A 54,297-nucleotide genomic window follows, 5' to 3' on the forward strand; every position below is an offset into this window, starting at 1 on the left:
GGGGCTTGAATAATGGCAACTTTAATGGACTTGAAGGCTGCTGTGCCTGTTAGGTTATCGCGTCGGTCTCCAAAAAGATGATTGATGTTAGACGTGGCATGGTGAAAGGTGCAGAATAAGGTTTTTGGTTGCACTTTATCGGTAAATTTGACACGCAGTGGCGCGCTTTTTCCAAAAGCAGTTTGAAGCACGACGTACGGAGTTGGAAAATCTTTCGCGTCTTCTTTGTGCACCAATAAAACAGTTTCATCGTAGCGCTTGTTGAGCTTTTCACTGCGTGAGGTTTGGGATGCATTATTGTATTGGGCAAGGGTTCTGCCTGTGGTGAGGTAATAGCCCGTAAGCGCGTTGTTTGTGAGTTCTTGCACCATGCCTCGCAAGAGATAGGGGTGATAGCAAAACCGTCCGTATCCATCTTCTGTGCGAAAGTCTAGTTGGTGTAAAATGGGCGTGTCTTCTGTGTGTACGGGCCATTGCAAACCGCGAACACGGTGGCGTTCTAGGCGCGTGTAACTTGCTCCTGAGAAGCGTCGATAGGCCACTTCGCGTACCTCATTCCAAATCCCTTTAGAATCACTGTAGTGGTACTCTCCTGCAAGTTTGTTTTCAATCTGTTGAATCACTTCCCAATCATCAGGTAAGTTTGAGTGTACTAAAGGCTGAGAAAGGTGCAATCGGCGCATGGCATTGACATACACTCCCGTTTTCTCGTAGGCGGATTTGACCCCAATGACAATATCTGCACGGGCGGCAATGTCGGTCATGAATAATTCTTGCACCACAATAAGTTCTAGGTTTTCAATGGCTTTGGTGATTTTGTTGGTGTTGGGATGAATGTGGGTAATGTCTTCGCCCATGTTTAGCAACGCCTTAATGCGGCCTTCTTGCATCGCATTAATGAGGTCAGGTGTCATCATCCCTGTCTCTTTTGGTTCTTGGTAGTCGGGTGCATAATTGGGCAACATCCCCATGTCACAGGCGCCTTGGACATTGTTTTGGCCACGCAATGGCATGAGACCTGCACCAGATTTGCCCACATTGCCCGTCATAAGGGCAAGATGGATGATGGCCATAACCGCCTGAGAGCCATCTACGTGCTCGGTAATGCCAAGTCCCCAAAATATCATGGAATTTTTAAGAGCGTACTCGCGGGCAACTTTAGGGATAAGTTTGCTAAGGTGCTCGTATCCTGAAATAGTTTCAAAGTAGGCAGGGTTAGCGAAAGGGTCGCTTAGGATTTTTTCCTTAAATTCGGCAAAGCCTTTGGTTCTGTCTTCTAAAAAATGTTCATCGTAGAGCTCTTCATCGATAATCACGTAGGCGAGCATGTTCAAGACCATAAGATTGGCTTCATGGGGAAGAATGGCTTTGTATTTGGCAAAACGGTGCAGGGTGATTTCTCGCACGTCAAATACGGCAAGATTGTCGTGTTTGGTCGCTACATCAACGATGCGGTTAGAGATAATCGGGTGGGCTTCGGTGGTGTTGGAACCGATGACAATCATAAATTCTGTGTTATAAATGTCGTTGTAGGGATTGGTCGCGGCTCCTTCGCCGATGGTTTCGCGCATCCCTTTAAGGCTTGGGGCGTGGCAAACCCTCGCACAGTTGTCCACATGCGGGGAGCCTAGGGTGTGGCGGGTAAATTTTTGGAGTAAATAGGCGCTCTCGCAAGAAGTGCGTGCCCCGCCTAGGGCACAAATGCTTTTGGCTCCGTATTTTTGGCGTATTTCTTGGAGTTTCATCGCCACTGCGGTGGTGGCAGCATCCAAGGCCGCCTCCATCCACACTTCATCGTACTCTTTCAGTAAAGGCGCAATGGCTTCAAAAATCGCGGGATTGTTGGCAAGAAAGCGTTTTTTGATGCGCGGTGTTTTGAGGCGATCGGGTGCGGTGAGAAAATCAAAGCCGTATTTGCCTTTGACGCAGAGTTTGCCTTGGGAGACAACGCCTTCAGGGTGGGCGTTAATGGCATAAATGGTGTTGTCTTGAACCTCGGCTGCAATATCGCAACCAACGCCACAGTAGGTACAAACGCTGTCGATTGTGTGGGTGTGTTCCATGTTTATTCCTTTAGCGTTTTTGCCCAAAGCGGTAGGGGTGTTTTTCATACGTGCCCAAGATTTTGATTTCTTTGGCAAAGTAACGCAATTCATCTAAAGCCAAAACAAGGCTACGGTTGTTGGGGTGGCCATCGATATCGAGGTGAAATTGGCTCACTTGCAAGTTTCCTGAGGGGGAGTAGCTTTCAAGCTTGACAAGGTTTACGCCGTTGGTTGCAAAACCGCCAAGGGCTTTGTACAAAGCTGCGGGGATGTCGCGTACTTGAAAAACCAATGAAGTGATGTACTCTTTGTTGGGCTCGTATTCAAGAGCAACCTTTTCTTTAGAAAGTACAATAAAGCGAGTCGTATTACCCAAAAGGTCACCGAAATTTTCGCTTAAAATTTTTAATCCGTAGAGTTTTGCAGCCAATTTGGAAGCAATAGCGCCCTTGGTGGGGTCACCCAAGGCTTGTACTTCTTTGGCGGAGCCTGCGGTATCAAATTTCGCTTCTGCTTTGTAGCCATGTTTGCTGATATTGAGTTGGCATTGCGCGAGGGCTTGGGGGTGAGACGCGACGGTTTTGATGGTTTCAAGGGAGCTTTCAGGAAGTCCAAGAAGACAGTGTCTGACAGGCTCGAAGTGTTCTTGGATAATATGAAGTTCTAGCCTTGGGATGAGACGGTAAATCTCCTCTACCCTTCCTGCTGTGGAGTTTTCTACAGGAATCATCGCAAGATTTGCTGTTCCAGATTCAACCATTTTCATGGCGTCTACAAAAGCATCACACGCGATGCTAATAGAGGAAGGAAAGGCAGTTTTACAAGCAAGGTGCGAATAAGCCCCTTCTGCTCCTTGGTAGGCAATGACGATATCGTTCACAACATTCCTTTTTTTGGGACGTATTATACCTTTGTGTTTGTAAAGAGTGGATTAGATATAATCAGTGAAAACGGAACATTATGGCTGAAAAATCCGCTTACATGTATGCCCTTGGCGCAGTTTTTTTGTGGTCGAGCGTAGCGACAGCGTTTAAGTTCTCCTTGGTACATTTAACGCCCACACAGCTTCTGGTGATTGCTTCTGGTGTGTCGCTACTGGTGCTTGGAGCCTTGCTGGGGTGGCAGGGTAAAATTATTCTTTTTCGCTCCCTCCCTAAAAAATATATTTTAGCCATGCTTTTTCTCGGGGCGGTTAACCCATTTGCTTATTATTTGGTATTGTTTCAAGCTTACGCTTTGTTGCCTGCGCAAGAGGCGCAAGCCTTGAATTATACATGGGCATTGACGCTGGCTTATCTTTCGGCGTTTATTTTAAAACAAAAACTTCACCCACGGCAAATAGTTGCAGGAATTATTTGCTACACTGGCGTGTTAGTGATTGCAACCCAAGGCGATGTGCTTGGGCTCTCTTTTGGAAACCTTGCGGGTGTAGGCTTGGCGCTTGCTTCAACATTTTTGTGGGCATTTTATTGGATTTATAGTACCAAGTGGGGTTTAGATCCATTGGTGGGGTTGTTTTTAAATTTTTCAAGTGGCTTTGCTCTGGTATTGTGTTGGGCGTGGGCCAAAGGAGCTCTTGTGGTAATGCCGTGGCAGGGAGTGTTGGGCGCGGTGTATGTGGGGGTATTTGAGATGGGTGTTGCTTTTTTTCTTTGGCTTCAGGCAATGCAAAAGACAACCCAAACAGCAACCATTGCAAATCTAATCTTTCTTTCCCCTTTTCTTTCGTTGGTTTTTATTGGAATGGTGCTTAAAGAGGCTATTTTGCCCTCAACGCTTGTTGGGCTTGGATTGATTGTAATGGGGCTATTGTTTCAAAAAGCAAAAAAAGGAGTCTAAAATGCGCTGGTTTGTAGGGGTGATGTGTGTGGTTTGTTTTGGCTTTGCCGGTCTTTTTGAACAAGCCATAGAAGAAGCCAAAAAAGAAGAAAAGTTGGTGTGGGTATTTGTGGAGATTCCTCGTTGCCCTTGGTGCGCGCGTATGCGCCATGAATTATTAGAGAGTGGTGTGTATGATGAGGCATTGTCAGGATTGTATGTTGTGGTGCCTCTTGGGCGCGAAGAAGCTATTGCCAAAGGGTTGCGGGCGGAGTATTTTCCTACCTCGTTTTTGATAGACCCCACCAATGGGGAAACTTTGGAGATGTTGCCTGGCTATATGAAAAGCGAAGATTTTATAGAGTACCTCAAATTGGTCTACGAGATTGAGCAGGGCGATAAGTAAGATAAGCAACAATAGCAAGGGAAAAAAGAAGAGCAAAAATCAACCGCAAAACAACAATCACCCACGCACTGGCGCCGAAGATTACAAACAAGAGAGTGTCCTCAATAATGGCGTGGCAAATCATTAAAAACGTCCCCACGAACCATACCTCTTTGGTGCTCATGGCTGCATTTTCATACTCACTAATGAGCACGCCAGCACCATAGGTAATGCCCAGAATGGTTCCTGTCACAAGGCTAAAAGCCGTATTGACGCGCTTGGCATAACGGTTTACAGTCTCAAGAGACTTGATAAAATCCAAAAAAACAATAATCAGCACTACAAGAACTACAACCTCTAGTGCCAGTACGACAGCTTCTTGGAGTGAACTAAGAAGCATGACGGCGAAAGTTTCATAAGAAGGGAAGGTTGGAGCGTTGTAAAAAACCCCCTCCCCAAACCAATTTTCAGGAAAAAAAGTCACTAACCAGCCTGCTAAAAGTCCCACAAAAAATCGCAGCAACACAGCGTAAGTGCGGGAGATTTTAAGGCGATGCATAATGGCAGTCTCTACAAGCAAGGCGTGGCAAATACCCAAAAAAACTGCCAAAATGGTCCACTCTTTTGGGCTTAACCCAAGAGGCGCGGCAAAAGCAATAGCAGCATAAAGATTTAAAAACATGCCACTAATGATAGACAAAGCCGCCTCTTTAGGGAGTTCAAGGGCTGCTGTGAGAGGGGTAAACAGAAAAGAGATTTTCTCAAGCCATCCATAGTAAAACAAAACGTCTGCAAAAATATAAATGGGAATAATGAGCTTGAGCACAATCCACGCACTGCGTAGCGACCGGTAAAGGGAAGGGCGTATGGTTGAAATATTCATAGGGAAAGTGTAGCTAAAAAAGCGTTGTTTTGTGCTTTACATGTAAAGCACACTTCGAATGGCGGTTTTTCCTTTTTTTAAGAATTAAGTAGCTATAATACCGTCCTTAAAACATAGTGCGCCCGTGGCTCAGCTGGATAGAGCATCGGTTTGCGGTACCGGAGGTCAGGGGTTCGAATCCCTTCGGGCGCACCACTCTTTTTTATTTAATCAAATCCCCCCCGCTCTTTTTTCTCACATTGATTTTGATCATGCCAATCTAAGTCTGGCGCACTATAATAACCAATCACATAACACAGGGGCTTGGCTATTAAAGCGTGAAACATTGGAGAAATACTAAGTCTTGATTTATCTCTCTGGGATTATGCTTAGACTGGCTGCTGGTGCCTTGTATAGATTGGCTTATTGCTTTACCCATTTGGGCGGCGGCGACACAAAGCATGCCATCTCTTTTTCTCCCCGTGAGTCTCTTGCTTCAGTTGGTGCCTTTGCTGCGGAAAAGTGGGTGCACTAGGATGGCTGCCTGTTCCTTTGCTAGGTGTTGTTGTTTTTTTGGTTGCTGTGGCACAAGTGTACGCGGTTGTTCATTTTTTGGCAGCATTGTCCCCTTTTTTATTTTCTTTGCGTTTTCGTTGCCGGCCTCCTTTGAGTTTGCTGCAGTTGTTGTTGTTTTTAATCCTTGGTTGAATTGTTCGGCACGGCTTTTTATGTGTGGTGGGTGCCTAAAAAACTCTATCCCGTGTGACATGCAAGGGCACAAAACCCATTGATATGCCTAAATAAAACCCGCTATAATCCCATCATGAAAATCCAAACCCTCATTCACACAGCGCTTTGCGCAGAAGCAAAGCCTATTGCTGGTACTTTTGGCCTTACATGTAAAAGCACAAAACCCTTTTTGTTCTACACTGATGCTACGACGGTTTTGGTGGTTTCAGGTGTTGGATGTGAAAAGACGCGCCTTGCGTTGGCTTGCACCCTTGCGCGTTATGAGCCTGAAATAATGGTTTCGGTGGGAATCGCAGGATGCACTGATGTGAGCATTCCTGTGGGGACGTTGTTTTGCACTTCTCATGCCCACTTACCCATTCCTTTTGCAACTCTTTCCACTTATGATGTGCCAGTTGATGGAAAAAACAGACCAGAAACAACACTGGTGGACATGGAGGCGGATGCATTTGTGCAAAGTGTTCCTTGTGGCGTGGAAGCGTATGTGTTCAAAGTGGTTTCAGACCACCTTAATCCTGTACGCCCGACCAAGGGGCAAGTTGGCGATTGGATTGGACGAAGCATTGGGCGATGGAGGGGTTATGCAAAACACTAAAACAACACGTTTTTTTGACGCAACTGCTAATACGCCTTTTGAAAAACTCACTCCAAAAACCCAACTATTTTTGCGGGAAAAAGCTTTGTTTTACGGCTTTAGTTTTTCTCAAATACAGCAACTTATTACGTTGGCTATTGATTTTCAAATGTGGCAAATAGCTCCTCTGGAGGCGCAGTGGGAAGAGCGTGCAAATGCCAAAGCCGCTCTTGAAGCCTTACATGTAAAAGCCCAACACTACAGGCAAACCCCGAGAGACTACACGCAAGCACCCTTTGTTTTACCTAAAATGCCATTGCGCAAAGTTTTACACCATAAGGAAAAATTGAGTCTAGGGAGTTGTCCTGTCGCTTCGCCCAATACAAGGTGTTGTAATTTACTCACCCTTGATGCAGTGGAAGGGTGTGGGTTTGCGTGTACGTATTGTTCTATTCGTACCTTTTACGGGGCGGGCGAGGTGCGTTTTGATAAGGCTTTCGGGGAGAAGTTGGCGGCACTTGAGCTGGATAAAAACAAAGTGTATCACATTGGCACAGGCCAATCTTCAGATTCGCTGATGTGGGGAAACCGCGAAGGGGTGCTCGACGCGCTCATTGCTTTTGCCCAAAAATATCCTAAGGTTATTTTAGAATTAAAAACCAAGTCTCAAGCGATTGATTATTTACTAAGCGTACCTTCTTTGCCTAGAAACATGCTTTTCACTTGGTCGTTAAATCCCCAACCTGTGATCGATCATGAAGAGCGCTATTGCGCTTCGTTGGAGCAGCGTCTTCAAGCGGCACGAGCGCTGGCAGATAAGGGTGCGTTGGTGGGGTTTCATCTGCATCCTATGATGCTTTATAGGGGATGGGAGGAGGGCTACACTGCTCTTGCTAAGAGACTTTTGACGCGTTTTTCGCCCCAAGAAGTAGCGATGGTTTCCTTGGGAACGCTGACATTTATCAAGCCAGTGCTTAAATCCCTTAGGCGAGAAGCTAGGCCTACCAAAATCCTCCAAATGCCCCTTGTGCAAACATATGGTAAATTTTCATACCCCCTAAAAACTAAAAAAGAGATGTTTTCTTTGTTTTATAATGCCCTTTCGCCTTGGCACGAAAAGGTCTTTTTTTATCTGTGCATGGAGGATAAAGGCTTGTGGAATGAGGTGTTTGGCTTCGAGTATGTGAGCAACGAGGCCCTAGAAAGAGCAATGAAAAAAGCGTATCGGGAGAAAATACAAGGAGTGTTATGAAAACAGTATTGATGAGCGGAGGAAGTGGCGGCATTGGGAGTGCTATTCGCGCGACGCTTGAAGCGTGTGGGTACTGTGTGGTAAACATCGGGCGCACGCAGGCCGAAATTGTCTGTGATCTTCAAGATGCGGTTGGCTTGGAAAAAGCACTAAAAACGTGGCTCAAAACCAACACGGTAGATGTGTTGATTCATTGTGCGGGGGTAGGCGTTTTTGAGCCCCATGAAACACTTAGTGCTGCAAAAATTAAAACACTAGTTGACACTAACCTCACTGCACCTTTGGTGATTACAAGCGTGTGTTTGCGCGCATTGTGTCAAACCAAAGGGCACGTGATTAGTATCGCATCGGTTGAGGCGACGCGGCACGCGAAGTATTCTGCGCTTTATACGGCGACCAAAAGTGGGTTGCGAGACTTTGGCTTGTGTTTGTTTGAGGAGGTTCGCAAGCAGGGGGTGCGGGTGACAACCATTAATCCCGACATGACAAAAACCCCGTTTTTTGATACATTGCATTTTGAGCCAAGCGCCTGCGAAGAGAGCTACTTGCTACCGCAAACCCTTGCTCAAACAGTCAAGCACGTTTTGGAAACCAAGGGCGTTGTGACCGATATTACGGTTCGGCCACAACGGGTTGGGATTGCGAAAAAAACCTTTACATGTAAAGGTTAGCGTTGGGTAAATGCAAGCTTTAATCCCAATGCAACAAAGACGAAGGCGGAGAGAGTGTTGATGGTTTTGGCAATGCTAGGGTTGCGCATAAGGGCTGCACTTGCTTTGTGCGCCAAGAGACCACATGTGGAAAAGACAAGAATGGTTGTGACCATAAATGCAAGACCAAGTTGGACCATTTGCCACGGTACTGCTCCTGCGCTTGACGAAACAAACTGAGGTAAAAAAGCCAGAAAAAACAGGGATACTTTAGGGTTGAGCACATTCATTAAAAACCCCTTGGCATAAAGGTTTTTAAGACTAAGCGGGGCTGTGTTGTTCTTTTTTGAGTCGATGCGAACAAGTTCGTTGCGGTGTTTAAAAGCTTGGTACGCTAGGTAAAATAGATACAAAGCACCCGCGTATTTGACAAGATTGAAGGCCAGTGCAGAGGTTTGAAAAATCACCGAAATTCCAAGAGCCGCGGCGGTGGTGTGAATGAGCACGCCTGAGGTTAGGCCAAAGGTGGTAGCTAGTGCAGCTTTAGCGCCTCTTGTGATACCTTGGGTAATAACAAACAAGATGTCTGGCCCGGGACTAAGGGCCAAAAGGGCGGAAGCGCCCATAAAAAGAAGTAAGGTTTCAAGGCCAATCATTGTGAAAAAACCTCATCATAGATGCGGTAGGGGGTTTTTTTGAGGTTGAGTTTTTGGTAGTGTTCTTGGCTTTGACTATCGTCTTTGTGGGCATAAAGGCGGATACCACACACGTTTTCATGCTCTTTGGCCAAAGCGCGCACTTTATTTAAAAGTGCGTCGTGAATCTCCCTGCATGGATCTTGAGCAAGAACAAAAATATCTTGAATACAATAAAACAACCCATTGTTCCAATCACTCCATTCGCGGGTTACCATAGTGACGGCAACAATTTCTCCTTCGCGCTCAGCGACAACGTAAAGTCCATTGTTAAATGAGTCAAATACATAACGCACGCCCGCGGCTGTCACAGGAAGGGAAAGTTGGCGGTTTTCGTTGGCTTTGGCAAAAAAGACATTAAATTCTGCAATGCTTGAGGCGTCATCTCTGGTGGCAATACGAACAGAAAAAGGGGTAGACATGGGGATTCTCCTTTGGATTCAAAAAAACGTATGATACCACAAAGGAGATTAAGGAAAAAAAGAAAAAGAGCCAAAAACTTGGCTCTTTTTGGGTTACATCAGTGGGTCAGTAATCCCCAGTACATACATGCCAACAAGGCCGATAATACCAGAAATGATAAGATAGTAGATGGTAGGAATAACTGTTTTGCGCAAGGTTTCCCCTTCGCGATCAAGAAGTCCTACGGTTGCAGAAGCGGCAACGACGTTATGGATAGCAATCATGTTACCTGCAGCTGCACCAACGGCTTGGAGGGCCACCATAAGGGCTGTTGAGAGGCCTAGGGCTTCAGCAACACCAAATTGGTACTGAGCAAGCATCATGTTACTTACTGTGTTGGATCCTGCAATAAACGCCCCAAGCGCTCCCACCCAAGAAGCAAAGAAAGGATAAATATCGCCTACGCTTTGGGCAACCCATGTAGCCATGGTGATTGGCATACTCGCAAGTTCAGAGCCATTAACGCCAGAGTTGATGAGAATACGTACCAAAGGAATAGTAAAGATGAGAACAAAACCCGCGCTTAGCAACAATGCGCTAGATTCTTTGAATGCTGATTTTAGCTCGCCACCTTTCATGTTGTGCAAAAAGAACGTTACAAGTGCAACAAATACCAAGATACCACCAGGGAGGTACAGGGGTTGAATGGATGCACTTACGCCTGCTTCACCAAGGATGTTTTTAAGGCCAAAGGACCAAGCGGTAAGCATGCCTTTAAACTCAGCATTAACGCGAGAAAGCACAAGAATAATTGCTACTAGCAAGTAAGGAACCCAAGCCATGGCAAGAGAGATAGGCTTTTTGCCAGCTAGTGCGTCTAGATTAATCTCAAGTTTTCCAATCCATGCTGTTGGCCACTCGCTAGCAGGAGCAAAATCCCATGTGTTTTTGGGAATCAAAAACCCTGCTTTGGCAGCTGGAACAACAATGGCAAGGCCTACAAGCGCACCAATGATGGAAGGAAATTCTGCACCTAAAAAAATGCCCGTAAGCACGTAAGGCACTGTAAAGGCAAGACCACCAAAAATGGCAAAAGGAAGAATAGAAAGACCTTCTGTCCAGGAGCGGTTACGTCCAAAGAAGCGGGTAAGCATCATAATCATAAACAGAGGAATCAACGTACCTGTAATGGCGTGCGTGATAGCTGCTTGAGACGTAATGGCTTGAAGGTAAGTGTCCCAGTTGGAGCCTACAGAAAGAAGGCGCTCACTGATGGTTGCTTTATCAAGTCCCGCATTAATCCCGATAAGAATCGGTGTTCCTACGGCGCCAAAAGTAACAGGGGTGCTTTGAATCATCATCCCAATCATAACCGCCGCCATTGCAGGGAAGCCGATGGCGACCAAAAGTGGCGCAGCTACGGCTGCTGGTGTACCAAAGCCTGAGGCACCTTCGATAAACGAACCAAAAAGCCATGCAATGATAACCACTTGCACACGACGGTCAGGGCTAATGCCATTAAAGCCTGCCTTAATGGTGGTGATGGCGCCTGAGTGCTTGAGGGTATTGAGAAGCATGATAGCCCCAAAAATAATCCACAACACGGAAATAGTAATGATGACACCTTGAACCGTAGACGCCAAAACGCGCGTAACGCTCATGTCCCACACAAAAATCCCAATCAATGCCGTTGCGAAAAAAACAATTGGCATTGCGCGTTTTGCTGGCATCCGCAGCCCAACAAGCAAGATTCCTGAAAGGATGATTGGCATTGCTGCAAACAATGCGTACAGACCTAGACCCATAAGGTACTCCTTCTAATGTAGATTTAAACTAGGGGCATGGTAGCGACCGCACATGACAAAGAGATGAAGTTGGTATGATATAAAAATGATAAAAATAGTTACATTTTAGTGGAAATTTAAAAACAACCTAGGGAAGCAAAAATGCCCCAAAGGCTTTTAGGGGATGTTACAAAACGCCCCATGCCCAGATAATTGGGCATTTGACTGGGTTATATTGGTCAAGAGGGAGGGGCAGGGAAAAAGAAAAAGAAAAGCCTTTATTTAAGGACTTTAGCAAGGAGTCCTTAAATAAAAAAAAGAGAAGCAAAGAAAGTTTTTTAAAAGATGGGTAATTTTGAAACGCCTAACGGGAGGGTTTTTCGCGCTCTAGCCACGCCACAATCTCATCCGCCCCACCTTTAGAGAGACAAGCGGGAAGTGCTAAGTTGATGCGTTTAATGTGAGCATTTTCAAGCCATGCTAGTACTGCTTGTGGAGTTGCTTCCTCTTGGCGCAATAAGCCCCCAAGGTTTTGGTTAGTAAAGGTTTTGGCGTTGTGATACTGATGGTTGCCAGCAGCATAGGGAAAAGGAATGAAAAGCGTGGGAATGCCCGCTGCACAAAGCTCCCATACACTTCCCGCACCTGCTCTAGCAATGGCGACGTCGGCCTCGTGAAGTTTGTCATGCAAGACGTTGCTAAAAGCAAATACGTCTGCATCAATGCCGTGCTTGGCGTAGAAATCCATCATTGCCTCAAGCTCGCTTTTGCCACATTGGTGAATGATGCGAATACCTTGGTTGTGTAGTATGGGGGCAATGGCTCTTGCTAGCTGATTAATGAAACGCGCCCCTTGGCTCCCTCCTAAAAAAAGAAGTGTTTTAAGGGTGTCTCTTGCGCGGTATGCTTCAAAAAAGCGTGTTGCAACAGGGTAATTTTTAAGGGGGGAGTGCGCTTCATAAGAGCTAAAAAATGCCTTAGCGAAGGGGCGCAATAGGCTATTGAGTTTTCCTGTTATGGCATTTTGCTCATGAATATACACAGGAATGCCAAGAGTAAGTGCTGCGAGTGTTGCAGGAGCCGCCGCATAGCCTCCTACTGAAACAACTTGCAGAATGTTGTGGCGCTTAAGCAAGGCTCTACATGTAAAGAGTTGTTTGAAAATGATCCAAAGTGCTAAGACTTTTCCCAGTCCACGTTGGTTTACTACACCCTTGCTGGGGAGAAAAACGGTGTTTTTAAACCCCGGATACCCCTCAAACCATGTTTTGTCCTGGCCGTTTGTTGAGCCAATATAAAAAGGGCGTATACCACGGGCGTTGTATGCTTCGCACAACGCTTTTGCGATAGAGAGATGGCCGCCTGTTCCCCCGCCTGTAATAAGTGTCATGGATTCCTCGCTTTCTTGCTTACCATCAACACCATCCCTATGCCTACACACAGTGCCAAAAGCGAACTTCCGCCGTAACTTAAAAAAGGAACAGCAATGCCTTTTATGGGAGTGATAGAGGTAATGCCATAGGCATTCATTAAAAATGAAAACACAATCAATAAGCCAATTCCTAAACTAAAAAGATAGTACACGCGGTTTTGGCTTCGTCCAGAGATGCGGAAGATGCGGTAAATAATCACAAATATGATGAGTGTAATGCAGACCACGCCAAGCGCACCAATCTCTTCGGTGATGCCTGCCAGAACGAAGTCGGTGTGCACCTCGCTTAAAAACCCTAATTTAAAAATCCCACTACCAAGCCCTTCTCCAAATAGCCCACCGTGCTTGATAGCATTGAGGGAGTGGGAGATTTGATAGGGCTCTGGCGCATCCTCTACTCGAAGGGTGGAAGCAATAGATTCGGGAAAAAAAGAGAGGACCATGTTTTGAATGGTGGCCCACCATGTCTTAATGCGCAAAATACGATGCTCAGAGCTAACCACCGCTGTGGTAAAAACCAATACCGAACCCAAAATAGCCAAGGAGAAAAATTTAAAACTTGTGCCCGCAAAAAAAGCCATAACAGCTAATGTGAGCGCCAAAACAATTACTTGTCCTAGGTCGTTTTGCAAAATAGCAATGAGGTAAATTACCAAAATAAATACCCCAATGTAGGGCAAAATTAGCTTAATTTCATCTTTGAGGGATTTTTGCTCTTCGTCGAGCTTGCGCGCAAAGCTCCACGCTAAAAAATAGACAAAGCCGATTTTAAAAAACTCCACCGGCGCAATGGAAAACCCAGGCAAGCGAATCCACCGCCTCGCTCCTCCTGATTCGGTTACTAAGGACTCAGGAAGATAGTGCATAAGGCTCATGGTAAGGATGCAGGCAAAAAAGATAAAAAACCCAATGCCCTTGAGGTATTTGTCGGGATTGAGATTGGAAAGGCCCCACATGATAAAAATACCCACCATGCCTACGGCAAATTGACGAATAAAAAAATGGTACGGGCTGTAGTTGTAAAAAAGTACCGTAAACACAGGCAATGAGAGAGAAAAAACCACACCTACGCCAATTAAAAAAGAGCAAAGATAAAAGAGGGTTTTGTCTGTTGCCAAGCAAAATATCCTTAGGTGAATTTCTAGGATTGTACCAAAAATGCGTTGAAATCTCCCTAGGCGACTTCTCCTTTATGGAACGAAAATTGCTTTAATTTAGCCGTGCGCCACGGCGTTACATGTAAAGCTAATAGACAAGAGAGACAGAATGGTTACGACACACAAATCTAAGCCACTATTAGAGCAAGCCCTTGCTGCGCGCTCCTTGCGCCAGCAAATGATTGCCAGTAATATTGCGAACATTGACACGCCTTTTTATAAGTCGCGTGATGTGGATTTTGAAACCGTGCTCATCCAAAAAGCCAAAGAAATACATGGGATAAAAGAGCCCAAAGAGCTCAAGATGGCAACTTCCCACGAAAATCACCTCCAAGGAGCTTTTGGCAGTAGTTTTGGCGCGGGAATGATTTATTTGCGTGATGGGCATTTAGCGCGAAATGATGGCAATACGGTGGATTTGGACGTAGAAACCACCGAAATGAGTAAAAATGCCTTGATGATTGATGCGCTCACCCAAGCCATGAAAAAGAAAAGCGCAATTTTCAAAAGCGTGCTTGAAGCATCTGGCAAAGTATAAAGGATAACCAATGGCGTATTTAAGCGATTTTGACATTAGCGGGTACGGACTCTCTGCCCAGCGTTTCCGTATGAACACTATCAGCTCCAACATTGCCAATGCCAACACTACACGCACTGCAGAAGGCGGGGCTTATCGACGTAAAGAAGTGGTGTTTCGCGCTATTGATTTCAATGAGGCGCTCAATCAAGAAATTAAGAAAAATAATGCCTTCTTGGAGTACGAAAACCCCTTGGATGAAACGCTTTTGCAAAGGGATGCCAAACCTGCTATAATGAGCGTTATTGTGGATAAAGTAGTGCGTGATGATGGGGATTTTCGCCTAAAGTACGACCCTACTCACCCCGACGCGGATGCAAAAGGTTATGTGGCGTTTCCCAATATTAATCCCGTGATTGAAATGGCCGATTTGATTGAAGCAACACGTGCCTATCAGGCAAATGTTTCAGCCTTTCAAAGTGCCAAAACCATCGCCCAAAGTGCGATAGATATGTTAAGAGGATAATGACCAATGAATGGAATTAACTCCATCTCCACCCTAGAGATGCTTCAACCAAAGCAAGAAACCAAGGGCGTTGCCCCAGGGGATGAGTTTGCTAAGGTGCTTGAAAAAACGCTCTCTAATCAAAACACCCTTCAAGAAAACGCAGACAAAGCGGCTGCGGATATTGCTACGGGTGAGGTGAAAGATTTGCACCAAGCCGCCATTGCCATTGGCAAAGCAGAAACTAGCATGAAGATGATGCTTGAAATTCGCAACAAAGCGCTCAGTGCTTACAAAGAGATTTTAAGAACACAAGTTTAATCTTGCATGAACCGTCCTTCTTTGGATAGAAAAAAGGCAAAAATCCTCCTCCTTTTTTCACTTATTAGCCTTGGCTTTATTATTTTTATTGGGACCTTGCTCTATTGGTCACAAATCGATCGCAAGCTCCCGCGCCTTCAAACAAGCCAAACCTCTACGGCTTTGCGCGGCACCATCACTAGCCGCGATGGTTTTGTTGTTGCCACCAGTCAAAAACTCTATAAGGCTATGGTAGATACGCGCAACATTGACCCCTCTAAGCAAGCACTATTTATCAATCTTTTTTCTTTGTATGCTGACCTTGACCCAAAAGAGATTGCCAAACGCCTTAATTCGGGGCGCGGTAATGTGGTCCTTTCGTACCAGATTGATGCCAAAAAGGCAGAATACCTACAAGAGCTTGCAGGAAAACTGTACCGACAAGGGGTGTTTCGCACCTATGAAGACCCAGAAACCGGATTGGCTTTTTTGCGGGGACTTAGTATTTCTGAAAGTGGCGAATACCGCCACTATCCCCAAAGCGATATTTTCACGCCTTTTTTGGGCTACATCCGAAAAATAGACCAAGGTCCCATTACAAAAGTTGAGGGCGTCAAGGGCATAGAGGGCCAGCATGAACAGTACTTAAAACCCATTCAAGATGCCCTTTTAATCGCCCCTAGGGATATTGGCAATACGTTAATCTTAAATCGAGATTCGGAAGCAAAAAAGCGCATTGATGGCTACGGCATGCGCATAGGTGTTTCGTTGAAATTACAAAAAATGATTGAGCGTATCCTTGATGAAAAAAAAGAAGAACTTCGTGCCGAGGAAGTTGTTGCCGCGGTGATGAAAAGCGATACGGGAGAATTGCTAGTGCTAGCCTCTAGTAATCGTTACAATCCCAACGGCATTCGGCGAGAAGATTACGCGTCTTTAAATGCTTCGGCAGTTGAATATGCTTTTGAGCCAGGCTCCGTGATGAAAACTGTGATGTTTTCGCTTTTGCTTAAAGAAGAAAAAATCAACCCCTTTGATTTGGTGCGCACTTATGGTGGAAAGTACAAACTCGGCCAACACACTATTCGTGACACCAAAGAGTCTGAATGGCTTAGCGCGGAAGACGTGATTGTTTATTCTTCCAATGTGGGTTCGGTGCAGTTGGCTCAAAAACTTGATGCGATTCCTTATTATCAGGGGCTTAAAGATTTTGGTTTTACGGAACGCACGGGAGTGGATTTGCCTTATGAAAACCCTGGAAATATGCCACCTTTGCAGCGGTTTAATTCGGAAGTATATAAGGGTACAATCGGGTACGGTTATGGGATGCAGGTCAATTTTATGCAAATTCTCAAAGCCTATAATGTGTTTAATAACAATGGAAAAATGCTGACCCCACGCCTTGGCTTGGAGTTTCAAGATGCCAGCGGAAAAACGTACCCTATTATGAGACCTCCTGAGGTGGAGGTGCTTCCTATTGCTGTGGCTAAGCGTGTTAAGCGTGTGCTTGTTAAGGCAGTTCGGCAAGGTACAGGAAAGGTGGTTTCGATGGAGGGGCTCGAAATTGGCGGTAAAACAGGAACGGCACATATCGCCGAGGGCGGAAGGTATGAAAACCGCTACAATGGGAGTTTTTTTGGTTTTGCCAATGATGCTCAGTCTCAGTACACAATCGGCGTGCTAGTGCGAGAGCCCAAGAAGCCTTACCACTATTTTGGCTCATTGAGCGCTGCCCCCATTTTTCGCGCGATTGTGCAAAAAATGGTGGACGAGCAGTATTTGATTCCTTCTTTAAGCACCCAAGAGGGAAGCTAAAGGACTTTTTGAATCTTCCAGTTCTGTTTTGGCGTTTAAGCGTTCTTGCAATTCTTTGGCGTATTGCTCTAGCAGTTCTTCGATTTTTACAAGGGCACTAGCGCGCTCTTTCTCGCCTAAAGCCTCAACGTTGAAGGCCGCTTCAAGCTCTTTTCGTTTTTCCTCTAGAAGTTTTTCAATTTTTTCCATATTGAAATGCTGGAAAAAAGCAACCGCACCCATAGAGGTAAGCTGTTCTTTAAAAGCTTGAACCTCTGGGTCTTTTTCCTCTTTTTTTTCGGGGGCTTGCCCCTTGATAGTTTGCATAAGTTGGCGTTCGAGCTCGGCAGAAAAAGCATCAGATTTTGGGGCAACGGCTTCTTTGGCGAGGGCCAAAGACTGGACAAATTGGCTTTGTTCAACTTTCATGAATAACTCCTTATCTTTGGGGTATTCATGCCAAGCAAAAAATATTCCTTTACATGTAGAGACTCTTACATGTAAAGGTTATGCAATTGTGTTGCGGTGATAAAGGTCGCACAATGCTTCAACAAAGGCATCGCTGTCATTGGGGCAAGTAGCAACACGATAGTCTAAAACCCCATATTCTTGGGCTTTTTCTTTGTACTCTATCCAAAGTTCAAATTCGGTTTCAGAATTATCAATCGTAAAAGCTACTGGGAGAATGATGACGTTTTTCCCCTTAAGGGCTTCAAGGGTGTGGCCAAGTTCGGGCGTTAGCCATTTAATGGGCCCAAGCTTGGATTGATAAGCAGTGATTGTGTCTGCAAAAACAAGTCCGTTTTTGCCCAACATATCAGTGAGTAAGTCGCTGTGGGAAAGTACCTCTTTTTGGTAGGGATCACCCTTGTCGACAATCTTTTGGGGCAAAGAGTGGGCAGAATAGATAAGTGTGTAATCTTCTGGCTTAGCTTCTCCTAGGGACTCTTTGATGCGCCTACAAAGGCTTTGGTTGAATCCTTCATGGGTATAAAAACGCTCCACTATAGTGCATTTTGGATGAAAATCAGCCAAGTCTAGCGCTTTTTGAAAATCCTCCAAAGAAGATTTGGTGGTCGTGGTGGAGTAGTGTGGGTAGAGAGGTAAAATGCACAGCTGGGTTACGCCGTGGGTTTTAAGTTCTTCGATGGCCCCAGTGGCAAAAGGAGGGGTGTAGCGCATGGCGTACGTCACATAGGTATCAGGAAGGGCGTGTTGAAGTTTTGCTACAAGGGCTTTTGTGTAGTCAACCAGTGGCGACTTTCCGCCAAGGGCAGCGTAGTTTTCTTTGGCCTCATTTTTTCGCGATGCGGTAATCATAAAAGCAATGAAACGCCGCAAAAGATCACTTTTTACGGTGATGATATTGGGGTCATTGAACATGTTTTTTAAAAAGAGTTCCACCTCATCAAGGTTGTTTGGTCCGCCCATGTTAAGCAATACTAGTCCCTTGCTCATGCCTCTTCTCCAGCACTAATGCGCAAGGTGATCATGCTATCGTCAATGCTGCTAAGACCGCCTTGGTCGCCCGTTTTGACAAAACGCACAAAGGCTTTTAGCTCGCGCACCAATGGCTCCTCTTTTTTAACCATACACTTGCGAATGACGTAAGAGAAGTTTTTTTGGTAGGCCGAATATTCCACCAAAGTTTGCTCCATTAAATCCGCTTCGTAATAGGCTTCTTTGGTGGCTACTTCGATGGTGCGCTTGCGAAAGGGGGTAAGCCAGTTGGTGGTAACGCTTGCCACCACTTCATTTTCAAGTTTGAAAGACAAAATAGCGTTGTCTTCGTGGTGGTTATGGATTTTTTGGGATTTGAAAATGGCTGTTTGGTTGATTTCTTGCCCCGAGATAAACCGGATGAGGTCGATGTCATGCACAGCAAGGTCGGTTAAAATCCCAACATCTGCGATGCGTGGCGGAAAAGGCCCTACACGGGTGATGCCGATGCTGTAAATTTCTTTGTCTTCAAGTTCTGCTTTGAGTGCTTCTACGACAGGGTTAAAGCGTTCAATGTATCCCACGCATACTTTTGCGCCCATGCTTTGGGCTTTTTTTAGGATTTCTTCGGCTTCTTCGCAGTTGGAGGCTACGGGTTTTTCAATAAACAAATCCTTACCCTTGGCAAGGCATTTGAGGGCAACCTCTTTGTGTAAAAAAGTTGGTACCACGATGAGGGCTGCGTCAAATTCTGCCTCTTCTAAAAGGGTGTCTACGCTATCAAAAAAAGGTTCGCTGTATGCATCGTTTTTAACCACATCACACAGGGCGACTACCTCTACACCAGAAAGGGTTTTGAGGACGCGATAGTGGTTTCTTCCCATGGATCCAAGGCCAATGAGTGCCACCCTTAGCATAGGGTTTCCTTAAGGGCACCGACGACCATGTCTTGTTGTTCTTCGGTCAAAAATGGACTCATGGGAAGGCTCATGATCTCTTTAGCAATCGCTTCGCTCAGGGGGAAATCCCCCTCTTTGTAGCCAAGGTAGGTAAAGGCGGGCTGGAGATGCAAAGGGATGGGATAGTGGATGGCGGTGGGAATGCCCGCTTCGTTGAGTACTTTGGCGACCTCTTCGCGGTTTGGAACGCGCACGGAATACTGCGCATACACGCTGGTGCAATCTTTGGAAAGGGCAGGGGTAATGAGCACGTCTTTAAGAAGTTGGCTGTAGCGTGCACCAATGCGTTCACGTGCTTTTACTTCATCGTCAAAATAGGCAAGTTTGACATTTAAAACGGCGGCTTGGATGGTGTCAAGACGCCCGTTGATGCCTACGTATTCGTGCTTGTAGCGCTCTTCTTGGCCGTGGTTTAAAAGGATGCGCATTTTTTTAGCCAGCGCGTCGTCATCGGTAAAAATCGCCCCGCCATCTCCGTAGCAGCCAAGGGGTTTGGAGGGAAAAAAGCTCGTGCACCCGATGGTAGAAAGGGCGCAACTTTTTTTGCCTTTATAGGTCGCCCCAAAGCTTTGCGCCCCATCTTCAATGACGGGAATGCCGTGTTTTTGTGCGATGGCATTGATGGCATCCATGTCGGGGCATTGGCCGTAAAGGGAGACGGGCATAATCGCCTTGGTTTTGGGCGTAATGGCCGCTTCTAAAAGGGTGGGGTCTAGGTTGTAATTTGCAGGGTCAATGTCCACAAACACGGGAGTTGCACGCAAAAAAGCGATAACTTCAGCGGTGGCGATGAACGTAAAAGGCGAGGTGATGACCTCGTCTCCTGGCCCGATGTCGTACGCCATCAGGGCGAGCAAGAGAGCATCGGTACCGCTAGAGCACGCTAGTGCGTGTTTGGTGCCACAAAAGTGGGCCAATGTCTCTTCTAGGGTTTTTACCTCTTGCCCCATGATGAATTGCGTGGAGTCAAGTACGTTTAAAACAGCTTGGTTGATTTCATCTTTGTGGGCTTCGTATTGGGATTTAAGGTCGATAAAAGGCAGTTTCATGGCAGTCCCTTGTGTCAAAATAGTAAGGGCGATTATACTCCCCCGATGCTTTTGGGGGCATAAAAAGGCGTTACATGTAAAGCTATTTACTTAAAGCACTTAAGATGCGTGCTAGGCGTAGTTTAAACCTTTCTTGGCTAAAATAGGCCAATTTTTTACTCACAGGAAGCGATTTCATGGACATTCGAGCCGAGTTTTTACACTTTTTTGAAAAAAAAGGCCACAAGATTATGCCTAGTGCACCATTGGTGCCTGAAGATGCCACATTGCTCTTTGTTAATGCGGGCATGGTGCCCTTTAAGTCGGTATTTACGGGCGAGGTTCCTTTGCCAAACCCACCGCGCGCCACCACGTGCCAAACCTGCATCCGCGCAGGGGGAAAGCACAATGACCTTGACAACGTCGGCTACACCGCGCGCCACCACACGTTTTTTGAGATGCTAGGCAACTTCTCTTTTGGGGATTACTTCAAAGAAGACGCCATCGCTCTAGCGTGGGAATTTGTTACCGAAGTCGTGGGCTTGCCCAAAGAAAAACTCTGGGTCACGGTACACGAGAGCGATGATGAAGCAGAACTTCTGTGGCAGCGCCATATCGCCAAAGAGCGCATTATGCGTTTTGGCGACAAAGACAACTTTTGGCAAATGGGCGACACGGGACCATGTGGGCCGTGTAGCGAGATTTTTATCGACCAAGGGGCGGAGCATTTTAATGGGCCAGAAGATTACATGGGCGGCGATGGCGACCGCTTTTTGGAGATTTGGAACTTGGTGTTCATGCAGTATGAGCGCTCCAGCGATGGCACGTTAACCCCGCTTCCTAAACCCTCCATCGACACGGGCATGGGACTTGAGCGCATGGTGGCTGTTAAGGAAGGTAAATTTAGCAATTACGACAGTTCGTTGTTTATGCCCCTCATTGACAAGGTGGCACAGCTTTGCGGAAAGCCTTACATGTACGACACGGGAGCGAGCTATCGGGTCATTGCAGACCACATCCGCGCAGTGGCGTTTTTGCTTGCCCAAGGGGTAGGGTTTGACAAAGAAGGGCGCGGGTATGTGTTGCGCCGCATTTTGCGCCGTGCGGTGCGTCATGGGTATTTGCTAGGTATTACTGCACCGTTTATGCACACGCTTTTAGACACACTATGCGACTTAATGGGTGGACATTACGCTTATTTGGTGGAGAAAAAAGAGGCAGTGAGCGAGCAGATTCGTCTTGAAGAAGAGCGTTTTTTTGGCACTATTGCCTCAGGTTTAGAGTTATTTCAAGCGGAACTTGAAAATACCAAAGAAGTTTTCAGTGGCGACGTGGCCTTTAAACTGTATGACACCTTTGGATTTCCGTTGGATTTGACCCAAGACATGCTGCGCGACAAAGGCTTACATGTAGACAGTGCACGCTTTGATGCTTTGATGCAAGAACAGCGCGAACGCGCCAAGGCTTCGTGGAAGGGCAGTGGCGACAAAGCCACCAGCGGGGAGTTTAAACCTCTGCTTGAACAATTTGGTGCTAACACTTTTTGCGGGTACGATACCTTGTGTCAAGAGACACGTGTTTTGGCGTTGATGAACGAAGAGTTTAAATTGGTCAAAGGGTTGGGTGCTGGCGAAGCGGGATGGGTCTTTTTGGAAGCCACCCCTTTTTACGCCCAAAGCGGGGGGCAGTGTGGCGACACGGGTGTGCTAGAGGGTGTTGCTTCGGTGCTTGATACTCAGCTTTTCTTTGGCCTTAACCTTTCCCAAGTAGCCCCAAGTGCGCCCCTAAAGGTGGGTGACACCGTTACGGCCATTGTGGATGAAGCGCGGGATGAAATCATCAAACACCACTCCGCCACGCACCTGATGCACGCAGCCCTTAAGCACGTTTTAGGAAGCCATGTGGCGCAAGCGGGTTCGTTGGTGGAAGCGACGCGGTTGCGCTTTGACTTTTCGCATCCTAAGGCCATGACCAAAGAAGAAGTCCAAGCGGTGGAAGCCTTTGTGAATGCCAGTATTGCCAAGGGCGAGGGCAACGTGACGGAGCATATGGACATTGACTCAGCTAAGGCCAGCGGTGCGATGGCGCTTTTTGGAGAAAAATACGGCGATGAAGTGCGCGTAGTGAGCTTTGGGCAAACGAGCAAAGAGCTGTGCGGCGGCGTACATGTAAACAACACCGCGCGCATCGGAAGCTTTTTTATCGTGAAAGAATCTGGCGTGAGTGCGGGGGTGCGTCGCATCGAAGCGGTGTGCGGAAAAAGCGCTTTGACGCTTGCTGTGTCGTGGCGCGAAGGGCTTTTGGAGGCCCAAGAAGCGGTCAAAAACCAAGACATTCTCGCGGGCGTGGGACGGCTAAGAGAAGAGATTAAAACCCTTAAAAAAGAGGTGCAAGCCCTCGCGTCAAACTCGGGTGAAACCTTGCAAAGTGTGATGCTTGGCGGTGTGGAAGTGGTCATCGCTGTGGTGGGTGCGGGAGACATTAAGCAAAGCATTGATGAGCTTAAAAACGCCAAACCTTCGGTGGCGGCGCTGTTGTTTCAACTCAAAGACGACAAGATTATGATAGCTGCAGGGGTAAAAAACGCCTCCTTGAAAGCGGGCGAGTGGATCAAAGAAGTAGCACCGTATGTAGGTGGTGGCGGTGGCGGACGGGATGATTTTGCACAAGCGGGCGGTAAGAATCCTGCGGGACTAGAAGAAGCCAAAGCAGCCGCGCTTTCCTTTGCAAAAAGCAAGTTAGGGGTCTAGATGCGCGAAGTGCTGATGGAAATCTTTGGCAATTTTTCACGCTGGATTATCCTTCTTCATATCGTGACAGCCATGCTGTTGGTGGGGAGTTTGGTGACGATTCGTTTTATTGTAAAGCCTGTAATGGACGGATTGGAGAATGAAAAAGAAAAGCTCTCTAAGGCGCTAGCATTGATGCGTCGGTTTGGGTACTTTGTGGTTCCGGTGATGCTTGTGATGATTATCACCTCGGTTTTCATGAATGTGGGGTTGGGGTTTAAATACGGTGACCCCACTACCTATAATCTCATTCATACCAAAGAGGCGTTGTGGGTATTTATTGGGTTTAATTTTATCTACATGGTGTTTAAGTACAACAATGCCAAAAAAGCCCTCTTGGAAGATGAGTTTGTGGAAGTCCAAGAAAACGTGATTTTGATGTTTAACTACCTTGTTCCGCTTAATGCTGTCCTTGGTATTATTGGTGCCTATTTGGGGATTGTGATTCGAGGGCATTGATGGTCATTTTAGCTTCCCAGTCCCCCACCCGCGCGGCACTTTTGACAAAGGCAGGTATTGCCTTTAGGCAGTGCGGGGTAGATTTTGACGAAGAGGCGCTACCTTACACTTCACCCAGACAATTTGCCTACTACGCAACCAAAGGAAAATGTGAGCGCTTTTTGGAATTGTATGGATTAAAAACACCCGTACTGGCCGCAGACACTGTGGTTACATGTAAAGGAAAATTGCTTCAAAAAGCGCCTACGCCCGAAGCAGCGCGCGCCATGCTTGCACTTCAAAGCGGAAGTGAGGTGGCAATTATGACATGCATGATGTACCGCACTTCGCGTTTGGCGTACACGGATTTTTCTGTGACGCGCTACCATTTTGCTCCTTTTGGGGAGGAGGCTGTGGAAGCGTACCTTGCCAGTGATGCGTGGCAGGGTAAGGCAGGTGCTGTGATGGTGGAAGGATTTTGCAAGCCTTACATTCGTGATGTTGTTGGTTTTGAAAGTACCGCCATGGGGTTGTGTATTGAAAAGCTTTTGCCTTTTTTGGAGCACGCGTGAGCTTTACATGTAAGCAGTTGCGTATCGTTAGTAAAGAGAGCACGCTGGTGGATATTGACTTTCATATTGCCCATTCGATGGCGCTTGTCGGGCAAAGTGGAAGCGGAAAAAGCCTTACCCTCAAAGCACTCCTTGGCATGGCGCCAAAACGTTTACATGTAAGCTTGGAATATGAGGCGCCTTTTGTGCTTGAGCGGGGCAAGAGCGTGGGGTTTGTGCCTCAAAATCCTTTTACGGCATTGTCGCCACTGACGCGCATTGATGCGCAGTTTTTTCATCCCGAAGCAGCATCTTTTTGTGCCAAAGTAGGGCTTGATGCACATCTACTTAAACGCTATCCACCAGAACTTAGTGGCGGGCAATTGCAGCGTGTGGCCATTGCGATGGCCCTTTCCCATCAACCTGCCTTACTTTTGATGGACGAACCAACCACGGCGCTTGATGCTTCAACACGCACACAGGTACTGGAAATGATACAAAAATTGCAAGATGAGCTAGGTTTTTTGACCTTGTTTGTAACCCACGACATGCACTCAGCCGCGCTCATATGCCAAGAAATTGCTATTTTAAATGCAGGAAAGATTGTAGAAAGAGGGCAAATGGACACACTGATTGCTTCGCCTTCGCACCCTTATACCCAAGCGCTTTTAAGTGCTGGGTTTGCCACGAGAGGATTTCGCCAATGAGGATATTATTAGGAATACTAGGCGCGTTGGTTTTGACAGTTGTCGCTGGATTACTGTACGTGTACGCTCAAATACGCTTTGATGCTTACGGAATTATTGATTACAAGCCCAAGCTTACCACCCAAATTTTTGATAGGCACGGAAAGTTAGTAGCCAATCTGTTTGACGGGGAGCACCGTTTGTATGTGCCCTATGAAGCGATTCCTCCGCGTGTTGTCGAAGCCCTTGTGGCCATCGAAGATACCTCGTTTTTTGAGCACGGCGGCATTAATGTAGAGGCGATTTTTCGTGCGGCTATCAAAGACATTCAAGCCATGAAGCTTGTTGAGGGCGCAAGCACTATTACGCAGCAGTTGGTTAAAAATGTTGTGCTCACGCGAGACAAAACCTTTCAACGCAAACTCAACGAAGTCGTGTTGGCTTTTAAAGTCGAAAGTGAACTTACTAAAGAAGAAATCTTAGAGCGCTACTTAAATCATGTCTATTTTGGGCACGGGTATTATGGCATCAAAACAGCGGCGCAAGGCTATTTTAACAAGGAACTTTCCGAGCTCACCCTTAAAGAGATTGCCATATTGGTGGGGCTGCCCAAAGCCCCAAGTGCGTACGACCCCACGCGCAACCTTGACCTTGCGCTTGGACGCGCTAATCAAGTGCTTTCGCGTATGAATACACTAGGCTGGGTAAGTGAAGAAGAGTACATTACTTCCCTTAATGAGCTGCCCCTTGTATACGATGAAACCCTCACTAAAAACCGCGCCCCTTATGTGGTGGATGAGGTAATTAAACAAGCCAGTATTTATTTAGAAGATCTACGCCACGGCGGGTATGAGCTTCACCTTACTATTGATCTTGCTCTTCAAGAAGCAGGCCACCAAGCTCTAAATCGAGAAAAAATAGCTATTTTAGAGCGAAATCCTGAAGCGGATGAAGCTTTATTGAATGGTGCGTTAATTGCCATGGAAAATGGTAGTGGCGAGGTGCTGGCACTTGTGGGGGGTGTGGATTATGGGCAAAGCCACTTTAATCGCGCAACCCAAAGTTCACGTCAACCTGGCAGTAGTTTTAAACCTTTTATTTACCAACATGCGTTGGATGCAGGTTATTCTCCTTTGACGCTTATTCCTGATATTTCAAGGGTTTATTCTGATAAAGAGACGGAAGACGATTGGAAGCCTCGGAATTATGGGGAAAATTTTGATGGATTGGTGACACTAAAAGAGGCTCTAGTACGCTCGCGTAATCTAGCAACCATCAACTTACTTTCTGCTTTGGGGCTTGATGTGGTGCATCGGGATTTAACCAGAGCAGGTTTTGAGCGACTGCCACAGGATTTGACTATCGCTTTGGGTTCTTTTGGAATCTCCCCCCTTGCATACGCGCAGCTGTATTCGGCATTTTCCAACGCTGGGGAGATGGTAAGCCCGCTTATTATTAAAAAAATTAAAGACAGGTTTGGCAATAGTCAAACCTTTCAAGCAAGCAAAAAGCGTTTCACAAGCCCAGAGCAAAGTTTTTTAATGGTTGATATTTTAAAGGAAGCGGTCGAGCAAGGAACGGGCAAAAGAGCACAAGTGTCAGGCCTTGAGATTGCAGGAAAAACAGGCACAACAAACAACAACGTAGACGCTTGGTTTTGCGGATTTTCTCCCGAAATAGAAGTGTTGGTGTGGTTTGGGAATGACGATAATACACCCATGAATAAAAGTGAAACTGGAGGTCGGTCTGCCAGTACGGCTTTTGCGGATTTTATGAAGGAGTATTTAGCGCTTTATCCGCAAACCCGCCGTGCCTTTGTGCGTCCTAATGGGGTCGAGAGTGCTGTGATTGGTGGTAAAGAGGAATACTACACAACCACCTCCCCTTTGCCGCGCCCTTCCCAGGGAAGCAACGGGGCTCAAGAGGGTGGACTCATTTTTTAAGGAGTCACTCTTTTGGGCCGTGGGTTAAAAATGCAAAGGTGTGATTGAACACAAGGCTATCTTCGCATTGGACCAAAAGTAAATCGCCCTCTTGGAAAATAGTAGAGCCTGTTGGCTTTATATACTCTCCTTCACGCTTTAAAAGCAATACAAGAAAGTTCAAGGGAAGTGTGAGTTCGGCCAAGCTTTTCCCTATGGCATAAGTATTTTCATTGATGTAAAATTGTTTTAATGTGCGGCCAAGCAAAGGGGAGCTTGGAGGCTCTTGGGGCGTTTTTTGCGGGGGCGCCTCTACGCCAAGAATGCGTGCCATCAATGGAAGTGTAGTTCCTTGGATTAAAATAGAAGCAAGCACAACAAAAAATACTGTGTTAAAAATCAAAGAAGCATGTTCAAGTTTATACATAAATGGGTATGTTGCCAAAATAATAGGAACAGCGCCACGCAGCCCAACCCAAGAGGTGAACAGTTTTTCACGCAAGTGAAGTGTGCTAAAAAGCAAGGTAAAAAGAACACCCAAGGGACGTGCAATAAAAATAAGCCATAGTGCAATACCAAGAGCAGGAAGCGCTACGGCAGGAAGGTCTGAGGGAAAAACAAGCAAACCCAAGGTTAAAAAGACCCAGATTTGCATCACCCAAGCAAGTCCGTCGTGAAATCCTATGAGATTTTTTTTATGGACAAATTCGCGCGCATTAATGCAAATCCCTGCAACATAAACAGCCAAAAAGCCATTGCCTCCCAAGAAAGTTGCTCCGCCAAAGAGCAGCAAAACCCACCCAATGCTAAAGACCACATACAAGCCATAATGTGCTAGATGAAGTTTATTAAACAAAGAAGGCATCATGACACCAAATCCATACCCCATGATGCCACCTATGAAAAATTGTAAAAGAAATTCCAAGAGTAGCTCTTCAAAACTAGCACTTTGAGGTAGGGCAATAACTTGCAAGATAGTGATAGTGAGAAAGATAGCCATGGGATCATTGCTGCCAGACTCAAGTTCAAGAAGAGAGCCTAAACGCTTGCGAATAGCAAGACCTTTGGCACGAAAAATAGCAAATACAGCAGCCGCGTCGGTGGAAGAGATGATAGCGCCTAGCAAAAATGCCTCAAGAAACGAAACCTCCAGCAAAACATAGACAGCTCCAGCTACTAGCCCTGCAGTCAAGACCACACCAAGAGTAGCTAGCAAAAGCCCCTCTTTTAGAACAGGACGAATAGACTTCCATAGGGTGTCAAGGCCTCCTGCAAATAAAATAAAAATAAGCGCTAAAGTGCCCACGGTTTGCGCAAAAAATGCATCATCAAAATAAATACCAAGTACGCCATCTGAACCTGCAAGCATTCCAATGCCCAAAAAAATAAACAAAGCGGGAATTCCAAACTTGTCAGAAAGTTTGCTAGCAATGACACTCAAAAGCATGAGGCTTGCGGCAATAATTAAATACACTTCAAGCGTGCCCAGCATTTATTCTCCTAAGTTTTTTGCAAAAGTGTAGCAAAGAAAGGCTAAAAAAGAGGGGCAGAAGTAGGAGGAAAGGGGGCCTTGAAGACTCCCTTTTGATTAGCAGGAATAGGTGGTTTTGAATTCAAAAGGCGTAGGTCTGGCTTCGTAGGGCCATACTTGCGTCTCAAATTTGTAGTGTTGGTAGGTATCAATAAAATGTTTGCTCATAACTGGCTTCAAATACTCATTGTCGCGAATCACTGCCTCTAGAGATCCACGAAGCGTGTGGGGCATTTGATTGATGCCGCGCTCACGGATTTCATCCAAAGAGAGCTCAAATAAATCTTCGTCCATTGGCCCAGCAGGCTCAGTTTTGTTTTTGATACCATCAAGGCCCGCCATAAGCATGGCACTAAAGGCAAGGTACGGGTTGCCAGTGGAGTCAGGAAAACGCATCTCAATACGGGTTGATTTTTCACCACTACCGTAAGGAATACGGCAAGAGGCCGAACGGTTTTGTGAAGAGTAAGTCAAGATGGACGGTGCTTCAAAGCCGGGAATCAAACGCTTATACGAGTTGGTGGATGCATTGGTAAAGGCAGCAACGCTACGTGCGTGGGCCAAGATCCCGCCAATATAATAGCGTGCCATGTCGCTAAGGTTTGCGTATTCGCCTTCTTTATAAAAAAGGTTTTTTCCGTCTTTCCAGATGGATTGGTGGACATGCATGCCGCTACCGTTGTCGCCATAGAGAGGCTTTGGCATGAACGTAGCTGTTTTTCCGTTAAGGTGAGCTACCATGCGCACAACGTATTTGTATTTTTGCACATTGTCTGCTGCTTCAACAAGGGTGCCAAATTTTACACCGATTTCACCTTGGGCTTGCGCCACTTCGTGGTGGACTACGAACACCTCAAGGCCCACTTGTTCAAGGACTTGTACCATCTCTGCGCGCAAATCTACCATAGAGTCGATAGGTTGGCATGGGAAATAGCCGCCTTTGGTACGCGGTCGGTGGCCTGTGTTGTAGCCGTCTGGGTAATCAGTGGCATCATTCCAGCCACCTTCTTCGGAATCAACACAATAGGAGGCGCAGTTAATGTCATCTTTGATTTTGACATCATCAAAGACAAAAAATTCATTCTCTGGCCCAAAAAAAGCAGTATCGCCCACGCCACTTTCGCTTAAATGGCTTACTGCTTTTTTGGCGATACTTCGAGGGCATTTTTCGTACATTTGACCTTTGTAAATGTCGTAAACGTCACAAATAACAATGACAGTAGAATCTGCAGTGAAGGGATCTAAAAAGGCAGTTTCTGCCTCTGGGATAAGCACCATGTCTGAACGGTTAATGGGCTGCCAAGCGTCTACTGAGGAGCCATCAAACGGAATTCCACTCTTGAAGGTATCAGGGCTGATGGCGGTCATTGTGTAGGTAACATGGTGCCATGTGCCTTTAATGTCAGTGAAACGAAAATCAACAAATTTTACTTCGTTTTCTTTGCAGTAAGAGAAAAACTCTTCAACGCTATTAACAAACTTTCCCATATGAACTCCTGTGTAAGATAGTGTTGGCAGTATTGTACCGCATTGCTTTGGAAAAGCCACCGCGCATAATGATTAAAAAGTAATCAATTCGCGCTCTCGATTGGAAAAAATTGCACATTTTGTATACCCAAAGGTTTTGGCTAGCGCAACAACAATCTCGCCGCCTTCACCAACATGTTCTGGCGCGTGCGCGTCTGAGCTAAACGTGATAGGAATATTTAGATTAGCAACCTCTTCCAAAAGCAGTGCAGAGGGGTACTGTTCCTTGATGGGCTTGCGGAAGCCTGCGGTATTGATCTCTACAACCATGTTGGCTTTCTTAATGGCCATGAGGGCGTTTTTTGCCAAAAGTCGCACATCTTTTTTAGGGAGAAATTTAAAGACTTTAATCAAGTCGAAATGCCCAACAATGTCAAAATGGCGTGTTTTTGCCATAGCTTCAATGGCATCAAAATAATCCTGCCAAATCGTATCAATACTGCGTTGCTTGTATTCCCCAATAAACTCAGGGTTGTCAAAGCCCCACTCTCCCAAAAAGTGCACTGAGCCAATTTGATAATCACACGGTCTTGATAAAACTTTCTCCTCCATATACCCTCGCAAAAAATCGACCTCATAACCCAAAGATACATGTATTTGATCGGCATATGCCATTTTGGCTTCTTGCACCATGGCTTCATAGGTTTCCATAAGCTCAAGGCTCATGCGGTAACGGGAGTCAAAGGCCATGGGGGCGTGGTCAGAAAAACCGAAGTAGCGACATTCTGTTTTGATGGCTGCTTCTACATATTGCATGGGGGTGCCTGTGGCATGATGGCAAAGCGAGGTATGGTTGTGTAAATCAACAAGCATGTTTACTCCTTGTGGCCTTACATGTAAAGGCTCTTTAAACTTGAATTATACGAAACTTTATTATAATCTTCCCCAACTGTCCACACTTAGGAGTATTGCAATGACACAAGAAGAGCTTGATGCGTTAATGGCTGGTGGTCTTGATGAGATTAGCGAAGAGGCTGCCAATGACACGCCAGCAGAAGAGGAAGCTGCGCCTGAGGAAGAGCTGTCTGAACCAGAGGCTGACCCTGTAGAGGATTTTAATGCAAGCAGTTACCGCATTTCCTCAAGCCTTTCGTGGCCACCACCACCCCCTACCCAAGACCACAAAATGGTGCACCAACTTGATGATGTAACGCGCGATTCGGAAATTAAGGCTACAGAAGTTTTTGATAAACTTGAAGCCATCAGTGCTGCTTTGGGTGAGGTTCAAAACGAAGCAAATGAGGTAACGACCACTCTTGATAACACCGTGGCGCTTTTTGCAACGTTGATTGAAAAATTCCCCAATGTGGAGCGTTTTGCAACCGCCTTGGAAGAAGTTGCTCAGGCAAAAGAAAAAATGGACAACTTGGTGATGAATGCGCAAATGGCCGAAGATGAGATCATGATGACCATGGATATTATGCAGTATCAAGATATCCATCGCCAAAAAATCGAACGGGTTATTAATGTTATGCGCGCGCTTTCACACTACATGAGTAGTTTGTTTGAGGGAAAAATCGAAGATTCAAAGCGTGTGAGTTCTGCTGTGCATATCGAAGGAGATAGCACTACTGCGGATGTGGTAACCAATGAAGACATTGAAGCACTTATTGATACCCTTGGAAAGAAATAATTGAAACGTCCTGAACTACTCTCTCCTGCGGGAAATCCTGAAAAACTGAAGCTCGCTTTAGCGTATGGAGCAGACGCTGTATATGGAGGCGTGAGCCACTTTTCGTTGCGCATTCGCTCAGGCAAAGAGTTTACCTATGAGAGTTTTCATGAGGCGGTGGAGTATACCCATCGGCTTGGAAAAAAGATTTATGTAACTATTAATGGGTTTCCCTTCAATGCGCAAATTGAATTGCTAAAAAAACACATCAGTACCATGGCAGCCATGAAACCCGATGCTTTTATTATGGCAACGCCAGGGGTTGTGCGCCTTTCGCGTGAATTGGCGCCAGAGATTCCAGTGCATCTCTCTACGCAAGCCAACGTGCTCAATTACCTTGATGCGCAAGTGTATTGGGATCTTGGGGTAAAACGTATTGTCGCAGCACGTGAAATTGGACTCAAGGATTTGGCGGGCATTAAAGAGCGATTGCCAGAGCTTGAACTAGAAGCCTTTGTGCACGGGTCAATGTGCTTTGCCTACAGTGGAAGGTGCCTGATAAGCTCCGTACAAAGTGGGCGCGTGCCCAACCGCGGGAGTTGCGCCAACGATTGCCGTTTTCCTTACACCTTGTATGCCAAGAATGAAGAAACAGACACTTTATTTCGCCTTGAAGAAGACGAAACGGGTACACATATCATGAATGCCAAAGATTTGAATTTGGCTGTACATGTAGAAGAAATTATCCAAAGCGGCGTGGTGGACGCGCTAAAAATCGAAGGACGCACCAAGAGTCCTTATTATGTTGCCACAACGGCCAGGGCGTATCGCATGGCAATTGAAGACGCACTTGTGGGAAATTTTCAACCCAAGCGTTACGAGGAAGAGCTTGATACCATCAAAAATCGTGGGTTTTTTGATGGGTATTTGGTGCATCGCCCTTTTGAAAAACACCAAGCGCAAAATTTGAAAACTTCTATCGTGGAGGGAAGCGCTCAAGTATTTGCACTTGTGGATGAAAGTGGCAGTTTTTTTCATGCCAAAGACACAGTAGCACCAGCGCAATGGTATGAAGTGGTGACGCCCTATAATGCTCCATTTGTAGCGCCCATGTGTAATGAAATTGGTGAGATTAAAACAGCCCAAGGGAAAACGTGGCTACAGTTTTTTCAGATTGAAACGGATCTTGGTAAAAAACTAGAGGCTATTCACAGCGGCAACACGAATGCTGTAAAACTACCTTGCGCGCTTCCTCCTTTCTCATTTTTGCGCAAGTAATTCAAGGAAGCTACATGCGATTTGTTTCTATTTTAATGCCCAGTAAAAGTAACATGGATGTTATGAGTGAATGTGCAAAAACGTTGGAAAAATTTGGCGTAAAGCATGAGGTTTTGATCACCTCTGCGCACCGAAGCCTTGAGCGAACGCAAGCCTATGTTAAGGAGGCGGAATCCAGGGGCGCACAGCTGTTTATTGTTGGGGCGGGCATGGCGGCGCATTTGGCGGGCGTGGTGGCTGCTTTAACAACAAGACCTGTTATTGGCGTACCTTTAAATACATCACCGCTGCACGGCGTAGACGCGCTGCTGTCAACCGTTCAAATGCCTAGTGGTATCCCTGTTGGGGTAATGGCTATTGGAAGCGCGGGCGCTACCAATAGTGCTTTTTTGGCAATGCAAATTTTGGCATTAGAAGACGCAGAATTAGACGCCAAGCTCAAAGAGGATCGCATTTTGAAGGCAAAAAAGGTCGAAGTCGATTCAGAGGATATTGAAGTGAGACTTTTATAACACAAAGGACAACCCATGCAAACGTGGCTTGAAATGGATGAGTTTTGCAAATTGGTGCACCTTGATAGAGAGAGTGTGGAAGCATTGGTTGAAAAAGGAGAGCTTAAAACGCGCAATGAGGCAGAGAGGATTTTAGTGGAAGCATCGTTAGGTAATTTGAGCGTTATTCCAAAACCCACTGCGCCAGTCTCTGATGGACCACTTATTGAGGCAGATTTTGTGGAAAAAACCATTGGGACGATTTTGGGTTTGCACGAAAAAGTCTTGGATGCCAAAGATGAAACTCTTGAGGCACTAAAGAGTGAAAATCGTTTTTTAAAAGAAGCGCTGTTTTCTATGCAAGAACTGTATGATGAAGACCGTAAAACCATCGAAACGTTGACGGAGCAATTGCGCCACTCCCAAGAAGAGGTGGAATTTTTAAAACGCAAATACAAGCTTATGTGGAACCACGCGGTTGAAAATTACAAAAAAGAATCCTAGTGTACATGTAACGCTTTTTGGAGCGCCTAGGTGCCCTTGGTGCGCAAAGGCAAAGGCTTTTTTGAAGCGTCACGGTGTTGGGCACCGTTATGTTGATGTTTTGAAAGACCCTTTGGCAAAATCTCAGTGTAATCAACACGGGTGTTTTCAGATTCCTGTTGTTGTTGTAGGCAGGCGCTGGATGTGTGGGTTTTATGAACTGAAGCTAAAAAAAGAACTCGGAATAAAAGGATAACCATTGATGACATTTTCTCAAATGTTGCTTACATTGCAAGATTTTTGGCAAAAGCAGGGGTGTACGATTGTCCAGCCCTACGACCATCCTGCGGGTGCGGGAACCTTTCATCCTGCTACGTTTTTGCGTAGTCTTGGCCCAAAGCCTTGGGCTACGGCCTATGTGGCACCCAGTCGCCGTCCGACGGATGGACGGTATGGGGAAAACCCCAACCGCCTTGGGAGTTATTACCAATTTCAGGTGCTGATTAAGCCAAGTCCAGCAGATATTCAGGCGCTATATTTAAAAAGCCTTGAGGTTTTAGGGCTTGATTTATCTGCGCATGACATTCGCTTTGTGGAGGATAATTGGGAATCGCCAACACTTGGTGCTTGGGGTCTTGGATGGGAAGTGTGGCTTGATGGTATGGAAGTAACGCAATTTACCTATTTTCAACAAGTGGGCGGCATTCCTTGTGAGCCTGTTTCGGTGGAGATTACTTATGGGGTGGAGCGCCTAGCGATGTACTTGCAGCAGGTTGATTCGGTGTTTGATATCATTTGGAATGAAAACAGTGCAGGAAAAACCACGTACCGCGACGTCCACCATCAAGGAGAGGTAGAGTTTAGCACCTACCATTTTGAAGTGGCCGATGTGCCGATGCTGTTAACCCAGTTTGCGAATGCTTCTAGTGAATGCCAGCGGTGTTTGGAGGCAAAGCTCCCTTTGCCTGCGTATGATTATTGTTTGCTTGCCTCTCACACATTTAATGTTTTGGATGCACGCAAGGCTATTTCAGTAACAGAGCGACAAAATTATATTTTAAAAATTCGAGAGCTTGCCAAAGGGTGCGCAATGGCTTATGTCGAGGCAACGACTCCGTGAGGCAACAATGAAGCTGGGGGAAATTTATGTCCACCTTGACACCCTAAGCCCTTTTGCAACCCAAGAGGCATGGGATAATAGTGGCTTGTTGGTGGGTGCTCAAGACGATGAGGTGCATGCGGTGTGCTTGTGTTTGGATGTAGATGAGCATGTCTTGCAAAGCGTGCCCGATGGCACACTCATCATCGCCCATCATCCGCTTATTTTTAAAGGGTTAAAGGCTTTTGATACAGCTTATTACCCTGCTTCTTTGTTAAAAACCATGCTTAAACGAAACATTAGCCTTATTGCAATGCATACCAATATTGACAAAAGCCACCTGAACCGTTATGTGTGTGAACAAGTATTTGGTTTGAAGGTGATAAGTCAAGAGGAGTACCTGTGTCTTTGCCATTTTGAGGGAGATTTTGAAGCCTTAGCGTTACATGTAAAGAACAGTTTGGGCGTTTCGCAGGTGCGTGCAGTGCCAAAAGAGGGTGCGGTAGAAACTGTGGCAGTAACGACGGGTTCAGGGGGAGATTTTATCGGGCGTGTTAAGGCTTCTTGTTTTTTAACAGGAGACATCAAATACCACCACGCCATGGAGGCCAAGGCTAATGGTTTGGGTTTGATTGACATTGGGCACTTTGAGAGCGAGCGCTATTTTGGGGAGGTGCTTGCACCCTATTTGAAAAATTTTCCATTAAAAGTTATAATGTCGAATTCTAAAAACCCCTTCACCATCATTTAGCACATCATAAGGATAGACACGAATGAATAAGTATTTAAATCAATTAGTGCAACTTTCGACAATTGATCAAGAGATTGACGACTTTGGACCACGTATTGAAAAAATTGAACGGGCACTTAATGGCGCCTTAGACACCAAGCAAGAAGCGCAGTTAAAATTAGATGAGTTGGTAACGCAGACCAAAGAGGCACAGCTTAAAAGATCACAGCATGAGCTACACCTTGCAGAGCTTTCCGATAAAATCAAAGACATTGCGAAAAAAGTCGGTGCTATTAAGTCTGAAAAAGAGCAAAAGGCGCTACAACTTGAAGAGGAAATTTGCAAAGAGCAATGTGATTTTTCCAATGAGGAAATTGAGCGCTTGGATAAGATTATTGAATCTAAAAACGGTTACTTAGAAGAAGCGAAAGCGCATTTTGAAGCAGCAGAGCAAAAAGTTGAAGCAGCAAAAGTTGCTATTGCTTCAGAAATGGAGTCTATCGACAAAGAACGCGCTAGTGTGTATGCAAAAAAAGAGCAACTAGTGGGTCAAATGAGCCAAAAAATCTTAACATTTTATGAAAAAATCCGAAAATGGGCTAAGAATACCGCTGTTGTTCCTGTGCGAAAGCAAGCTTGCTATGGCTGTTTTATGCGCATTAATGATAAAACGTATGCTGCGGTTTTGAAAGGTGAAGACATTGTAACTTGTCCTCACTGTGGACGTATTTTATACAAGGAAGCAGAAGCGGTATAACCGTGAACAAGGGACTCCTTTTTGTCTATCTGGGCGTGTTGGCATTGGTGTATGTGCTGGCACTTCCTGTTTTGTTTTTCCTTACATGTAAGGCCAAGCATCGCCATAGTATCCCTGCGCGATTTTGGCTGTGGAATAACCCATCGTTTTCATATCAGGATGTTTGGCTACATGCATGTTCTTTAGGGGAGGTGAATTCCCTCGCCTCACTAAAGGCGCGTATCGCTGGCAAGACTAGCATTAGTGCCATTACTCAAACAGGCTATAAAGCAGCCTGTGAAGTGGGGGATGAAGGGCGTTTTTTGCCCTTTGAAATACTGCTTCCTTGGTGGGCAGGAAAGCATAAAGTATTGGTGGTTACCGAGGCGGAATTGTGGCTCATGTTGTTTGCAATCGCCAAGCAAAGAGGGATGAAAACCGTTTTAATGAATGCGCGCATTAGCGATAAATCCTACCAGAGCTATTTGCGTTTTAGGTGGCTGTACCAGTCTATTTTTGCTTATGTGGATGTTGTGTTTGCGCAAAGTGATGCAGACAAGGTGCGTTTGGAGTCTCTTGGTGCAAGAAATGTGTGTGTTTTAGGTAATATTAAAACCGCCAGCACTCCTGTTGTGAAGGTACAATACCCCAAGCCAGCACGACGTGTGATTATTTTGGCGAGTACGCACGAGGGTGAGGAAGAGCGCATCTTGCGTGCCTTTGAGAAAAAGCCTACCGACATGCTTATCGTAGTGCCACGCCATCCTGAACGCTTTAAGGGCGTAGACGTTTTTTTAGGAGGCTTGGCGCAGCAAAATCAGTGGACGTATCGACGTTTTTCTGAGGAAGGTTTTGGAGAGTGCGATTTGTTTCTGTGTGACACCATGGGCGCACTTGTAGATATGTACGCCCTTGGTGATGTGAGTATTTTGGGGGGCTCTTTTGTGGAGGGTGTTGGTGGACACAATCCGCTGGAACCAGCTTTTTTTCACAATGCGGTGATCTCAGGAAAACATATTTTTAATCAAAAGGCACTTTTTTCCCAAGTGAAAGGTGCACACCTTGTTGAGCTAGATGCCCTGTCTGACCTACTTGAGCAGCCATTGGTTCCAGCTGTTTTTAACCCCCACGATGCCCTCGCACCTGTTGTGGCATTGATTAACCAAGCGTTGGAGAATAAAAAATGAAAGAAGAAAAAGCGTATAAACTTTTAGCCATGCAGGAAAAAATTTCCAACCGTGCTGCTAAAGATTTAATTGACCAAGGGTTGGTGTATGCCAAAGGAAAAAAAGTTCTTGTGGCCCGTGGAAACCTTGATGTAGATGTTGAGTTTAGGGTTGAAAAACCTGCCAAGCCTACGGTGATTTTTGAAAATGACAAAGTTTTGGTGCTCGATAAGCCCGCCTTTGTGCTCTCTGAAGAGCTCGCCACAACGTATGGACACCCTTTATTGCATCGCCTAGATAAAGAAACCAGCGGTGTGTTGATTTTGGTCAAAGACGAAGAGTATCAAAAAGCGGCCATCGAAGAGTTCAAGGCACTGCGCGTTGAGAAAATTTATTTTGCCGCAGTGGGTGGAAAGTGCATTGAACCTGCAACCATTGAAGCGCCTATTTTGACCGTCAAAGGAAAAGGGGGCGCGGTGTCAAAAATCTCAGCCAACGGCAAGCCCGCGCTAACGCGGATGGAGCCCTATTTGGTAGAGGGTAAGCATTCGTTGGTAAAGGTTTCGATTCAAACCGGAAGAACCCATCAAATCCGCGTGCATTTGCGCTCTATCGGATTCTCGATTTTAGGGGATGAAAAATACGGTGGCAAGCAAGCAGACCGCATGATGTTGCACGCCTATTCTGTAACGCTCTTCGGGCAAACCTTTAAATCACCCTTGCCAAGTGCCTTTAAAAAGTACGGTTTTAGCGGGGTCTAAAGGTTCTTAAAGAAAATTTTCTGTATTATTGCACTCTTTTGTGCATAAGCAAAATCAAACGTAATGAAGTAAAGGAGCCGATGTGTTTGGAGTATTGAGTGAATCGTTTAAAACTGCTGTCAATAAACTTCGATTTGCAGACGATGATAAAGCACTCAAAAATGCCCTTGAAACACTAAAAAAAGCCCTTTTAAAAGCGGATGTGCACCACAAGGTTACCAAAGAACTTTTACAGCGGGTTGAGGCGCACACAAAACAAGCAGGCATTGGCCAAGAAGCTTTTTTAAATGCCATCAAGCATTCCCTTGCTGAGATTTTAACCGCACCTGGCAATCAAGGATTTGTCTACACCTCCAAGCCCCCTACGGTGGTTTTGATGAGTGGTTTGCAAGGCTCTGGAAAAACAACAACAACGGTTAAGCTTGGCACCTACCTGAAGTTACGAAAAAAGAAAGTGCTTATCGCCGCGTGTGATTTACAGCGTCTTGCCGCGGTAGAACAGCTTAAGCAGTTGTGTGCCCAACACGAACTGGATTTGTTTTACGATGAAAGTGGTAGCGACCCTGTCGATGTTGCTAAAAAAGCCTTAGAAAAAGCCAAAAGTGGGCTTTATGATGTCCTTTTGGTCGATACTGCAGGCCGTTTGGCTATCGATGAAGCGTTAATGGCGCAAATCAAAGCTGTTCATAAGGCCATTGCGCCCCATGAAGTTTTTTATGTGGCCGATGCGCTTAGTGGGCAAGATGCGGTCAAAACAGCAGCCTCTTTTCATGAGGCGCTAGGTATCACTGGTGTGGTGCTGAGTAAATACGATGGTGATACCAAGGGTGGTGTGGCGCTAGGGATTGCGCACCAAGTGGGCGTGCCGTTGCGCTTTATTGGCGTGGGAGAAAAGGCGGCAGATTTAGAGGCGTTTTTGCCTGAGCGTATTGTGGGTCGCATTATGGGTGAGGGCGATCTTGCAACATTGGCCGAAAAGACCAATGCTGTGATTGATGAAAAAAAAGCCAAATTAATGAACAAGAAAATCAAAAAGGGAGAGTTTAACTTTAATGATTTTCTAGACCAAATGGAAAGCATGAAAAAACTTGGCAGTATGAAATCCATGCTCGGGATGATTCCTGGTCTTTCGGGAATGGCTGACAAGCTTAAAGATGTGGATTTGGAGAATTCCGTTGAAATGAAGCGCATTAAGGCAATGATTGGTTCCATGACGCTCAAAGAACGTGAGGCTCCTGCCTTGCTTAACAACAGCCGAAAACGTCGCATTGCCACAGGGGCTGGGCTTTCACAAGTCGAGGTTAATCGCTTTTTAAAGCAGTTTCAAAATGCCGCCAAAATGGCAAAAAAGTTTTCAGGGAAAAAAGGCATGCAGGATTTGCAAGCCATGTTAGGACAAAACGCTAGAGGCGGATTTCCGCGCTAGACGGTTTATTTATGGAAGCACCCCTTCCATTACTAAGCCGTAGGACAAAATTTCAAGGAGACCAACACAATGGCAACCGTAGTTCGACTAACCCGTATGGGACGAAACAAAAAACCTTTTTACCGAATCGTTGTAACAGACAGCAGAAAGCGCCGTGACGGTGGCTGGATTGAATCTATTGGGTATTATAACCCATTGAGTGAGCCAGAAACCATTAAATTTGACCAAGAGCGTTTGGCATACTGGAAGAGCGTAGGCGCTAAAATGAGCGACAGGGTAGCTAAAATTACCGGTAAATAACCATGGCACATGCATTTTTAGGCGCGTTTGCTAAGCTGATTGTCAATCACCCAGAGCTGGTTCGTGTAGAGCGCGTGGACGTGGATGAGACGTTTGCGGAAATTATCATTTATGCAGATAAAAGCGACACAGGAAAGCTGATTGGCAAAGATGGCAAGATGATAAACTCTTTAAAAACAGTTATTGCGGGGTACAAGGCTAAAAATGGCATGTCCTATCGCATTACCGTCAAAGCAAACGATGAGTGAGCTGGAAGTTGCACAAATTGGTAAGGTTGTGGGGCTAAAGGGAGACCTGAAGCTTCACAACCACAGTGATTTCCCTGAGCAGTTTGGTGTGGGCGCTACTTTCTATACTGCTTCGGGAACCCCTTTGTGTATCTGCGCTTTCGATTCCCAAAAATTTCACGTTCGCTTTGTTGGCTATGAAGAGAGAGAGCGTGCAAAAACCCTCACAAATACTTTTTTGTACACCACAGTAGAAGCAACCAAAGAAAAATGCACACTTAGTAAAGGTGAATATTTTTGGTTTGATGTCGTGGGTTGCTCTGTTGTGGAAGAGGGTGCGCTGCTTGGACAAGTAGAAGAGATTGAACGCATTGGTGCGCAGGACTATTTTGTAGTAAAAACAGACGATTCTTTGCGTGAGCAAGGCCATGCTGCTACGTTTTTAATTCCCTATGTTGACCGCTATGTTTTACATGTAAGCATTGACAAAAAAGAGATTGCTACTAAAGATGCACGCGATTTACTAGAGAGTATATGATGCGTTTTAGTTTTCTCACTCTTTTTCCTGGCCTTGTTGAGGGGTATTTTTCTGACTCTATTTTGGGGCGCGCTAAAGAGGAGGGGAAGATTGCTGTGGATTTTCTTAATCCCAGAGACTTTAGCCTTTCACGCCACAAAAAAGTAGATGATTACCAAGCAGGTGGTGGTGCAGGATTGCTGATGGGCCCTCAACCGCTTGATGATGCGTTGGCGTATTTTTTGAAAAAAACTCCCCATGCGCATGTTGTTTTTCCTGTTCCCGCAGGCAAGCCCTTTACCCAAAAAGATGCCAAACGTTTGGCAAAAAAATCCCATGTGGTTTTTGTGTGTGGGCGCTATGAGGGAATTGACGAGCGCATTGTAGAAGAGTATGCGGATGAGCTTTTTTCCATCGGGGATTATGTCCTCACCGGAGGAGAGCTGGCTAGCATGGTGATGTGTGATGCCATTAGCCGCAATGTCGAAGCAGTGCTCGGGAATGATGCCTCTTTGGATGAGGAAAGTTTTGAGGCAGGCTTACTAGAAGCTCCCTCTTTCACCAAGCCTAATGAATTTAAAAATAAATGTGTTCCCTCAGAGTTTTTAAAGGGTAACCATGCTAAAATTGCAGGCTTAAAAAAAGTGATGGCGTGTGCGAAAACTCAGTTTTACAGACCCGACCTCTTTGTCAATCAAAAACTAACGTGTCAAGAAAAGGACCACCGATGAGAAATAAATATATCGACGCATTTGAAAACGCACAAGTTGCAAGTAAAAACGTCCCAGATTTTAGAGCAGGGGATACCCTTCGCGTCGCCGTTATGATTAAAGAAGGCGAAAAGCAACGGGTTCAAAATTTTGAAGGCGTGTGTATCGCACGTCGTGGAACAGGTACGGGCGAGACGTTTATTATCCGTAAAATTGGTGCAAACAGCGTTGGTGTTGAGCGTATTTTCCCTATCTTTAGTGACAGTATCCAAGACATTACAGTGCTTCGCCGCGGCCGTGTACGCCGTGCAAAACTCTTTTATCTTCGTGGACTTCGCGGTAAGTCTGCACGTATTAAAGAGCTCAAGCGCCCTCAGTAGTCTTCAAAAACAGCGCAGATTTTTTCTGCGCTGTCTCTTTTTTAATCTCTCTGCTGTAGTGTACATGTAACCTTCTTGTGTTACAATGCCAAATCTCCTTTTAAAGGGACGGCCATGGCAGACAAAATCTACGTCGTTGACACCAATATCATCCTCCAAAACCTCCAAAACATTAAAAACCTCTCCCAAGAAGGCAAAAATATCGTTGTTGTTCCTGAGACCGTACTTATTGAGCTTGAAGATAAAAAGCGCTTAATGGACGAGCTTGGGTATCAAGCAAGAGAGTTTGCGCGTTTTATTGCTGAAGCAAAAGTTAAAGAAGTGGATCATGAAAACGACTACAAAGTCGTCAAGATGTTTCATGACCCGCACCAAATTCATCTTATTGCAAAATCGCATTATGAGGCTGCGATTGAATATAACCACACCTCTGAAAGCAATGATAAACGGATTATCGAAGTAGCCGAAGTGGCGCGTGAATACTATAAAGGGCATAAGGTCATTTTTGTTTCCATTGATGTGTACGCGCGAATTTTCGGACTCTTTAAAAACATTAAAACCGAATCCTTGCACGAAGACCGCTCCGAGGTGCCAAAGCAACAGTTTTTCAAAAGCATCCAAACCACCTCAGCCGTTTTAAATGAAGCCATTTACAAACCCATCACTTGCCTTGACCCCCAGTACCGACCTGACAATTTTTGCTATGAGTTTATCGTGGAGGACGGCAGTAAGGTGTATGGATTAATCTTTAACGAGATGCTTCAAATAGTAAGTGAATTGGATTTTCGCGGTATGAAAGTTAAGCCTGTCAACACCCGTCAGAAATTTTTTATGAAAGCCATTTTGAGCAATGTGTATAATTTGCTTGTGATTGATGCCAAAGCAGGAAGTGGTAAAACCCTGATTGCGCTAGCCTCAGCAATGCGTCTTGTCGACAAGGGCCATTATGACAAGATTGTCTATGTGCGAAATTCCATCGAAAGCCTTGACCGTGGTGCGGACGTGGGATACCTTTCGGGGAATGATGAAAAGTTTCGTATTTATAACATGGCCCTGTATGATACGCTGGAGTTTATTGCCAAAAAGGCACTTAAGCGCAACGAAAATAAAGACGACGCCGACGCTATTAGTTCTAAGATCGTGGAGCTTTCCCAAAAATACCGCATCGAAAAATTGTGGCCAGGAGAGGCACGTGGACGCACTCTTAGTGACGCTGTGGTGATTATGGATGAGTGGCAAAACAGCTCAGAAAACACCACACAGCTGATTCTCTCGCGGCTAGATAATTCGTGCATGGCCATTGTGATTGGCTCCAACCGTCAAATCGACAATCCGTATCTTAATAAATACAACAATGGCCTTACGAGTTTACTAAAGCTTACTGCACAACAACACGACGAGCTTAATATGTTTGCTATTGACCTGCAAAAAGCCGTGCGCGGGCGTTTTGCAGAATTTAGCGAACGGGTGTACGAAAACAAAAAACATTAAAAGAGTGTATAGGCTTTTTTGAGACGCGCAACCCCTTCGTCAATCTTTTCGTGGCTTGTGTGGGTGAAATTCAACCGCATGGTATTTTGCCCACCTCCGCAAGGGAAAAACACAGACCCTGGTACAAAAGCCACGTGATGTTTGATGGCCTCATGAAACAAGGCCATGGTATCGCGCCCATCGTTTAAGCTAGCCCAGACAAACATTCCGCCTTCTGGCACCTCTACATGTAAGGCTTCTTTGAAGTGTTCTTTGAGTGTGTTGACCATGATGTTGCGTTTTTCCATGTAGGCGCGTTTAAGCCTTTTTTGGTGGGTGCGCAAGGTGTCATTAGTCATCATCTCATGCAACACGCGCTGAAAAAAATAACTGCTTTGCAAGTCCGTGCACTCTTTGAATTTAATACAGGCTTCCAGTGCTTCTTGGGGGCCATAAAGCCAACCAAGCCTAAAATCGGGAGCCGCAACCTTAGAGGCGGTGCCCAAAACAATTGTGCCTTCTGGATAAAGCGAGGCGTAAGAAGGTGGCGTGGTGCCCTCGTAACGCAAGGCACCGTAAGGGTCATCTTCGATAATCCATACCCCATATTGTTTTGCTAACGCAGCCACTTTACGGCGCAATAGTGCGTTACATGTAAAGCCTGTGGGGTTTTGAAAGGTGGGGATGGTGTAGAAAAACCGTATTGTATTTGTTTGAAACAGTGTTTCAAGCGCCTGAATATCTGGACCTTCGTGGGTGATTCCAACGCTGTGAATATTAGCTTCGTGGGAGCGAAAGAGCTGTAAGGCGGCCAAATAAGTGGGCGATTCAACCACGATGGCATCTTTGGGATTCATGAGGGCGCGACAGGCCAAATCTAGCCCCTGTTGGCTACCTGAGGTAATGAGAATGTCCTTTGCTTGTGCGCGTATATCTTTGTGTTGATATTCCGATGCAAGAGCTTCGCGCAAGGGCAAATACCCTTGTGTGGGACCGTATTGAAACAAAGAAACATCTACGCTTTCCATGAGTGTTTCGACAGCTTTTTTAATAGGGGTGAGGGGAAAAAGAGAGGGGTCGGGTAAACCTCCTGCAAAGGAGATGACGCCTGGTTTTTGGGTGAGCGCCAAGATGTTGCGCACAAAAGAGTGGTTGATGCGAGATGCCCCATAAGAAAGTTTCATGTTTTGCCCTTTGGAAAAGTTAATGCAGAAGATAAGTATAAGGCAAGAAAAAAAATAAGAGTATCGCAAAAGTGCTATTTTTCTTGTTTAAAAGTGCGAATATGCTACACTTAAACATGCAACGCCACACCACGACACAGCTGCACCGAGAGAAAATCAACGACGCGCTGTATAAAATACATCTTGACATCGCAAACCCTTTACATGTAAAGGATGTTGCCGCGTTTGTGTCTACCTCTATGTATCATTTTAATCGGCTTTTTTACGCGCATATGGGAGAGCATGTGCATGGTTATATCAAGCGCGTTCGCCTCGAAAACGCGGCCAATGCGTTGCTGTTTAATCCTCAGATGTCGGTACTTGAGATTGCTCATGCTTCAGGGTTTGGCTCGGGGGCTAGTTTCACCCATGCCTTTAAGGACTATTTTGGTGCAACACCTACAAAATGGCGCGAAGTGGATAAAGAGAGCGAGGGCTGTTCGCGCCCCATTACCCCCCTATTAAATGCGCCAAAAATTGTGCGTCTCCCCTCTAGAAAGGTAGCGTATGTGCGCCACCGTGGTTACGACCGAAGCATTCAAAATCCGTGGCTTAAACTTCTTGAGTGGGCTAAAGAGGAAGGCATCTCGCCTGACGCGCCTATGTTAGGGCTGCACCACAGCAATCCGCGGTTTGTTCCCTTGGCCAAATGCCACTATGTGGCCTGTTTGGAGATTAAAAAAACCCATTTTGCCAAAGGTGAGGTGGGGATTATGCGTATGCCAAGTGTGTTGTGTGCAATGTTTTCATTTAAGGGGAGGTATGGAGAATTCTTGAGTCAGATGGACAGCGTGTATTACGAATGGCTTCCCACGAGTGGTTTTGAAAAATTGCCATTACCCTCATTTGCTATTTATCATAAAAACCACTTTACGTCACCTGATGAAACCTATGTGCTTGATTTTTGCATTCCTGTAAAACACGCATAACCCATCCTTAACGCGACCTAGGGTATACTTCTTTTTTTTCAAGGAGCACCATTGCGGTCAACACTATCTCTTGCGGGCGCACTCGTATTGACGCTGCTTACTCTTTTTTTTGCCACGCACCGTTATATTTTGTCAAACTACTACGCGCTTGAAATTTCACAAAATGAACGCACGATTAGCGGCTTGTTGCAAAGCATCCATGCCCAAACTGATTTTGTAAAAAAAATAGCCAGAGATTATGCTGCATGGGATGATACTTTTGCTTTTGTAGAAACAGGCTCCCGTGACTTTATAAATACTAATTTTAGAGAAAACACCCACACGCTAGAGGAGCTTGAGGTTTGTGGGATGATTTTTCTTAATAGAAACAATCAACCCGTTTGGCAAGTTTTCTCTTCCGCTCTCCACGCCCCCAAGGTGCTGATGGAAAAAGTGCTTGCGCGTGAAGGCGTGGCGTCTGGGGGATTTGTGTTTTTGGATGAAGAGATTTATTTTTATGATGGTCATCCGATTACCAAATCAGATGCCAGTGGGCCTTCAAATGGGCGATTGCTGGTTGTTGGAAAATTGGACATCGTGGCACTTAAAAACCAAAACCCTGAGCTGATTGCGCTTCATACACTCTCTTCCTTTGTATCCAAGCAAAACCCACGGCATTTTACCGTAGCGGGCAGAGAGGTTGCTGTTGTGACCCAGTGGAAAGAGGAGAGGGCGGAGAATTTTATTCATATTGGCGGGCTTGATGAGGGGCAGGGGCTTTTCGCAATCCACGGCCGTGAAATGATGCTGCAAGGCAAGCGGGCTTTGCAGTTGTTTTTGCTAGTAGTAAGTAGCATGACAACGGTGATTTTTTTGCTTATTTTCTTTCGGCAAAAAGAAGCTCAAAAAGAGAAAGAGATTCTCAAGCAAACCGTTGCGTTGCGTACACAAGATTTAAAGCGCACTACTAAAGAACTTGAGTTGACGGTTGAAAAACTTGAGCGCATTGCTTATGTGGACGAACTTACGGGGGTTCAAACAAGACGGAGTTTTTTTGAGACGATTCGCTCCTTGCTAAAAAGTGCCGCCAAAGAGAAAAAGAACCTCTGTGTGGCGTTGATTGATTTGGATGATTTTAAACTCATTAATGACACGTATGGGCATGGGGCTGGGGATTTGGTTTTGAAAGATTTTTGCGATGCTTGCCGAAAGTTCCTAGATGAGCGTATGCTTTTTGCACGGATTGGGGGCGAAGAGTTTGTGATTAGTTTTTACGGCATGTCACTTAAAAGTGCCGAGGCCATCTGTGTAAAAATTCAGGATTATGTGGGTGAAAATCCTGTGGCTATCGATGCTCGTACCCACGTTGCGTATACCTTTAGTCTAGGGATGGCAGACAACGGGGATGCTGAAGATATCGATGCCATACTGCGTCAGGCAGATGAGCGGTTGTATACGGCAAAATCCCTAGGAAAAAATAACATTCGGAGTCGAAGCTAGAGGTTACTGTAGCCATGCAGACGCAATTCTCGGCGTTTTTGACCGTCGTGAAAACGGCGTTTTTCGAGATCTGTTTTTGGTTCAAAGGGCGGAACCGGCACAGGCTTTCCCTCTGGGTCTACGGCCACCATTGTAAAAAAACAACTGTTGGTGTCCATAACAGTTCCTTTCTGAATGTTTTCAGAAACCACCTTAATGCCCACCTCCATGGATGTTTTGCCCGTATAGTTAACACTGGCTAAAAACGTTACAAGATCACCCACATGTACCGAATGGCGAAAGACTACCTGGTCGACGCTCATGGTGACTACATAGCCCCCACAATAGCGTGATGCGCACGCATAAGCCACTTGGTCGAGGTATTTTAAGATGTCACCCCCGTGTACTTTGCCTGAAAAATTGGCTTTATCGGGCGTCATAAGCACGGACATGGTGAGCTTGTGTTTTTCAAAGGGTAACATTTCCACTAAACCATCCTTACATGTAAAGTTATTTGCCTTTTCCAGAGCGCTAAAAATGCTCTATTCAACGGCCACCACCTCTTTTTTGAGGGCTTCTTTGTCGATTTCCCCTTGGCTAGGACTCGTCAGAGGCAAGCGCAGTTTGTAAAGAATGCGCGTGGGAAGCATGTGGTTGGGCAAGTGTTTTTTGAGCTCAAAGAGTAACTCGTTTTTTGGAATCTCACTCAGAGCGCTATAGCACAAGACAATGGCTTCTTCGGTCGCTTCATCGGGGATGGAAAAGACCGCGCACTCTTTCACGGAGGGCACATGGTGGTACACTACCGTTTCGATTTCGTAAGGACTAACGCGAAAACCGCAGGATTTTATCATGTCGTCTTTGCGGTCCACAAAGTACAAAAATCCCTCTTCATCGCTATAGACATAATCACCACTGGCTACGACAATCTCATCGGTAAGTTGCCCCTCAAGGTCAACCACATTTTTGAGTATTTGCACGCTTTTAAAGCGTTGGGCTGTAGCATCGGGCGCATTCCAAAAGCCTTTGTAGATGTACCCGCCACGGTGAATCAGTTCGCCCACTTCGCGGGGTTTGCACGCATTGCCCTCTTCGTTTAGCACGTACACTTCCACATCCGGAATGGGCTTGCCGATGGAGTTTGGACGAATGGCAAGCTGAGACGGGTCAAGGTAGGTAGAACGAAAGGCTTCAGTGAGGCCATGCATAGAGTAAAACTTGGCATGGGGGTACAGCGTGGCAATGTGTTGGAGCATCTTGGGCGTGATTTTCCCTCCTGAGGAAGTGACGGTGCGCACATGGCGCAAAAGCTCAGGATGGGGCAAGCGGTGGCCGGGTTCTTCATCGACCATCAACGAAATGTGAATAGGCATGAGGGGCAGGATGGTCACCTTGTCTTGGATGAGGTGATTAAAAAAGTCTGAGGGCAGCACAAGGCGGTGTAAGGCGAGGGTGGCGTGTTTGTAAAGAGCGCAAAAAAGTTGGTTGAGGCCGTAGTCAAAAATGAAAGGCAAAATACCTGAGATAACGTCATGGGAGCGGATGTCAAGGTAGTGGGAAACTACCCGCGCCGAGTCGATGAGGTTGCGGTGGGTGAGGACGATGCCATTGGGTAAGGCGGAGGCGCCAAAGCTGTAGGTGATGGCGGCGTTGGCATGGCCAAGGATGGTACATGTAAAGCTTTTGGCACAACATTTGTAGATCTCTTCAAAAGAAACCAACGCCTTATCGCACGCTTCGTAGGTGATGATGGTGCCTTCAAAACTGCTCTCTTGCAAGGCGGGAAGCTTTTTGGCGTCGGTTAACACGCAGCTAATGGCGCAATCTTGAATGATGTGCTCCACTTGTTCGGGTTTGAGGAGTCTGGAGATGGGCACAAGGATGTACGGGGAAGAGAGCAGGGCGTAGATGGCGATGCATTGCTCTAGGGATTTGTGGGAGTAAATGCCCACCCGTGCTCCTTTTTTAAGGCCAAGGCTGTCAAGGTAGGTGGCCACTTGGTTGACTTTTTCAAAGAGTTCGCCGTAGGTGATGCGCCGCTCTTTTTCAATGAGGGCAATAGCTTCAGGATTGGTGCGTGCCGCGGTTTCAAGCAGGGTTCGGATGCAGTTAATCGACATGGTGTTCTCCTGTGATGCCAAGGGTCCAAATGGCGTAATGGGTGTCTAAAACCACCGCTGGAGCGTGGTGGAGGCCGAGGATTTTTTTGTAAAAAAAGTGCAAAATACTCTCGCACTCTTCCTGACTTAATACCTTAGTGATGCCGCCGGTGAGCACGATGCTCTCCAAGCGTTCAAGCCCCAAAGTAATGTAGCCTTGGTGAAACTTGGAGGTTTTGTATAGCACTAAAAAGATGGAGAGTTGCATGAGTACATGTAAGGCTTTTTCGCTGTGCTCTTCAAAGATTTTCTCTGTCACATCCAGCGTGCTTAAGAGTTCGTACACGTACTCGTTTTGTTTGGCCGCGTGGATGAGGCTCTCTTTGGATTTGTACACACCGAGTTTCTTAAAAACCAAGCGGTCGTAGGCGTTGCCCGTGAGCAAGCGTTCACTTACAAGGTCTTTGCTGTAGTGGATGTCCGTCGTCGCCCCGCCAATGTCAAGGACGATGAAGGGGTCCACGACTTCGAGTTGCTCCCCGATGCGTGGCAACGCGCGGTTGACGATGTAAGGCGTGGGGTAGATTTGGTTAGCGGTGATGGCGTAGAGTTCTTTGATCTCTTCTTTGCCCATAATGTCCGCTTGGTAGAGATTGGTGAGGGTGGTTTTTAGGGGTTCTTCTTGGATGTGTAAGCGTTCGTCAATGATGTTGGGCAAAAGGATAGCATGGGGAAGATTGGCGCTGATAAAGGGCGTATCTTGCGCAGTGCCTACGTACACAAGGTTAGTGTAGTTTAGGTTTTGAAGGTAGGTCAACAAGGCATCATCAAACACGCCATTGACGCCATCAATCCCGCCTACCAAAATGACTACGTCTAGCACGTCGCCTGGGACGGGAGCGTGGGCGATGTCTTTGTACAGGACGGTATCGATGATGTTGATGCCCGCGTTGTAGGTAATGTTTTTGGCGTATTTGAGGCTAAAGGAGTGGGTTAGGCCGATAATCAGCGTACTTAAACCACCATTTGCAGAAGAGCAGATGTAAATATCTTCTTTGGGTACGCCTTGGAGGAGTTCCCCACATTTGGCGCGTAAATCTTCGTGGATGGGGCGTGAAAAATCCCGAAAATGCTGGCTAAGGCCATGGGCGGAGGCGGTTTTGATGTAGGTGCTTCCCACGTCGATGAGTAGTTTCATTGCATGACTCCAATGTCGTGGATGATTTTTTCCACCATGGCGGTTTTGTTTTCAAAGCTTCCCGCTTTTGCCCGCTCATATGCTAGGCAACGCGCAGGGATAGGCACGTTACCTGGTTCCACGATGCGAATTGACCCACTGGGGTCGCGCAGGGTCAAGATGGCGTTGTGGTTGATGATGTGGGGCGAAAAAGGCACGTCGATGATGCCGTGCTTGATGGCGTTAAATGCCTTGCGCCACAAGGAGTCGGCAGGGTCGTTAAAGACCGCTTCCATGATGGCATGCACGGCAAGCTCTAAGTGTTCTTCTTCTTCGCCATCTTCAAACTGGGGCAGTCCTTGGACGATGCGCAAGATGTATTGGGTGTTGGCCACCGCTTGGGCGTTGCACTCCATGGTGGGGATGCCAAAGGCTTCGTCGCGGGTTTTGGTGATGATTTTATCGGCTCCTACCAATGTGGCAACGAGCGTGGCGGTGGTGATGAGCGCATCAGAGAACTCTTTGTTGCGCGGGAAAGCACCCATCCATTGGTGGTACACGAGCTGTGTTTTTGCACCCGCGCATCCGTGCAAGGCGGCGTAATGGGGGGCGAGTTTTTTGAGTACCTTGGCGGTGATGATGTCTTGGGAGAGCGAACCTGACTGGGAAAAACTCACCGAAAAACTCCGCACCCCTTCTTCCAAAGAAAGCAACATTTCAAGGAGTTGGATGACGATGGTGATGGCGGGAGGCACCAAGGTGGCGGTGAGTGGCCCAAAGGATTCGCGGTTGATGGGCAGGTTGAGCGTTGAGTAGTGGGCGCACACTTTTTCCACGTATTTCCAGTACAAAAAGGCCTTATCTAGCGGGAAGTTTTTGGAGTAAGGAAGCATGTAGGTGATGGGCCCGCCTTCAATCTCAAAAATCCCACTGGCAATGGCCGTTTCTACCAAGAGCCTTGCATCGGGCGTGCCATGGCGCAGGCTCACAGGGAGGTTGAAATGGGTCATCATTTTGCGCGTGGTGCGGTAGCCGTGGTTGATGAGCGGGAAGCCGTTGAGCATGTCGGTTTCGTTTTCTTCGGAGAGCATGAGCATTTTTTTGGCACTGGCGTAGTCGTTAAGGCGTGTGTGCGAATCAATAGTAATAGGCAAGACGTCGATGCCAGCCCCTGCAAAGGTTTCGTAGAGTTTGAACATTTTTTGGTACGTGGGAAAGCCCCCGCGAGGTTGGACGAGCATTTTTGTTTTGGTGGCGTAGTGGTGGGAGATGAAGAGGTTTTTATCGGCTCCCTTGACAAACTCTTCCACTTCGGCAAAGTCAAAATTGTCCACGTATTCGTTAGACACGATGGTCTGGCGCTCCCGCTCAAACAGGCTCATGCGCGCTCCTTCAAGTAAGCTTCCAAACGGTCAAGGCCCGTGTTGAGGTCGATTTGGTGAAACACGAGGTCGAAGCCGTAGGCTTGGTATTTTGGCACAATAGTATCGTGGTTGGCTTCGCCCACGGCAAGGTTGCCGCCAATCATAAAGGTGACGTTGCCAAAGTCGCGTTGGGATTTAATGAAGGGCAATTCACGGCACCATCCTTCGGCTTCGCCGTTGAGGGAAGAGATAAGCAAGATGTCTGCTTTGGTTTCGATGAGGGCATCGATGAACTCATCAAGGGAGGTGTTCACACCAAGGTTAAATACTTCAAATCCGCGGGCTTCAAGGGAGATGTGAATGAGACGGTTGGCAACAACGTGGATGTCGTTTCCAACTACACCAGTGACGACTTTCATGGGCAAGCCTAGTGAGGGAGTGGGCATAAGGAATAATGGGGGAAATTGTATCAAAAATATCTAAAAATGGTATAATCGGCGTATTATCAGGAGGTGCGCGATGGGGTTTTTTACAGCAGATTTTTGCGATACATGTAAGGAAGGGATTCAAGTCCTCGGGCCAGGATTTTCGAACTTTGGGGGCAAGAAAAAGATGAAAGGTTCGCTTGTTACAGTCAAGCTCAATGAAAACAACCAAGAACTCATCCGCGTGTTGGACGAGGCGGGCCAAGGACGCGTGGTGGTGGTGGATGTGCAAGGGGTGTACGTGGCGGTTGTGGGGGAGAATTTAATGAAAAAAGCCCTTAAAAACGGGTGGAGTGGTTTTGTGATTAACGGCTACGTGCGCGACGTGCATGCAACCAAGGAGATTGGGGTGGGCTTGTGGGCGCTGGGGACTTGCCCCCGAAAATGTCCTGATTTATTGCCTGGATTTGTGGACCACACGGTAGAGTTTGGCGGTGTAAAATTTGAGCCAGGTGCCTACGTGTACGCGGACATGGACGGGGTGATTGTGAGCAAGGAAGCCTTAATTTGAGCAAACGGTGTGCGATTATCGGAGCGGGTGCTTCGGGGCTTGTAGCGGCCATCGAGGCGGCGCGCGCGGGTTTACATGTAAAGGTGTTTGAGAAAAATGCCAAGTGCGGGCGTAAACTCTTAACCACAGGGAATGGACGGTGCAATATCACCAACCTCGCCTTGGGGTTAGAGCATTTTCACAGCAACGCCGTGGATGTAGTGGTGCGGGTGCTTGCGGGCTTTGACACTAAGGCGTGCATGGCGTATTTTAAAGCCTTGGGCGTGGAAATCGTAGCAAGCGAAGGGGAAAAATGTTTCCCCATGTCCTTTCAAGCCCGCACGGTCGTGGAGATGTTAACCTTTACATGTAAAGCCTTGGGCGTGGAGTTTTCCTTTGCGTGCGAAGTCTTACATGTAAAGAAAGAAAACGGCGTGTTTGCCCTTGAAACACAAGAAGGCGCTCAGGTATTTGACGCGGTGCTTGTTGCCACGGGCGGGATGAGTGTACCGACCCTTGGGAGCAGTGCGAGTGGTTTGATGTTTGCGAAGCACTTTGGCCACCGCGTGCATGCGACCTTTCCTTCTTTAGTGCAACTGGTTACCAAGGAAGATGCAAGTTTGGCCAGTGGCGTGAAGTGGTATTGCGAGGTGAGCGTTGTGGTGGATGGGCGCACCAAGGGGGTGCACCAAGGAGACGTGTTGTTTGCAAGCTACGGACTTTCAGGGCTGGCTATTTTAGACGCAAGCCGCGAAGTGGTGGCAAATCTTGCCTTGGGGCACAAGGTGGCGGTCTGTTTGGATTTGTTTCCCACACTCTCTAAAGAGGCCTTAAAGGGGTTGTTTCAAAAGCGTTCATACCTACTCTCTACGATGCCTTTAGTAACGTGGCTAGAAGGGGTATTGCACCACAAGTTGGCCCGCTTGGTCTTAGAAAATCTGGGGCTTCATGGGGCAAGCACACTGGACACTAAAACCTTAAACCGCCTTGTGCACGGGTGTAAACGTTTTGAATGGGAGATAAAAGAGAGTAAAGGCTACGCTACGGCTGAGGTGATGGCTGGCGGCGTGGCGATGGAGGAGATTGACCCGTTAACCATGGGCTCACGCAAGGTAGGCGGGCTCTATTTTAGCGGGGAAGTGTTGGATGTGGATGGAGATTGCGGGGGATACAATCTCCATTTTGCGTGGGCGAGCGGGATTAAGGCGGGGCGCGGCATGGCCCGCTAGTAGAGTATTTTGCTTAAAAATTTCTTTGGCTGATTGTTTTTAAGAAAAAATAGATTATTATGAAGTGTTAAAATCAAAAAAAGGCTTTGCCATGAGGGGTCTGTTTCTTTGGTTGGCACTGGGTGCGCTAACGTTGCTTTATGCAGCAGTAGGGTCAGTGACACTGGTGGTGGGGGAAGCCCACGTGGTGCGAGGTGAGCAAACGCTCAATGCTGTATCGGGGATGACACTTTTGGAAAAAGACAGTGTAAATACCCAAGCAAACGGCCAAGTGCAGATGCGTTTTAGCGATGATACGATTATCTCTTTGGGAAAAAATTCAAGTTTTAGCATTGATGCGTACCTTAACGACGCGGTTGCGCCTCAGGCGAAGTTTGGTATAGCTCAAGGGACTTTTGGTGTAATGACGGGCAAGATTGGAAAAATCGCGCCACAGAATTTTAACATCCAAACTAAAACTGCGACTATCGGAATTCGTGGTACGCACTTTCGGGGGCGTACAAGTGAAGCAGGGGATGTGATTTTGTGTTTGAGCGGAATGATTCAGGTTGTCACCTTGTTGGGCGGTGCGAGTGTCGATGTGCCAGCGGGAACGTTAACGTATGTCATACCAGGCCTACCGCCATCACCACCACGCCCAGTAGGGCCCGCTGATATGGAAGAG

At 46.4% G+C, this 54,297-nt stretch carries 58 protein-coding genes and 1 tRNA gene; 38 read left to right on the forward strand and 21 right to left on the reverse strand.

The window, feature by feature from the left end; translation table 11 throughout:
• Nucleotides 1-2,063 (reverse strand): molybdopterin oxidoreductase family protein (locus tag JWV37_RS08490; RefSeq protein WP_205459368.1); only part of this gene is annotated, 2,063 nt, incomplete at its 3' end.
• A 10-nt stretch (nucleotides 2,064-2,073) separates the two neighbouring features.
• The gene (locus JWV37_RS08495; RefSeq protein WP_369407671.1) at nucleotides 2,074-2,925 is read right to left on the reverse strand and encodes a prephenate dehydratase; all 852 of its coding nucleotides are present in this window, start codon (nucleotides 2,923-2,925) and stop codon (nucleotides 2,074-2,076) included.
• A gap of 80 nt (nucleotides 2,926-3,005) precedes the next feature.
• Here JWV37_RS08495 and JWV37_RS08500 point away from each other — a divergent pair, with 80 nt between their 5' ends.
• Both JWV37_RS08500 and JWV37_RS08505 read left to right on the forward strand, forming a co-directional pair.
• Entirely contained in the window at nucleotides 3,006-3,884 is an 879-nt protein-coding gene (locus tag JWV37_RS08500; RefSeq protein ID WP_205459369.1) for a DMT family transporter, read from the forward strand.
• Between the two features lies 1 nt (nucleotide 3,885).
• Nucleotides 3,886-4,269 (forward strand): thioredoxin fold domain-containing protein, encoded by a 384-nt coding sequence (locus tag JWV37_RS08505; RefSeq protein ID WP_205459370.1) that lies wholly within the window; start codon nucleotides 3,886-3,888, stop codon nucleotides 4,267-4,269.
• Here the strand turns inward: JWV37_RS08505 and JWV37_RS08510 are convergent.
• Nucleotides 4,232-5,131: a nucleoside recognition domain-containing protein gene (locus JWV37_RS08510; RefSeq protein WP_205459371.1), complete on the reverse strand. Its 900-nt coding sequence runs from the start codon at nucleotides 5,129-5,131 to the stop codon at nucleotides 4,232-4,234. The two genes, JWV37_RS08505 and JWV37_RS08510, sit on opposite strands and share 38 nt — an antisense overlap.
• A gap of 118 nt (nucleotides 5,132-5,249) precedes the next feature.
• Here JWV37_RS08510 and JWV37_RS08515 point away from each other — a divergent pair.
• The 5 genes from JWV37_RS08515 to JWV37_RS08535 all read left to right on the forward strand — a co-directional run bounded on the left by JWV37_RS08515 (nucleotide 5,250) and on the right by JWV37_RS08535 (nucleotide 8,357).
• Nucleotides 5,250-5,326, forward strand: a tRNA-Arg gene (locus JWV37_RS08515).
• 148 nt (nucleotides 5,327-5,474) lie between these two features.
• On the forward strand, nucleotides 5,475-5,645 hold the full coding sequence (locus JWV37_RS08520) for a hypothetical protein (protein ID WP_205459372.1): 171 nt from the start codon (nucleotides 5,475-5,477) through the stop codon (nucleotides 5,643-5,645).
• A 288-nt stretch (nucleotides 5,646-5,933) separates the two neighbouring features.
• Nucleotides 5,934-6,455 carry a phosphorylase family protein gene (locus JWV37_RS08525; protein WP_205459373.1) on the forward strand — a complete coding sequence of 174 codons (522 nt, stop codon included), beginning with the start codon at nucleotides 5,934-5,936 and terminating at the stop codon, nucleotides 6,453-6,455.
• Nucleotides 6,400-7,686: an SPL family radical SAM protein gene (locus JWV37_RS08530; protein WP_240332126.1), complete on the forward strand. Its 1,287-nt coding sequence runs from the start codon at nucleotides 6,400-6,402 to the stop codon at nucleotides 7,684-7,686. The genes JWV37_RS08525 and JWV37_RS08530 overlap by 56 nt, the downstream gene beginning before the upstream one ends.
• Nucleotides 7,683-8,357 carry an SDR family oxidoreductase gene (locus JWV37_RS08535; RefSeq protein WP_205459374.1) on the forward strand — a complete coding sequence of 225 codons (675 nt, stop codon included), beginning with the start codon at nucleotides 7,683-7,685 and terminating at the stop codon, nucleotides 8,355-8,357. The genes JWV37_RS08530 and JWV37_RS08535 overlap by 4 nt, the downstream gene beginning before the upstream one ends.
• Here JWV37_RS08535 and JWV37_RS08540 read toward each other — a convergent pair.
• The 5 genes from JWV37_RS08540 to JWV37_RS08560 all read right to left on the reverse strand — a co-directional run bounded on the left by JWV37_RS08540 (nucleotide 8,354) and on the right by JWV37_RS08560 (nucleotide 13,767).
• Nucleotides 8,354-8,992, reverse strand: coding sequence for a LysE family translocator (locus JWV37_RS08540; protein ID WP_205459375.1), 639 nt, complete (start codon nucleotides 8,990-8,992; stop codon nucleotides 8,354-8,356). The genes JWV37_RS08535 and JWV37_RS08540 overlap by 4 nt on opposite strands.
• Complete coding sequence (locus JWV37_RS08545) at nucleotides 8,989-9,453, reverse strand: GNAT family N-acetyltransferase (protein WP_205459376.1); 465 nt, start codon at nucleotides 9,451-9,453, stop codon at nucleotides 8,989-8,991. The genes JWV37_RS08540 and JWV37_RS08545 overlap by 4 nt, the downstream gene beginning before the upstream one ends.
• Before the next feature lie 93 nt (nucleotides 9,454-9,546).
• A complete protein-coding gene (locus JWV37_RS08550) occupies nucleotides 9,547-11,238 on the reverse strand; it encodes an L-lactate permease (protein ID WP_205459377.1) in 1,692 nt (563 codons plus the stop codon).
• A 343-nt stretch (nucleotides 11,239-11,581) separates the two neighbouring features.
• Nucleotides 11,582-12,607 (reverse strand): UDP-N-acetylglucosamine--N-acetylmuramyl-(pentapeptide) pyrophosphoryl-undecaprenol N-acetylglucosamine transferase, encoded by a 1,026-nt coding sequence (locus JWV37_RS08555; RefSeq protein WP_205459378.1) that lies wholly within the window; start codon nucleotides 12,605-12,607, stop codon nucleotides 11,582-11,584.
• Nucleotides 12,604-13,767, reverse strand: a complete 1,164-nt coding sequence (locus tag JWV37_RS08560; protein WP_205459379.1) for a peptidoglycan glycosyltransferase FtsW — start codon at nucleotides 13,765-13,767, stop codon at nucleotides 12,604-12,606. The genes JWV37_RS08555 and JWV37_RS08560 overlap by 4 nt, the downstream gene beginning before the upstream one ends.
• Before the next feature lie 148 nt (nucleotides 13,768-13,915).
• Between JWV37_RS08560 and flgB the strand changes: the two genes are divergently transcribed.
• The 4 genes from flgB to JWV37_RS08580 are packed head-to-tail and all read left to right on the forward strand — an operon-like array spanning nucleotide 13,916 to nucleotide 16,943.
• On the forward strand, nucleotides 13,916-14,344 hold the full coding sequence (gene flgB / locus JWV37_RS08565; protein ID WP_205459380.1) for a flagellar basal body rod protein FlgB: 429 nt from the start codon (nucleotides 13,916-13,918) through the stop codon (nucleotides 14,342-14,344).
• Between the two features lie 10 nt (nucleotides 14,345-14,354).
• The gene (gene flgC, locus JWV37_RS08570) at nucleotides 14,355-14,849 is read left to right on the forward strand and encodes a flagellar basal body rod protein FlgC (protein ID WP_205459381.1); all 495 of its coding nucleotides are present in this window, start codon (nucleotides 14,355-14,357) and stop codon (nucleotides 14,847-14,849) included.
• A gap of 6 nt (nucleotides 14,850-14,855) precedes the next feature.
• Nucleotides 14,856-15,149: a flagellar hook-basal body complex protein FliE gene (gene fliE, locus JWV37_RS08575; protein WP_205459382.1), complete on the forward strand. Its 294-nt coding sequence runs from the start codon at nucleotides 14,856-14,858 to the stop codon at nucleotides 15,147-15,149.
• Nucleotides 15,150-15,155: 6 nt separating this feature from the next.
• Nucleotides 15,156-16,943, forward strand: a complete 1,788-nt coding sequence (locus tag JWV37_RS08580; protein ID WP_205459383.1) for a peptidoglycan D,D-transpeptidase FtsI family protein — start codon at nucleotides 15,156-15,158, stop codon at nucleotides 16,941-16,943.
• Here JWV37_RS08580 and JWV37_RS08585 read toward each other — a convergent pair.
• The 4 genes from JWV37_RS08585 to JWV37_RS08600 all read right to left on the reverse strand — a co-directional run bounded on the left by JWV37_RS08585 (nucleotide 16,920) and on the right by JWV37_RS08600 (nucleotide 20,370).
• Entirely contained in the window at nucleotides 16,920-17,351 is a 432-nt protein-coding gene (locus JWV37_RS08585; RefSeq protein ID WP_205459384.1) for a hypothetical protein, read from the reverse strand. The two genes, JWV37_RS08580 and JWV37_RS08585, sit on opposite strands and share 24 nt — an antisense overlap.
• Nucleotides 17,352-17,429: 78 nt before the next feature.
• Entirely contained in the window at nucleotides 17,430-18,380 is a 951-nt protein-coding gene (gene hemH / locus JWV37_RS08590) for a ferrochelatase (protein WP_205459385.1), read from the reverse strand.
• Nucleotides 18,377-19,279: a Gfo/Idh/MocA family protein gene (locus tag JWV37_RS08595; protein WP_205459386.1), complete on the reverse strand. Its 903-nt coding sequence runs from the start codon at nucleotides 19,277-19,279 to the stop codon at nucleotides 18,377-18,379. Before JWV37_RS08595 ends, hemH begins: the two co-directional genes overlap by 4 nt.
• The gene (locus tag JWV37_RS08600; protein ID WP_205459387.1) at nucleotides 19,273-20,370 is read right to left on the reverse strand and encodes a DegT/DnrJ/EryC1/StrS family aminotransferase; all 1,098 of its coding nucleotides are present in this window, start codon (nucleotides 20,368-20,370) and stop codon (nucleotides 19,273-19,275) included. The genes JWV37_RS08595 and JWV37_RS08600 overlap by 7 nt, the downstream gene beginning before the upstream one ends.
• A gap of 176 nt (nucleotides 20,371-20,546) precedes the next feature.
• Here JWV37_RS08600 and alaS point away from each other — a divergent pair, with 176 nt between their 5' ends.
• From alaS to JWV37_RS08625, 5 genes are read left to right on the forward strand one after another with little or no spacing between them, the layout of a single operon-like run.
• Nucleotides 20,547-23,099: an alanine--tRNA ligase gene (gene alaS / locus JWV37_RS08605; RefSeq protein WP_205459388.1), complete on the forward strand. Its 2,553-nt coding sequence runs from the start codon at nucleotides 20,547-20,549 to the stop codon at nucleotides 23,097-23,099.
• Nucleotides 23,100-23,597: a hypothetical protein gene (locus JWV37_RS08610; RefSeq protein ID WP_205459389.1), complete on the forward strand. Its 498-nt coding sequence runs from the start codon at nucleotides 23,100-23,102 to the stop codon at nucleotides 23,595-23,597.
• Nucleotides 23,597-24,148, forward strand: coding sequence for a septum formation inhibitor Maf (gene maf, locus JWV37_RS08615; RefSeq protein WP_205459390.1), 552 nt, complete (start codon nucleotides 23,597-23,599; stop codon nucleotides 24,146-24,148). Before JWV37_RS08610 ends, maf begins: the two co-directional genes overlap by 1 nt.
• On the forward strand, nucleotides 24,145-24,834 hold the full coding sequence (locus tag JWV37_RS08620) for an ATP-binding cassette domain-containing protein (RefSeq protein ID WP_205459391.1): 690 nt from the start codon (nucleotides 24,145-24,147) through the stop codon (nucleotides 24,832-24,834). Before maf ends, JWV37_RS08620 begins: the two co-directional genes overlap by 4 nt.
• Nucleotides 24,831-26,756, forward strand: a complete 1,926-nt coding sequence (locus tag JWV37_RS08625) for a transglycosylase domain-containing protein (protein WP_205459392.1) — start codon at nucleotides 24,831-24,833, stop codon at nucleotides 26,754-26,756. Before JWV37_RS08620 ends, JWV37_RS08625 begins: the two co-directional genes overlap by 4 nt.
• Nucleotides 26,757-26,760: 4 nt before the next feature.
• Here the strand turns inward: JWV37_RS08625 and JWV37_RS08630 are convergent, their stop codons facing one another.
• The 3 genes from JWV37_RS08630 to JWV37_RS08640 form a co-directional block, all read right to left on the reverse strand.
• Entirely contained in the window at nucleotides 26,761-28,227 is a 1,467-nt protein-coding gene (locus JWV37_RS08630; RefSeq protein WP_205459393.1) for a potassium/proton antiporter, read from the reverse strand.
• Nucleotides 28,228-28,323: 96 nt separating this feature from the next.
• The gene (gene glnA, locus JWV37_RS08635) at nucleotides 28,324-29,754 is read right to left on the reverse strand and encodes a type I glutamate--ammonia ligase (RefSeq protein WP_205459394.1); all 1,431 of its coding nucleotides are present in this window, start codon (nucleotides 29,752-29,754) and stop codon (nucleotides 28,324-28,326) included.
• A gap of 72 nt (nucleotides 29,755-29,826) precedes the next feature.
• A complete protein-coding gene (locus tag JWV37_RS08640) occupies nucleotides 29,827-30,606 on the reverse strand; it encodes a histidinol-phosphatase (protein ID WP_205459395.1) in 780 nt (259 codons plus the stop codon).
• A gap of 100 nt (nucleotides 30,607-30,706) precedes the next feature.
• Here JWV37_RS08640 and JWV37_RS08645 point away from each other — a divergent pair, with 100 nt between their 5' ends.
• From JWV37_RS08645 to JWV37_RS08725, 17 genes are all read left to right on the forward strand, one after another.
• On the forward strand, nucleotides 30,707-31,426 hold the full coding sequence (locus tag JWV37_RS08645) for a chemotaxis protein (RefSeq protein ID WP_205459396.1): 720 nt from the start codon (nucleotides 30,707-30,709) through the stop codon (nucleotides 31,424-31,426).
• Nucleotides 31,427-32,683 carry a peptidase U32 family protein gene (locus tag JWV37_RS08650; RefSeq protein ID WP_205459397.1) on the forward strand — a complete coding sequence of 419 codons (1,257 nt, stop codon included), beginning with the start codon at nucleotides 31,427-31,429 and terminating at the stop codon, nucleotides 32,681-32,683.
• A gap of 14 nt (nucleotides 32,684-32,697) precedes the next feature.
• Nucleotides 32,698-33,195: a 5-(carboxyamino)imidazole ribonucleotide mutase gene (gene purE / locus JWV37_RS08655; RefSeq protein WP_205459398.1), complete on the forward strand. Its 498-nt coding sequence runs from the start codon at nucleotides 32,698-32,700 to the stop codon at nucleotides 33,193-33,195.
• 15 nt (nucleotides 33,196-33,210) lie between these two features.
• Nucleotides 33,211-33,678 carry a DUF3972 domain-containing protein gene (locus JWV37_RS08660; protein WP_205459399.1) on the forward strand — a complete coding sequence of 156 codons (468 nt, stop codon included), beginning with the start codon at nucleotides 33,211-33,213 and terminating at the stop codon, nucleotides 33,676-33,678.
• Nucleotides 33,653-33,913, forward strand: a complete 261-nt coding sequence (locus JWV37_RS08665) for a glutaredoxin family protein (protein WP_205459400.1) — start codon at nucleotides 33,653-33,655, stop codon at nucleotides 33,911-33,913. Before JWV37_RS08660 ends, JWV37_RS08665 begins: the two co-directional genes overlap by 26 nt.
• Before the next feature lie 3 nt (nucleotides 33,914-33,916).
• Nucleotides 33,917-34,777, forward strand: a complete 861-nt coding sequence (gene glyQ / locus JWV37_RS08670) for a glycine--tRNA ligase subunit alpha (RefSeq protein WP_205459401.1) — start codon at nucleotides 33,917-33,919, stop codon at nucleotides 34,775-34,777.
• 7 nt (nucleotides 34,778-34,784) lie between these two features.
• Nucleotides 34,785-35,507, forward strand: a complete 723-nt coding sequence (locus JWV37_RS08675; protein ID WP_205459423.1) for a Nif3-like dinuclear metal center hexameric protein — start codon at nucleotides 34,785-34,787, stop codon at nucleotides 35,505-35,507.
• Between the two features lie 22 nt (nucleotides 35,508-35,529).
• A complete protein-coding gene (locus JWV37_RS08680) occupies nucleotides 35,530-36,243 on the forward strand; it encodes a zinc ribbon domain-containing protein (RefSeq protein ID WP_205459402.1) in 714 nt (237 codons plus the stop codon).
• Between the two features lie 2 nt (nucleotides 36,244-36,245).
• Nucleotides 36,246-37,409, forward strand: a complete 1,164-nt coding sequence (gene waaA / locus JWV37_RS08685) for a lipid IV(A) 3-deoxy-D-manno-octulosonic acid transferase (RefSeq protein WP_369407672.1) — start codon at nucleotides 36,246-36,248, stop codon at nucleotides 37,407-37,409.
• On the forward strand, nucleotides 37,406-38,149 hold the full coding sequence (locus tag JWV37_RS08690) for an RluA family pseudouridine synthase (RefSeq protein WP_205459403.1): 744 nt from the start codon (nucleotides 37,406-37,408) through the stop codon (nucleotides 38,147-38,149). The genes waaA and JWV37_RS08690 overlap by 4 nt, the downstream gene beginning before the upstream one ends.
• An 82-nt stretch (nucleotides 38,150-38,231) precedes the next feature.
• Nucleotides 38,232-39,575, forward strand: coding sequence for a signal recognition particle protein (gene ffh / locus JWV37_RS08695; protein WP_205459404.1), 1,344 nt, complete (start codon nucleotides 38,232-38,234; stop codon nucleotides 39,573-39,575).
• A gap of 69 nt (nucleotides 39,576-39,644) precedes the next feature.
• A complete protein-coding gene (rpsP, locus tag JWV37_RS08700; protein ID WP_205459405.1) occupies nucleotides 39,645-39,875 on the forward strand; it encodes a 30S ribosomal protein S16 in 231 nt (76 codons plus the stop codon).
• Between the two features lie 2 nt (nucleotides 39,876-39,877).
• Nucleotides 39,878-40,123, forward strand: coding sequence for a KH domain-containing protein (locus JWV37_RS08705; RefSeq protein WP_205459406.1), 246 nt, complete (start codon nucleotides 39,878-39,880; stop codon nucleotides 40,121-40,123).
• Nucleotides 40,116-40,640, forward strand: coding sequence for a ribosome maturation factor RimM (rimM, locus tag JWV37_RS08710; protein WP_205459407.1), 525 nt, complete (start codon nucleotides 40,116-40,118; stop codon nucleotides 40,638-40,640). Before JWV37_RS08705 ends, rimM begins: the two co-directional genes overlap by 8 nt.
• On the forward strand, nucleotides 40,640-41,350 hold the full coding sequence (gene trmD / locus JWV37_RS08715) for a tRNA (guanosine(37)-N1)-methyltransferase TrmD (RefSeq protein WP_205459408.1): 711 nt from the start codon (nucleotides 40,640-40,642) through the stop codon (nucleotides 41,348-41,350). The genes rimM and trmD overlap by 1 nt, the downstream gene beginning before the upstream one ends.
• The gene (rplS, locus tag JWV37_RS08720) at nucleotides 41,347-41,709 is read left to right on the forward strand and encodes a 50S ribosomal protein L19 (RefSeq protein WP_205459409.1); all 363 of its coding nucleotides are present in this window, start codon (nucleotides 41,347-41,349) and stop codon (nucleotides 41,707-41,709) included. Before trmD ends, rplS begins: the two co-directional genes overlap by 4 nt.
• 114 nt (nucleotides 41,710-41,823) lie before the next feature.
• Entirely contained in the window at nucleotides 41,824-43,200 is a 1,377-nt protein-coding gene (locus JWV37_RS08725; RefSeq protein WP_205459410.1) for a PhoH family protein, read from the forward strand.
• Here the strand turns inward: JWV37_RS08725 and JWV37_RS08730 are convergent.
• Nucleotides 43,197-44,363 carry an aminotransferase-like domain-containing protein gene (locus tag JWV37_RS08730; protein ID WP_205459411.1) on the reverse strand — a complete coding sequence of 389 codons (1,167 nt, stop codon included), beginning with the start codon at nucleotides 44,361-44,363 and terminating at the stop codon, nucleotides 43,197-43,199. The genes JWV37_RS08725 and JWV37_RS08730 overlap by 4 nt on opposite strands.
• A gap of 116 nt (nucleotides 44,364-44,479) precedes the next feature.
• Here JWV37_RS08730 and JWV37_RS08735 point away from each other — a divergent pair, with 116 nt between their 5' ends.
• Both JWV37_RS08735 and JWV37_RS08740 read left to right on the forward strand, forming a co-directional pair.
• Nucleotides 44,480-45,331, forward strand: coding sequence for an AraC family transcriptional regulator (locus JWV37_RS08735; RefSeq protein WP_205459412.1), 852 nt, complete (start codon nucleotides 44,480-44,482; stop codon nucleotides 45,329-45,331).
• Nucleotides 45,332-45,382: 51 nt separating this feature from the next.
• Nucleotides 45,383-46,810: a sensor domain-containing diguanylate cyclase gene (locus JWV37_RS08740; RefSeq protein WP_205459413.1), complete on the forward strand. Its 1,428-nt coding sequence runs from the start codon at nucleotides 45,383-45,385 to the stop codon at nucleotides 46,808-46,810.
• Here the strand turns inward: JWV37_RS08740 and JWV37_RS08745 are convergent.
• The 5 genes from JWV37_RS08745 to glmS are packed head-to-tail and all read right to left on the reverse strand — an operon-like array spanning nucleotide 46,807 to nucleotide 51,848.
• A complete protein-coding gene (locus tag JWV37_RS08745; protein WP_205459425.1) occupies nucleotides 46,807-47,271 on the reverse strand; it encodes an acyl-CoA thioesterase in 465 nt (154 codons plus the stop codon). The genes JWV37_RS08740 and JWV37_RS08745 overlap by 4 nt on opposite strands.
• A 60-nt stretch (nucleotides 47,272-47,331) precedes the next feature.
• The gene (locus tag JWV37_RS08750; RefSeq protein ID WP_205459414.1) at nucleotides 47,332-48,909 is read right to left on the reverse strand and encodes an AMP-binding protein; all 1,578 of its coding nucleotides are present in this window, start codon (nucleotides 48,907-48,909) and stop codon (nucleotides 47,332-47,334) included.
• A complete protein-coding gene (locus JWV37_RS08755; RefSeq protein ID WP_205459415.1) occupies nucleotides 48,899-50,086 on the reverse strand; it encodes a glutamate mutase L in 1,188 nt (395 codons plus the stop codon). Before JWV37_RS08755 ends, JWV37_RS08750 begins: the two co-directional genes overlap by 11 nt.
• Nucleotides 50,083-51,447: a methylaspartate mutase gene (locus JWV37_RS08760; protein WP_205459416.1), complete on the reverse strand. Its 1,365-nt coding sequence runs from the start codon at nucleotides 51,445-51,447 to the stop codon at nucleotides 50,083-50,085. The genes JWV37_RS08755 and JWV37_RS08760 overlap by 4 nt, the downstream gene beginning before the upstream one ends.
• On the reverse strand, nucleotides 51,444-51,848 hold the full coding sequence (gene glmS / locus JWV37_RS08765) for a methylaspartate mutase subunit S (protein ID WP_205459417.1): 405 nt from the start codon (nucleotides 51,846-51,848) through the stop codon (nucleotides 51,444-51,446). The genes JWV37_RS08760 and glmS overlap by 4 nt, the downstream gene beginning before the upstream one ends.
• Before the next feature lie 100 nt (nucleotides 51,849-51,948).
• On the opposite strand from glmS, the gene rraA reads away from it, so the two are divergent.
• The 3 genes from rraA to JWV37_RS08780 form a co-directional block, all read left to right on the forward strand.
• On the forward strand, nucleotides 51,949-52,425 hold the full coding sequence (gene rraA / locus JWV37_RS08770) for a ribonuclease E activity regulator RraA (RefSeq protein ID WP_205459418.1): 477 nt from the start codon (nucleotides 51,949-51,951) through the stop codon (nucleotides 52,423-52,425).
• Nucleotides 52,422-53,633, forward strand: coding sequence for a BaiN/RdsA family NAD(P)/FAD-dependent oxidoreductase (locus JWV37_RS08775; protein WP_205459419.1), 1,212 nt, complete (start codon nucleotides 52,422-52,424; stop codon nucleotides 53,631-53,633). Before rraA ends, JWV37_RS08775 begins: the two co-directional genes overlap by 4 nt.
• Nucleotides 53,634-53,724: 91 nt before the next feature.
• On the forward strand, nucleotides 53,725-54,297 hold a 573-nt coding region (locus JWV37_RS08780; protein WP_205459420.1), incomplete at its 3' end, for a FecR family protein.

The sequence above is a fragment of the Sulfurospirillum tamanense genome (assembly GCF_016937535.1).
Taxonomy (GTDB): domain Bacteria; phylum Campylobacterota; class Campylobacteria; order Campylobacterales; family Campylobacteraceae; genus Sulfurospirillum_B; species Sulfurospirillum_B tamanense.

Coding starts and splice junctions, on each gene's coding strand:
- JWV37_RS08500 (WP_205459369.1), top strand. CDS start 3,006: ATGGCTGAAAAATCCGCTTACATGTATGCCCTTGGCGCAGTTTTTTTG.
- JWV37_RS08505 (WP_205459370.1), top strand. CDS start 3,886: ATGCGCTGGTTTGTAGGGGTGATGTGTGTGGTTTGTTTTGGCTTTGCC.
- JWV37_RS08510 (WP_205459371.1), bottom strand. CDS start 5,131: ATGAATATTTCAACCATACGCCCTTCCCTTTACCGGTCGCTACGCAGT.
- JWV37_RS08525 (WP_205459373.1), top strand. CDS start 5,934: ATGAAAATCCAAACCCTCATTCACACAGCGCTTTGCGCAGAAGCAAAG.
- JWV37_RS08535 (WP_205459374.1), top strand. CDS start 7,683: ATGAAAACAGTATTGATGAGCGGAGGAAGTGGCGGCATTGGGAGTGCT.
- JWV37_RS08540 (WP_205459375.1), bottom strand. CDS start 8,992: ATGATTGGCCTTGAAACCTTACTTCTTTTTATGGGCGCTTCCGCCCTT.
- JWV37_RS08545 (WP_205459376.1), bottom strand. CDS start 9,453: ATGTCTACCCCTTTTTCTGTTCGTATTGCCACCAGAGATGACGCCTCA.
- JWV37_RS08550 (WP_205459377.1), bottom strand. CDS start 11,238: ATGGGTCTAGGTCTGTACGCATTGTTTGCAGCAATGCCAATCATCCTT.
- JWV37_RS08555 (WP_205459378.1), bottom strand. CDS start 12,607: ATGACACTTATTACAGGCGGGGGAACAGGCGGCCATCTCTCTATCGCA.
- flgB (WP_205459380.1), top strand. CDS start 13,916: ATGGTTACGACACACAAATCTAAGCCACTATTAGAGCAAGCCCTTGCT.
- flgC (WP_205459381.1), top strand. CDS start 14,355: ATGGCGTATTTAAGCGATTTTGACATTAGCGGGTACGGACTCTCTGCC.
- fliE (WP_205459382.1), top strand. CDS start 14,856: ATGAATGGAATTAACTCCATCTCCACCCTAGAGATGCTTCAACCAAAG.
- JWV37_RS08580 (WP_205459383.1), top strand. CDS start 15,156: ATGAACCGTCCTTCTTTGGATAGAAAAAAGGCAAAAATCCTCCTCCTT.
- JWV37_RS08585 (WP_205459384.1), bottom strand. CDS start 17,351: ATGAAAGTTGAACAAAGCCAATTTGTCCAGTCTTTGGCCCTCGCCAAA.
- hemH (WP_205459385.1), bottom strand. CDS start 18,380: ATGAGCAAGGGACTAGTATTGCTTAACATGGGCGGACCAAACAACCTT.
- JWV37_RS08595 (WP_205459386.1), bottom strand. CDS start 19,279: ATGCTAAGGGTGGCACTCATTGGCCTTGGATCCATGGGAAGAAACCAC.
- JWV37_RS08600 (WP_205459387.1), bottom strand. CDS start 20,370: ATGAAACTGCCTTTTATCGACCTTAAATCCCAATACGAAGCCCACAAA.
- alaS (WP_205459388.1), top strand. CDS start 20,547: ATGGACATTCGAGCCGAGTTTTTACACTTTTTTGAAAAAAAAGGCCAC.
- JWV37_RS08610 (WP_205459389.1), top strand. CDS start 23,100: ATGCGCGAAGTGCTGATGGAAATCTTTGGCAATTTTTCACGCTGGATT.
- maf (WP_205459390.1), top strand. CDS start 23,597: ATGGTCATTTTAGCTTCCCAGTCCCCCACCCGCGCGGCACTTTTGACA.
- JWV37_RS08625 (WP_205459392.1), top strand. CDS start 24,831: ATGAGGATATTATTAGGAATACTAGGCGCGTTGGTTTTGACAGTTGTC.
- JWV37_RS08630 (WP_205459393.1), bottom strand. CDS start 28,227: ATGCTGGGCACGCTTGAAGTGTATTTAATTATTGCCGCAAGCCTCATG.
- glnA (WP_205459394.1), bottom strand. CDS start 29,754: ATGGGAAAGTTTGTTAATAGCGTTGAAGAGTTTTTCTCTTACTGCAAA.
- JWV37_RS08640 (WP_205459395.1), bottom strand. CDS start 30,606: ATGCTTGTTGATTTACACAACCATACCTCGCTTTGCCATCATGCCACA.
- JWV37_RS08645 (WP_205459396.1), top strand. CDS start 30,707: ATGACACAAGAAGAGCTTGATGCGTTAATGGCTGGTGGTCTTGATGAG.
- purE (WP_205459398.1), top strand. CDS start 32,698: ATGCGATTTGTTTCTATTTTAATGCCCAGTAAAAGTAACATGGATGTT.
- JWV37_RS08660 (WP_205459399.1), top strand. CDS start 33,211: ATGCAAACGTGGCTTGAAATGGATGAGTTTTGCAAATTGGTGCACCTT.
- JWV37_RS08675 (WP_205459423.1), top strand. CDS start 34,785: ATGAAGCTGGGGGAAATTTATGTCCACCTTGACACCCTAAGCCCTTTT.
- JWV37_RS08680 (WP_205459402.1), top strand. CDS start 35,530: ATGAATAAGTATTTAAATCAATTAGTGCAACTTTCGACAATTGATCAA.
- JWV37_RS08690 (WP_205459403.1), top strand. CDS start 37,406: ATGAAAGAAGAAAAAGCGTATAAACTTTTAGCCATGCAGGAAAAAATT.
- rpsP (WP_205459405.1), top strand. CDS start 39,645: ATGGCAACCGTAGTTCGACTAACCCGTATGGGACGAAACAAAAAACCT.
- JWV37_RS08705 (WP_205459406.1), top strand. CDS start 39,878: ATGGCACATGCATTTTTAGGCGCGTTTGCTAAGCTGATTGTCAATCAC.
- rimM (WP_205459407.1), top strand. CDS start 40,116: ATGAGTGAGCTGGAAGTTGCACAAATTGGTAAGGTTGTGGGGCTAAAG.
- trmD (WP_205459408.1), top strand. CDS start 40,640: ATGCGTTTTAGTTTTCTCACTCTTTTTCCTGGCCTTGTTGAGGGGTAT.
- rplS (WP_205459409.1), top strand. CDS start 41,347: ATGAGAAATAAATATATCGACGCATTTGAAAACGCACAAGTTGCAAGT.
- JWV37_RS08725 (WP_205459410.1), top strand. CDS start 41,824: ATGGCAGACAAAATCTACGTCGTTGACACCAATATCATCCTCCAAAAC.
- JWV37_RS08730 (WP_205459411.1), bottom strand. CDS start 44,363: ATGAAACTTTCTTATGGGGCATCTCGCATCAACCACTCTTTTGTGCGC.
- JWV37_RS08735 (WP_205459412.1), top strand. CDS start 44,480: ATGCAACGCCACACCACGACACAGCTGCACCGAGAGAAAATCAACGAC.
- JWV37_RS08745 (WP_205459425.1), bottom strand. CDS start 47,271: ATGTTACCCTTTGAAAAACACAAGCTCACCATGTCCGTGCTTATGACG.
- JWV37_RS08750 (WP_205459414.1), bottom strand. CDS start 48,909: ATGTCGATTAACTGCATCCGAACCCTGCTTGAAACCGCGGCACGCACC.
- JWV37_RS08755 (WP_205459415.1), bottom strand. CDS start 50,086: ATGAAACTACTCATCGACGTGGGAAGCACCTACATCAAAACCGCCTCC.
- JWV37_RS08760 (WP_205459416.1), bottom strand. CDS start 51,447: ATGAGCCTGTTTGAGCGGGAGCGCCAGACCATCGTGTCTAACGAATAC.
- glmS (WP_205459417.1), bottom strand. CDS start 51,848: ATGAAAGTCGTCACTGGTGTAGTTGGAAACGACATCCACGTTGTTGCC.
- rraA (WP_205459418.1), top strand. CDS start 51,949: ATGGGGTTTTTTACAGCAGATTTTTGCGATACATGTAAGGAAGGGATT.